This window comes from Delftia sp. CH05 (genome assembly GCF_009827015.1).
GTDB lineage: Bacteria > Pseudomonadota > Gammaproteobacteria > Burkholderiales > Burkholderiaceae_C > Comamonas > Comamonas tsuruhatensis.
Genome location: NZ_WUMG01000040.1, coordinates 1 through 56,526, shown reverse-complemented (window position 1 = coordinate 56,526; position 56,526 = coordinate 1). Strand labels below are relative to the sequence as shown.

Sequence of the window (56,526 nt, the reverse complement as noted above, 5' to 3'; positions counted from 1 at the left end):
ACCATGGAAGACGCGCAGGCGCTGCGGGGTCATCTGCAGACCGCACGCTGCCTGGCCATCATCGGCGGCGGCTATGCGGGACTCGAAATCGCTTCCACGGCCCGCAAGCTGGGCGTGCAGGTCCGGATCATCGAGCGCGAAGGCAGGCTGCTGACGCGCAGCGCCTCGCCGCAGATGGCTGCGCATCTGCTGCAGCTGCATGCAGGCCAGGGCGTGGAGGTGCATTTCAATGCAGCGGTCGCCGCCATCCAGGGAGACAGCCCCACCCGCATCACGGCCCTGTGGATGGCCGATGGCTCCCGACTGGAGTGCGATGCCGTGCTCATCGGCGTGGGCGCGGCGCCCTGCATGGAACTGGCGCAATCCCTCGGCCTGGACTGCGCCGACGGCATTGCCGTGGATGGCGAAGGCCGTACCGCCATGAGCGGCATCTACGCCATAGGCGATGCCACGCGCCGCCCGCTGGCCGGCTACCCCGGGCTGCACCGGCTCGAAAGCGTGCCCAGCGCGCTCGAACAGGCCCGGCGCGCGGCCTGCGCCATCACGGGCAGCGAACTGCCCGCCCATGAAACGCCCTGGTTCTGGTCCGATCAGTACGACACCAGGCTGCAGATCGCCGGCCTGCCCGGCCAGGGCGACCAGACCGTGCTGCGCGGCAACCCGGCCAGCGGCAGGTTCGCCGTCCTGCACCTGCGCGGTGGCCAGCTGTGCGCCGCCGAATGCGTGAACTCACCGGGCGAATTCATGGCTGCGCGCAAGGCCATCGCCGCCACGCACTGCGCCGGCCCCGGTTTCCCAACGCTCCCCTCCAAAGCCCCACTCACGTCATGATCTCCATTGCCTTCATGGAGCACGGCGGCAGCGAGCATGCGGTGCAGGCCACGGAGGGACAGAGCCTCATGCCGAATGCGGCGGCGCCGGTGGCGCAGCGCCAACGCAGCCGCAGCCGCAGCCGCAGGATCAGCGCGTTGCCAGGCTGCGCCCCACCGCCCGCAAACACTCCACCAGCAACCGCGTCGTCGCCGTCATCGGCTGGCCGCGCAGGGTGATCAGGCCCACGGGGGGCAGGTCGATGGGCACGGGCAGGTCCAGCACGGCGACCAGCCCCTGCTGCGCGAAATGCTCGGCCACGCCGCGCGCCATGAAGGCCACGGCGCCGCGCTGGTGCAGGAAGCTGATCTGCGACAGGAATGAGGCGGACTCGACCAGATCGGCCGGAGGATGCAGGCCGTGGGCGAAGAACTGCTGCTCCAGCTTCACGCGCAGCGATGCCCAGGGCGGGGGCATGACGCAGGGCATGTCGGCCAGCGCCTGCCAGCTCGCAGGCTGCGCCAGCAACGCATGGCCGGGGCGCACGACGGCGACCATGGGCTCGTCGTACAGGGCTTCGGTCTCCAGGTCGGGCGAGGCATAGCCAGGTTCGAGCCGGCCCACGAACAGGTCCAGCTCGCCCATGCGCAGCTTGGGCAGCAGCCGAGTGAGATCGCCCTCCTCGACCAGCACCGTGGTCTGGGCCGATCGCGCCTTCAACTGCTCGACGGCCCGGGCCAGCAGCACGGGCGTGGCCACGACCATGGCGCCCACGCTGGTGCGCCCGCGTGTGCCGCTGGCCTCGGCCGCCATTTCATCGCGCGTGCGTTCGAAGCCCGCCAGCACCGAGCGCGCAAAGCGCACCATGCTGACGCCGGCCGCCGTGGGCTCGGTGCCTCGCGTGGAGCGCTCGAACAGCGTCATGTCCAGCATGCGCTCGATCTCGGCCAGGGTCTTGGAGACGGCGGGCTGGGTCACGGCCAGGAACTCGGCGGCGCGGCCCAGATGGCGGAACTGGTCCAGCGCCACCAGCAGCTGCAGATGGCGCAGCTTGAGGTTGGAGCGCAGCACGCGGTCTATCTTGCTCATGGGGTCTTCATAGCTTTGAGGTTATGAAGCCAGTCTATCTTTTCATTGGATTGTCATGATCAGGCACTGAACAATCGCGCCAGCCAGCCCAAGGCCCGGATCACAGGGCTGCAAAAAGCCAATACAGGAGACAAGCGATGAACACCCCACGCACACGCCATGCAAGCCGGCGCGAATTCGTGCTCGCCACGCTCGGCGCCAGCGCACTGGCCGCCACCGGACCTCTTTTCGCCCAGAACTGGCCCGAACGCCCCATCACCTTCATCTGCCCCTGGCCTGCGGGCGGCACGGCCGACCAGTCCATGCGCGCGCTGTGCACCGTGGCCGGCAAGCTGCTGGGCCAGCCGATCGCGGTGGAGAACCGCGCGGGCGCATCGGGAATGATCGGCGCCAAGGCGCTGGCCTCGGCCAGGGCGGACGGCTACACCATCGGCCAGATTCCCATCTCGGTCACGCGCTTTTCGCAACTGGGCAGCCTGCAGGCCGATCCGCGCAAGGACTACACCTACATCGCGCGCACCTCGGGCCAGACCTTCGGCATTGCCGTGCCCGCCCATTCGCCGTTCAATACGCTCAAGGACTTCGTGGCCGCCGCCAAGGCGAGGCCCGGCCAGGTGACCTATGCCCATGCAGGCGTGGGCGGTGCCACGCATGTGGGCATGGAGGAATTTGCGGGCGTGGCCGGCATACAGCTCAACCATGTGCCCTACAAGGGCGGCGCCGAGGCACTGCAGGGCGTGCTGGGCGGCCATGTGGATGCGCTGGCCGACTCCAGCTCCTGGGCCCCCCATGTGGAAGCCGGCAAGCTGCGCCTGCTGGCCACCTGGGGCGAGCAGCGCACGGCGCGCTTCAAGGACGTGCCCACGCTGCGCGAATGCGGCTACGACGTGGTGGTCGATGCGCCCAACGGCATCGGCGCGCCGCGTGGCCTGGAGCCGGCCGTGGCGGCCAGGCTGCGCGAGGCCTTCCGCGCCGCCGTGGCCAGCCCCGAGTTCAAGTCCGTGGCCGAGAAGCTGGACGCGCCGCTGCTGTACCTGGATGGCCCGGACTACGAGAAATACGTCAACACGGTCTATCAAAAAGAGACCGTTTTGATCGACAAGCTCAAGCTGCGCGAATTGATGAAGGGCTGACAGCCCGCGAACCCACACCGATGAAAGCCACGCATGTCCCGCATGTCCCGCACCGATAGCCCCCTGCTGCACCTGCATCCCAACGACAACGTGCTGGTCGCCAGGACCGCTCTGTCGCTGGGCCAGGAGATTCCCGAACTGGGCGTGCGCGCCCGCGCCCAGGTGCCTGCGGGCCACAAGATCGCCGCGCGCCGCATCGCAGAGGGCGAGCAGGTGAAGAAGTACGACACCGTGATCGGCGTGGCCACGCGTGAGCTGGAGGCCGGCGACTATGTGCACAGCCACAACCTGCGCATCGTGGACTACTACCGCGACCCGGCCTTCGGCGCCGATGTGCGGCCCGTGGACTATGTGCCGGAAGCGCAGCGCGCCAGCTTCCAGGGCTTTGTGCGCGCCGGCGGCGGCGTGGGCACGCGCAACTTCATCGGCATCCTGTCGTCGGTGAACTGCTCGGCCACGGTGATCAAGCGCATTGCCGCGCACTTCACGGCCGAGCGCATGGCGGCATTTCCCAACGTGGACGGCGTGGTGGCCTTCGCCCAGACCAGCGGCTGCGGCATGTCCTCGCCCAGCGAGCATTTCGACGTGCTGCGCCGCACGCTGGCCGGCTATGCGCGCCACCCGAACCTGGCCGGCGTGCTCATCGTGGGCCTGGGCTGCGAGCGCAACCAGGTCGATGCCCTCGTGGAGTCGCAGGGCCTGTGCGAAGGCCGGCTCATGCGCACCCTGGTGATGCAGGAGGTCGGCGGCACGCGCGTGACCATAGAGGCAGGCATCCGCGCCATCGAAGAGATGCTGCCCGAAGCCGATGCCGCGCGGCGCAGCACGGTCAGTGCCAGCCACCTGAAGATCGGGCTGGAGTGCGGCGGCTCGGACGGCTTTTCGGGCATCACGGCCAACCCGGCACTGGGCGCGGCCATGGACATCCTGGTGCGCCACGGCGGCACGGCCATCCTGTCGGAAACGCCCGAGATCCATGGCGTGGAATTCATGCTCACGCGCCGCGCCATCACGCCAGCCGTAGGGCAGAAGCTGCTGGACCGCCTGGCCTGGTGGGAGCGCTACGCGGCCGGCCAGAACGCGCAGTTCAACGGCGTGGTCGGCCACGGCAACCAGGCCGGCGGCCTGGCCAACATCTTCGAGAAATCGCTGGGCTCGGCCATGAAGGGCGGCACCACGCCGCTGCGCGCCGTCTACGAATATGCCGAGCCCATCACCGAGCCGGGCTTTGTGTTCATGGACTCGCCGGGCTACGACCCCGTGGCCTCCACGGGCCAGATTGCCAGCGGCGCGCACCTGATCTGCTTCACCACGGGGCGCGGCTCCATGTTCGGCAGCAAGCCCGCGCCCACCATCAAGCTGGCCAGCAACACGCCCATGTACCGGCGCCTGGAGGAAGACATGGACATCAACTGCGGCCTGATCGTGGACGGCGAATGCGGCGTGCCCGAGATGGGGCAGCGCATCTTCGCGCAGATCCTGCGCCACGCCAGCGGCGAGCCCACCAAGAGCGAGGCCCTGGACCTGGGCGACCATGAGTTCGTGCCCTGGCACCTGGGCATCGTGAGCTGAGCCGCCCCTTACAACACCTGCATCCACCGATTCCATGCCACTGACCCTGACCCGCCCCGAGCTGCTGCGCAGCGCCAACTTCATCGCCGGCCAATGGACGACCGCGACTACCACTGCGACTGCCACGCCCGCCGCTCCCGCCCCGCGCCTGGCCGTGACCGACCCCGCCACGGGCGCACTGATCACCGAGGTGCCCGACTCCGGCGCCGCCGAGGCCCGCGCCGCGCTGGACGCCGCGCATGCCGCCTTCCCCGCCTGGCGCAAGACGCCCGCCAAACAGCGCGCCGCCATCATCAAGCGCTGGAACGGCCTGGTGCTGGCCCACCAGGACGACCTGGGCAGCCTCATCAGCCGCGAGCAGGGCAAGCCCCTGGCCGAGGGCAAGGGCGAGGTCGCCTACGCGGCCAGCTACATCGAATGGTTTGCCGAAGAGGCCACGCGCATGAACGGCGAGATCATTCCCGCGCCCGTGCCGGGCCGGCGCATGTTTGCGCTGCGCGAGCCCGTGGGCGTAGTGGCCGCCATCACGCCCTGGAACTTTCCGGCCGCCATGATCGCCCGCAAGATCGCGCCCGCGCTGGCCGCCGGCTGCACCGTGGTCTGCAAGCCCGCGGAAGACACGCCGCTGACCTCGCTGGCCCTGGTGCTGCTGGCCCAGGAGGCGGGCGTGCCGGCCGGCGTGCTCAACATCGTCACGGCCTCGCGCGAGAAGACGCCCGAGGTGGTGGATGTCTGGCTGGACGATGCGCGCGTGCGCAAGATCACCTTCACGGGCTCCACGCCCGTGGGCAAGCACCTGGCGCGGCGCAGCGCCGACACGCTCAAGAAGCTCTCGCTGGAGCTGGGCGGCAATGCGCCCTTCATCGTCTTCGAGGACGCCGACATCGATGCCGCCGTCGACGGCTTCATGGCCGCCAAGTTCCGCAATGGCGGCCAGACCTGCGTCTGCCCCAACCGCGTCTTCGTGCACCGCAGCGTGCACGACGTGTTTGCACAGAAGCTGGCCGCGCGTGTGGCCGCGCTGCACGTGGGCCCGGCCAGCGACCCGGCCTCGCAGATCGGCCCCATGATCAATGCGCGTGCCGTGGAAAAGATCGAGCGCCATGTGCAGGACGCCGTGGCGCGCGGCGCCAGGGTGCTCACGGGCGGCAGGCGCCTGGATGCCCTGGGCGCCAACTACTACGCGCCCACCGTGCTCACGGGCGCCGATGCCTCCATGGCCTGCGCCTGTGAGGAAACCTTCGGCCCCGTGGCGCCGCTCACCGTCTTCGACAGCGAGGACGAGGTCATCGCCGCCGCCAACGACACGCCCTTCGGCCTGGCCGCCTACTTCTACAGCAACGACGCACGCCGCATCTGGCGCATGGCCGATGCGTTGGAGACCGGCATCGTCGGCATCAACGAAGGCGCACTGGCCGCCGAGGCAGCGCCCTTCGGCGGCGTCAAGGAGTCGGGCTACGGCCGCGAGGGCTCCACCCACGGCCTGGACGACTACCTGCACACCAAGTACGTCTGCCAGGGCCTGCTGGACTGAATCTTTCCCTCAACGAAATCACCGGACACCATGCCAGCCCATAACCCCTTCAAGACCGCCCTGGCCGCAGGCCAGCCCCGCATCGGCCTGTGGCTGTCCATGGCCGACCCCTACCTGGCCGAGGCGGCCGCCACCTGCGGCTACGACTGGCTGCTGATCGACGGCGAGCACGCGCCCAACGACGTGCGCAGCACCCTGGCCGCGCTGCAGGCCGTGGCCCCGCACCCGGCACAGGCCGTGGTGCGCGTGGTCGAAGGCAGCACGGCCCTGATCAAGCAGATGCTGGACATAGGCGCCACCACCTTGCTCGTGCCCATGGTGGACACGGCCGAACAGGCGCGCGCCGTGGTGGCCGCCACGCGCTACCCGCCGCTGGGCGTGCGCGGCGTGGGCAGCGCCGTGGGCCGCGCATCGCAGTGGAGCGCACGCGCCGACTACCTGCAGGTGGCCGACGACGAGGTATGCCTGCTGGTGCAAGCCGAGACCGTGACCGCGCTGCAGAACCTGCCGGCCATCTGCGCGGTGGACGGCGTGCACGGCGTCTTCATCGGCCCCGCCGACCTGGCCGCCTCCATGGGCCACCGCGGCAACCCCGGCCACCCCGAAGTGCAGGCCGCCATCGAGGGCGCCATGAAGACCATCATCGCCAGCGGCAAGGCGGCCGGCACCCTGACCTCGGACCCCGCCCTGGCCCGCCGCTACCTGGACCTGGGCTGCAGCTTCGTGGCCGTGGGCGTGGATGTGCTGCTGTTTGCGAATGCGGCGCGCAGGCTGCGGGGGCAGTTCGATGATTCGCCGGTGGCCGCGCCTGCACAGCAGGCAGCTGCCGCCTATTGATTCAGCCAGCCACCAACCAGGCCAGCAGCCCCGCCGCCGCTGCAGCGGCCGCCACACGCCGCGCGAACTGCGGTGCATAGGTCAGCAGCAGGCCCAGAGCCAGGGCCGCAAAGGTCAGCAGGCCCAGCCAGGCGGCCACGGCCACCGAGGCATTCCAGCGCAGCAGGCAAGGCGCCAGCGATAGGGCCAGCAGCGCGTAGCCGGCCAGCCGCCAGGCCTTCAGGCGCGCGGGCGTCAGGCCTTCGGTGCCCAGTTGGTCCTGGTGCCGGTCCATGGAAGCGGCGACGACGGCAAAGCCTGCAAAGGCCAGAAAAAAGGCGGCAAGAATCATCATGACGCGCGCTCCAGCGTGGGGGCATGGCTGGCGGCACGGGCTTGCGTGCGGGGCACTGCAGCCGCTGCCGGCTTGCCGCGCAGCAGCCACCAGGCCACCACGCCGTGGATGGCGGCCAGGCCCAGCATCAGCAGCTCGAAGCTGGCGATGCTCCACTGCCCGTTGGCCAGGGTCTGCACCAGCGATGCGCCGCCCGTCAGCAGGTTGAGCAGGGGCAGGAGCGCGTACAGCATGGCGGCCAGCGCCATCTGCTGCAGCCAGGCATTGCGGTGCGAGACCAGCAGCGGATGCAGCAGGCACAGCAGCCAGATGATGAAGAAGCCGTTGATCTCCCAATCACTGCGTGCCTGCATGGGCACGGGCAGCAGGCGGTTGAGCCAGAAGAAGCCGGCCACGGCCACCGACAGGCCCGCGATGGAGCCCACGTTGAGCACCTCCACCAGACGGTGGCCGAAGGGCGTGCGGCCCAGCTTGCGGCGCTCGGGCATGCGCTTGACCACCCACAGCACCATGCCCGACGCGGCCATGAAGGTGCCGACCACGCCGCTGAGCAGCAGCAGCCAGCGCATGGCGGGCTCTGCAAAGCGGCCCAGGTGCACGCCGGTGATCACGTTGCCGGTGGCACGCACCCATGAGATGGCGGGCGCCTCGGGGCTGGCCTGCAACTGGCCGGTCACGCCGTCGAAGCGCAGGGTCTCGGACTGGCCGCGGTTGATGAGGCTCATGCCGCCGCCTTCGCGCAGTTCGACCACCGCGCGCGAGGTGCCGGGCGCGTTGACGGTGATGCTGCCCACGCCGTGCTCGGGCCAGCGGCGCGCGCCCTCGGCCATCATGGGCGCGATATCGGCCAGCGCGGCAGCCTGGCGCTCTTGTTTGCCACCGCGCGCGCCCGGGCCCTGGTTGGCCGCCTGACCGCGCGCACCCCGCACATCGGCGAAGTAGGCATTGGTGTCGCCGTTGTAGGCCGCCTGTATGCCCCAGGGCATGAGCATGAACATCAGCAGCACCAGGCCGCTGAAGGTGATGACGATGTGAAACGGCAATGCCAGCACGGCCGTGGCGTTGTGCGCATCCAGCCAGGAGCGCTGGCCCTTGCGCGGGCGGAAGGTGAAGAAGTCCGTGAAGATCTTCTTGTGCGTGATCACGCCCGTGATGATGGCCACGAACATCAGCATGGTGGCGAAGCCCACGATCCAGCGGCCCCAGATGCGCGGCATGGCGTGCAGCTCGAAGTGGAAGCGGTAGAAGAAGTTGCCGGCGCGTGTCTCGCGCGGCTCCAGCTTCTCGCCCGTGGCGGCGTCGATCTCGGCGCGCTTGGTGCCTGCGCGGCCCGTGGCGGCGCCGGGCTCGCGCCAGGATACGGCCACCGCCACCTGGCGCGGGCCGGGCAGGCTCAGCGTCCAGGTCGTGGCCTCCGGCGCGATGCGCTGCATGGCGTTCAGTGCGCGCTGCGCGGTGTCGGCGTCCTGCACCGAGCCGTGCAGCTCGGGCCGCATCCAGTCGTTGATCTCGTCGCGGAAGTAGCTCAGGGTGCCCGTGAAGAACACCGCGTAGAGCAGCCAGCCCAGCAGCAGGCCGCTCCAGGTGTGCAGCCAGGACATGGACTGGCGCAGTCCCTCGGGTTTGCCGTCTGCCCTCATGCGGCGGCTCCGTTCGACAGCATCCAGGCCAGAAGTCCCAGGCCCGCGCCCGGCAGGCCGATCACGGCCCAGGCGCGCCAGGCGCTGGCGCAGCCAAAGGCCCACATGGCCGCCACGGAGTAGATGATGAACGCCAGCAGGGTCGAGCCCAGCGCCGCATCGGCCCGTTCCACGCCCAGCCAGACCATGGCGCGCGCGCCCGTGGCGGCGCAGGCGGCCGACAGCAGATAGCCGCCGCCGATCGCCGCCAAGGCGCGCGAGGCCACGGCCACGCGGTAGCGCAGCAAGGATGGAGAGGACCCTCCCGGGGTCGAGGCTTGCATGGGGATGACCTTTCTTGCGGATCGTTGCCCGTTCCGGACGCCGCGGCCGCAGCGCAGGCCCGGACGGACAAAGGCGCCACAACAGTTCAAGGTCTGTGCGGCGCCGGGCGTTGGCCGCGCGCCTGAAGCACGCCGCCTTTCAAAGAGCGGGAATGATAATGATTTTTATTACCCGAGTCATTTAAAGAAATGCAAAGCCGGCCTGCTGCCACCGGCCCCGACCATCCCCCTGGCGCCTGTTCCCCTATCGCGCCCGCCCCGCCAGCCAGCGCCCGCCGAACTGGTTGATCACCATGCCCGCCAGCACGGCCAGCGTGCCCATCCACTGCATGAAGGTGGGCCGCTCGCCCAGCAGCAGCATGGCCGAGACCAGGCCTACCACGGGCACCATCAGAGACAGCGGCGCCACCGTGCCGGCCGCATAGCGCTGCAGCAGGCGCGTCCACAGGCCGTAGCCCAGCAGCGTGGCCAGCAGCGCCAGGTACAGGATGGAGGCCACGGCGGTCAGGTCGATCCCCGCCAGTTGCTGCACGACCGTATCCGCGCCATCGGTCCAGACGGCCAGGGCCATCAGCGGCGCAATGGGGAAGATGCTGCTCCAGACGATGAAGGGGAAAGGCTCGTAGGGGCCGCTGCGCGCCGCATAGCGCGTGATCATGTTGGACACGGCCCACATGCAGGCTGCGCCCACGGTCAGCAAAAAGCCGGCCAGCGTCATGGCGTTGTCGCCCTCGCCATGGGCGCTGCCAATGGCAACCAGCCCGCCCAGCGATACCACCAGGCCCAGCCAATGCCACAGGCGCGCGGGCTCGCCCAGCAGGAAGGCGGCCAGCAGCAGCGTGACGAAGGCCTGCGTCTGCAGCACCACCGAGGCCATGCCCGCCGGCATGCCCAGCTTCAGGCCCAGGAACAGCATGCCGAACTGGCCCACGCCCTGCACCAGCCCATAGGCGGCCAGATAGCGCCAGCCCACCGACTTGGGCGGGCGCACGAACAGCAAAAAGGGCAGCGACGCCACCACGAAGCGCAGCGCGCTCAGCAGCATGGGCGACAGCGTCAGCAGACCGAACTTCATGGCCACGAAGTTGGTGCCCCAGATCAGGATGACCAGCAGCGCACGCGCCCAGTCGCCACGGCTCAGGTGCTGCGCGGTCATGCCCTGCCCTCGGTGCGGCGGGGCCTGCAATGGTCAGGGACAGCGGCCGGCAGCACCGGCAAGGAACAGGAGGAAGGCATGGCGGGCAATGGGCAAAAAGAAAAGGGGCGGATCACATCCGCCCCCGGCGTTTGTACCACCGCCGCCCGTGCGCTGCCGGGCGGCCGTGGCTCGGCCCTGCGTTTCAGTCCGCCGCGTAGTCGATGGGATCGTGGGCATGCTGGCGCCCCAGCGCGCCGGCCATGGCCAGCATGAAGGCCAGGCCGCGCCGCACATCGGGCTCGCGTGCCATGCGCATCAGGCCGATCAGGGTGGGCGTTTCCTCCATGGCCTGCACCTGGGCCGCCGCCATGCGCGCGGCATTGCCCGCGGCCCAGGCCCCGCCCACGCCATCCTCGAAGGCCTTGGCGACCTTCTCGACCATGTAGTCGTCTGCCATGTCCACCAGGTCCGCCGTGGCCGACAGCAGATCGACCACGCGGTTCAGGCGCCGGCCCGCCAGCAGCGGCTCCAGCTTGCCCATCAGTTCGGCCAGCCCCTGCAGCGCGGCGTCGTCCTGCAGCAGGCCGCCGGCGGCGGGCTGCGCCACGGGAATGTCGGAAGCGATGTTCATCTCGGTGCTCCTTGTCTTCGTGCTTGGAATGACAATGCAAAGGCCCTGGCCTCAGACCAGGGCGCGGGCCACGGCCCAGTACATGCCGCGGTTGAAGCCCTTGCGCATCATCGAGCCGACCTTGGTCGGCGGCGTGGGCTTGACGTCGACCTGGTAGTCGTACCAAAGCGGCATGCCGCCGTCCAGGCCCATCTGGGCGATGGCTACCACGCGCCCGTCGTAGGCATCGCTGGTGCGGCCGAAGCGGATCTGCGAGGCGATGTTGTTCACCACCACGGGCGACTGGTTGTGGCAGGCGCCGCCGGCCTTGCTCACCGGCAGGTCCACCGTATCGCCCAGCACATAGACATGGCTCTGGCCCAGCACCTGCATGGTCTCGTGGTCGGTGGGCAGCCAGCCCTCGCCGTCCTGCGCCTGCGACAGGCCGCAGTCGCGCACGGCCTGCACGGCGCGTATGGGCGGCGTGGCCATGAGGATGTCGAAGTCCTCGGCCTGGCCCTCTTCCGAGTGGGCCACCTTGGCCTCGGGGTCCACGCGCGCCAGCGTGAAGCCGCGCTGGTGGCGAATGCCGCGCTGCTCGAACACCGTGGGCAGGATCTCGCAGGTGTCCTTCTGCAGGAACAGGCAGTTGCGCAGCAGCTGCGAGACCGTGGGATAGGTGTAGACGATCTCCACCTTGTCGCGCACGCCGCGCCGGCGCAGCAGGTCGTCCAGCATCAGCGTGGTCTCTATGGGCGCGATGCCGCACTGGTGCGGCACATTGGGCGTCTTGGGAAAGGTGACGGTGACGAAGATGCGGCCCTTTTCTATGCGCGACAGCTTGTCGGCCAGCTGCCGCGCGGGCGCGTGCTGGTAGAAGTGGTCGCCGGCCTCGGCAAGGCCTTCGATGCGCTCGGGCGAGGGCACGCAGCCCGTGGAGATCACCAGATGGTCGTAGCCGAAGCGCTTGCCGCTCCTGCAGTGCACGGCCTGCAGCGCAAAGTCGAAACGCTCCACCTCTTCCACCTGGAAGTCGATCTCGGGCCGCAGCAGGCCGCGCTGCCTGCGCCGCAACTCGTCGCGGAAGAAGGCATTGAAGGCCACGTACATGAAGGCAGGCTTGTAGTAGTGCCAGGGCGAATTCGACAGCATGGTGATGCGCACCTTGCCCGTGACCACCTCCGGATACAGCTTGCTGACCAGGTGGTTGGCGGTCATGGTGCCGCCAATGCCCCCTCCGATGATCAAGATGTGATGCGCCATCCCTGCTACTCCTTGTGCTTTCGCCTCAGTGGAACAACCGCTGGCGCCGCACGGCGCCAGCGCCGGAAAATGCGCCGCTCAGTCAGGCTTGAGCGATCGCCACACCCCGTCCCAGAGCGCGTCGAACAGGGGCTCTATGGGCGTGTCGATGATGCCGTCCAGCCGCAGGCAGATCATGCGGATCGCGCTGCCATACATCAGGCTGGCCGCCACCATGGGCTCCATCTGGCGGATCTCGCCATCGGTCATGCCGGCGAACACGAAGCCGCGCATGCGCACGAAGGCCGAGGCCGAGCAGATGGCCTGCTCGTCGGGCAGAAACTCGCGGTGGCGCGCATTGACCACGAAGCCCATGGCCTCGGGCTCGGCCTCGGCCTCGGCCAGCCCGAACAGCATGCGCAGCACCTCGCGGCAGCGCTGGGCGCTGCCCGCGTGCCGCTCCTCGATATCGTCGAGCAGCACATTCATGCGCGCCAGCAAATGCCGGTACAGCTCGCGCGCAATGCCTTCCTTGTCGGCAAAGTGGTTGTAGAAGAAACCGATGGACACGCCGGCCTCGGCGCACAGGTCCTGTATCGAGGTATTGAAGAAGCCCCGCTCCACGAACAGCCTGAGCGCCACGCGCAGCGTCTGCACATGGCGCGAACCCGCATGCGGGAAGAAGGTCCAGGCCTCGTCTTGTATGGGAAATGATCGTAGAACGAATCTTCATTCTATTTTCACAAGCACGTGCAAACTACACCAGGGTTTTCCTGGACCTTGGCCTCAATCCATCAGCCGGAGTGCCTCGGCAAGCGATGCCACGTTGGCGATGCCCAGCTTTTCGTAGATGGAGCGGATCTGATTGCGCACCGTGGCAGGAGCACGCTGGAGTTGGACTGCAATCTGCTTGTGGGTCAGGCCCCGGACCACAAGCCGGGCAACCGTGGCTTCGCGGGGGGACAGCCCGTCGGCTGCGCACCGGGGGCGCGCTCGCAACCACAGCAGACCGTGCTGCGTGAACAGCGTGATGACCAGGGTGTGGGCCACCAGACGATGGGCGCCGCCCTGTGCCGCAGTCTGCACGGCCGCAGGCAGGCGAGGACCTTGCCAGCCCGGCCATTCGGCGCGCAAGGCGTGCTCGAAGACGACGTCCATGTGGTGGATGATGCCGCGCGGGTCTGCCAGTGCCGAGCCCAACCGATCACGGGCCAGGCCCTGCCGAAGCTGCCCCAGATGCGTGAGGCGGTTGAGTTCCAGCGCCTGCTGCACATGGGGCAGCAGAGCGGCCAGCAGTTGGCGCTCGCCCTCGGTGCAATGCGCATCCGTGCGGGCGCGAAACAGCGTGAGCCAGCGCGTGTAAAGAGTGCTCGGGTTCAGCATCCCGCCGATGAAGAAGTGCGACTGCTCGAAGCGCCTGCCGTAGTCGCGCAGCGCCCCCTGATGCCGGCCACTGAACCAGGTCCTCGCTTCGAAGGCCAGCGTCTCGCTGGGATGCATGGTGACGGCCTGCGCCGCCGTGTCCAGGTGCTTGACCTCTTCATAGGCCTGCAGCATTTCGGGCGGCTGCCGGTGAAGGTGGATGGTGTGGATATCGATGCCGGCCGCCGTCATGGTGGCCGAGCCCCACATGGCCGAGTCGAAGGGCAGCACGGGTTTGAGCAGGTCCAGCGCCTGGTCCTGGAAATGTTCGACAGGCTGCTCGTGCGATAGCCGGTAGAGGTTCAGCAGCAGGTGGTTGTATGCAGCGTCCATGGCGGCTTGCCTGCCTCTCTTCGATACGTTGAGATCGACTGCACGGGCGGGTGTTGCGCGAGCCGTGCCCTCTTGCCCCACCCCGGCAGCGCTTCAGGATAGTGCAATTGCATCATTTTGTTTGTTGCGTGTCACACATAGAGTTGGCTTGCCACCCACATTCCTGTACCGACACCATGCAAATCCACCCCAGTGCATCCACTTCCTTTCCCGCCGTGCGCCCTTTGCTGCTGTGCGGCCTTGTTGCAAGCCTCTATGCCTGTGGAGGAGGCAGCGGCGGCACCGACAGCGGCGGGGGCACCGGCGGCGGCACCGTGACACAGCCGGCCATCACGCTGTCAGGCACCGTCGCCATCGACCAGGCCGTGCGCAACGCTGCAGTCTGCGTGGATCTGAACGCCAATGCAGCCTGCGACACGGGCGAGCCCAGCGCAGCGGCCACCGGCAGTGACGGCAAGTTCAGCCTGACCTATCAACCCGGCGATGCGGCAGCCACCGCTGCCTTCAACCAGGCTCCCGTGCTGGCTCGCATCACACCCGAATCCGTGGACGCTGCGGACCCCACCAGCACCGCCACAGCCAAGGCGTTCGTGCTGTCTGCACCGGCTGGCAAATCCGCGCAGATCAATCCACTGACCAGCCTGGTGCAAAAGGCCATCGCGGCCGGCACGGCCAGGGAAGTGGCCGAGGCTGCAGTGGCCCGCCAGCTCGGCATCGACGCCGCCAGGATCTACGACTACCAGAGCGACGCGGCCTCCAGTGCCGCCGTGCTTGCGGATACCGCGCGCACAGCCGCCAAGGTCACCGCCTACGCGCTTGAGATGGGCGTGCCTATTCAGGTGACGGCACCTGGCGCAGCGGCCGTGGCATCGAACCAACTGGCGTTCCTGAACTATGGCAACGCGCAGAACTACTCCGTGCGTGAACGCAGGTCCGACGGCGTCGTCCAGGCAGACGGCTTTGCCCACCAGTTCGAGACACGCAGCGGAAAAACCAACGGTGCACCCAGTACGCAGGAAGCGCTGTTCCCGTCCGTCACGCTCACCAGCACCGGATGGACGCGCTGCGACAATTCCGTTGCGCGCCTGACGACACAGGGGGTTCCCTCGCGCACGCTGCTGTGCAACCAGTCCACCGCCTACCTGGGCTTTACCACCGCTTCGCAGGACGTCAGCGGCAAGCCCATGGCCGAAGTCATCACGCAATTGCGTGCCGGAGACACAACGCTGCAGGCCGAGGGCATCCGCCATGACCGCTCCATCGAAATGGACCCTGCCACGCTGGGCTCGGCCGTCTTCCCGCAGGGCGCACAGATGCGCACTGCACTGTCGGTGCAGTTGAACCGGTCGCCGGCCTTCATCAACAACACGGCCACGGACCGCTTCGGCTTCGCCACGCTGGAAGCCATGATTGCCGGCCGCCCGGCCAGCGCGGTGAACCTGTCGACTCCAGCCACCGTGCGCGCCTCGACAGTCGGGGCGGCGGGGCCGGTCGATGCCAACCATGTGTTGCGCGTGGCCTTCATCGATGCGGCCAACGCCCAGTTCTACAGCTGTGAGTCCACCCCTCCGACCTACAGCGATCTGGGCGCCTGCACCGTGCATTCGCAAAGCGCGTACACCCTCTCCACCTCCCAGGGCGTGCGCCTGCTGAGCTTTGCCGACTTCCCTGGCAAGACCTTCATGCAAGGCGTGACGCGGGGCTATACGGAATTCGACGGCAGCGTATTCGGCTATCGCCTGCCTGCCGCCATTGCCAGCGAAGACCAGGCGCTCAGCTATTCCACCCGGCTGAACGGCGTGGCCTGGGCTGCCATGAAAACGGTTCTGGGCATTGAGTGAGCCTTGCAGCCGGGAGCGGGCATTTCAAGCAAGGGATGGGGCGAGGCATCCCACGCGGCGCCCCGCAGCCGCGTGGGCCGGCATGCCGGGCATGCATGCCTCAGCTCCATCCTGCCGGACCGTAGAATCCGCGCGCAGCCATTGGAGACAGAGACAACAATGACGGGCTGCACACGAATCCGACCCAAAGGCCTTTTGCAAATGCAACTCCCCATCCACGTCATCGACGCATTCACATCGGAACGATTCAAGGGCAATCAGGCCGCCGTCATTCCCCTGGATGCATGGCTTGCCGATTCCACGCTGCAGGCCATTGCCGCAGAGAACAATCTTTCGGAGACCTCTTTCCTGGTCTGGAGTGGCGAGCGCGCCGCCTTCGAGATCCGCTGGTTCTCCCCCCTGACCGAGATCGCGTTCTGCGGCCATGCCACGCTGGCAAGCGCCTTCGTGCTGTTCGAGGCCGACCCGGCGCTGCGCAGCATCACGTTCTGGGCCGCCGCCGTGGGCAAGGTCACGGCCGCGCAGGAGGATGGCGGACGCATCGTCATGACCTTCCCGCGCCGCGATGCCAAGCCGCTGGATGAGGTGCCCGCCGCACTGCGCGAAGGCCTGACGCCCGCACCCACGGCCTATCTCGTGAACCAGCAGGCCTACGTGGCCGTCTACGCAACCGAAGACCAGGTGCGAGCCGTCAAGCCGGACCTGGAGCGCCTCAAATCGCTGGGCCCGCTGGACGTGGTGGTGACGGCGCCTGCGGATGCGGGCGCCTCCCATGACTTCGTCAGCCGCTATTTCTGGCCCGCCAATGGCGGCGAGGAAGATCCCGTCACGGGCTCCATCCATGCGGCGCTTGCGCCCTACTGGGCGGGCAGGCTGGGCAAGAACCGTCTGATCGGCCACCAGGCCTCTCGCCGCACGGGCACGCTGTTTTGCGAGGTGACCGATGCCAGCGTCGAGGTGGCCGGCCATTGCGCGCGTTATCTGACCGGGACCATTACCGTCTGACGCCCGACTTTGCGCTGGCACGCAGGTACCATCCGCGCATGAGTACCCACTACGAATCACTGTCGCAAGCCGACGCCTACCGCGACGCCTTCGGCGTGGAGGCGCCTGCCGCCAGCGAGCGCAACATGACACCGCGCAAGTCCGGCTTTTTCATCCGCAGCGTCGCCGTGGCCGCGGATGCCGCCACCGAACAGCAAGAACCCTCCGCTTCCGACACACCGCCCGCGCCTGCGGCACCGCCCGCACGCGAGCTGGTTGCCGCCCAATGGGGCCTGGTGCCGCACTGGGTGAAGTCGGCCTCCGATGGACGGCTGCGCGCGCTCAAGCTGGTGAATGCGCGTTCGGAGACCGTCTCCACGGCCCAGGCCTTCCGCGATGCCTGGCTCAATGGCCAGCGCTGCATCGTGCCCATGGCCGCCTTTTTCGAGGATGACTACCGCAACGGCAAGGCCCTGCCCACGCGCATCTCGCGCATCGACGGCAAGCCCATGGGCGTGGCCGGCGTGTGGGCGCAGTGGACGGGCCCGGATGGCGAGGTGCTGCTGAGCTACGCCCTGCTCACGGTCAACGCCAACAGCCATGCGCTGCTGCACCGCTACCAGCAGCCCGGCGCGGAAAAGCGCATGCCGGCGATTCTCAACGAAGGCGCCTACGACGCCTGGCTCAACGCGCGCGTGGAAAAGGCCCGCGAGTTCATGCGCCAGTACCCGTCCAACTGGCTCACCGCCAATCCGGTGGAGCGCAAGGCCGACAAGCGGCCTCCAGGCCTGATGGGCTGATGGGCCTTGTCCCGCGCGCTACGGCGCCTTGGGCAACGCGTTGATGGAGCGCAGGATGTCGCGCGTGATGGCCTGACGCTTGGGCAGGTCGGCCAGCCGGTGGGGCGTGTCCATGTTCATGGCGAAGAACACGGGGCCGGCAGGCCATTCCACCCAGCCCACCCACCAGCCGATACGGCCCGTCCAGCCGGTTTTGGCGCGCAGTATCCAGTCGGTGCCGGCCTCGTTGATCATCACGTCCTTCACCAGCCGCTGGTGTTCCACCGGCAATGGCAGCCGATTGCGGTACAGCTGCTGCAGGAAGGCCACCTGCTCCAGCGCCGAGATGGCCAGGTCGCCCTCCACCCAGAAAGGCGCCTCGCCCGTGGCCAGCGCATTGCCGTAGTCGATCTTGCGCATGTAGGCAGCCTCGCGCGCGCTGCCCAGTTCCCCGGCAAAGCGTTCGTACACCCAGACGGTGGAGTTGCGCATGGCCGAGCGCAGGTCCTGATCGGCATTCCAGGCCGGCAACTGGCGCTTCACGCCATCCCAGGCAATGCGCTGGAATTCATCCCGCACCAGCCCGGCGTCCAGCGCGAACAGGCTGTGCGGGATCTTGAAGGTGGAAGCGGGCGAGTAGCGCCTCACCGCGCGTTCACGGTTGTGGACGTAGACGGCTTCGGCCGGGCCTCTGGCATCGACCACGACGATGCTGCCATCAACCTTGGCATCGGCAAAAAAGCGGGCCCACTCGGGCCTGTCCTGCAGTTCGGTAGCCGCCAGCGCCGCCTGTGACAGACAGGCGAGCAGCGCGGCGCACATCAGATTTCTTCGATTCATGCCGGCAGTTTAAGAGCTGCACCACCGCACGCCGATGGTGCACCGCCCGCCCGGCTGCCCTGTTTTGACTCGCGGTTTTCCCGTTTTGGTGTTCCGGCTGCATCGCACGGCCCCCAAGGGCCCCGTCTGCGCTGGCACGACTTGTGCAAGGCCGCTGCAGGCCGGCCAATGCAGCCATGGCGGCAACGGCAGACGGCCCCATGACCACAACAAACAAGGGAGTCATTGCATGCACAGGTGCGCACGGGCATTGAGAACATTGGTGGCGGGAGGATGGGTTGCGGTCCTGGGTGCGGCGCAGGCGGCCGAGCAGGCGATCACGCGGCCTTCGCTGGTGGCGGTGGAATCCATCAGCGCCGTGGACACGGTCTGGCTGATGACGGCCACGGTGCTGGTGCTGCTGATGACGCTGCCCGGCATTGCGCTGTTCTATGCGGGCATGGTGCGCCGCAAGAACGTGCTCAACACCATGGCCAGCGTGGTGGCGATTGCCTGCCTGGTCAGCATTCTGTGGTTCGCACTGGGCTATTCGCTGGCCTTCACGCCCGGCAATGCGTGGATAGGCGGTGATTCGCGCGCCTGGTTCGCGGGGCTGGATTTCAACGCCGCCAAGGGCCTGGTGGCCGTGAGCCACCTGGCGCCGCACGTGCCCGAAGCAGCCTATGCCATGTTCCAGCTGGCCTTTGCCGTGATCACCGCCGCCTTGCTGGTGGGCGCCTGGGTGGAGCGCATGCGCTTCGGTGCCATGCTGATCTTCGTGGGCCTGTGGAGCCTGCTGGTCTATGCACCGGTGGCGCACTGGGTGTGGGAGCCGGGCGGCTGGCTGGCGCGCATGGGCGCGCTGGACTTTGCCGGGGGCACCGTGGTGCATGTGAACGCGGGCGTGGCCGGGCTGGTCTGCGCCTGGTTCCTGCGGCCGCGCCGCGGCTACGGGCACGAGCCCTTCGAGCCCTACAACCTGGCCCTGACCATGATGGGCGCGGCCCTGCTGTGGATGGGCTGGTTCGGCTTCAACGCCGGCTCATCGCTGGCCGGGGACAGCCGCGCGGCGCTGGCGCTGGCCGTCACCCACATTGCCGCCAGCGCGGGCGCCCTGGCCTGGTCGCTGGCCGAGTACGTGGTACGCGGCAAGGCCACGCTGCTGGGCCTGTGCTCGGGGCTGGTCGGCGGCCTGGTGGCGATCACGCCGGCAGCCGGTTTCGTGACGCCGCTGTCGGCGCTGTGCATCGGCCTGATCGCCGGTGTCGCCTGCTATTGGGGCGCAACGGGGCTCAAGCGGCTGCTGGGCGCGGACGATTCGCTGGATGTGTTTGGCGTGCATGGCGTGGGCGGCATCGTGGGATCGCTGCTGACCGGCGTGTTTGCCAGCCCGCAGATCGGCGGCGTGCAGGCCAGCGTGCTCACCCAGGCGGTGAGCGTGCTGGCCGTGGCCTTGTTCACGCTGGTGGCCACGGCGGCGCTGCTGTGGCTGCTGGACATGCTGATCGGCCTGCGCGTGGATGAGGAAAGCGAACTGCAGGGCCTGGACCTGGCGCTGCACCGCGAACGCCTGAGTGGATGAACGGCCGAGCCGCAAAGCGGCCCGGCGCCCGATGATCGTCAAACCGAAGGAGTGCCACTACATGCCCGAAAGCGAACTCCTGGCCATCGCCGCGCACCTGCATGTGCTGCTGCGCAGAAGCTGCGGCCGCGTGACCGATACCGAATGGCTGGCGGCCAATGCCGAGTACGCCGCCGAAATCATCCGCTTCGCACGGGAGCAGGAAGGGGCGCGCAGCACGCCCGAACTGGTGGAATGGACCCATCGCTTCGAAGCGGCCTGGAATGCCGCGCTGGCCGGGCCCGCCGAGCGCTCGCCGCTCATGCAGCGCGCCGGCGAGCTGATGCGCCAGCGTGCGGAAAACCGCAAGTACGTGGGCACGCTGCGCTAGGGCCTGGCTGGCTCAGGCAGGAGGATCAGGCCGGTGGAGCGGGCACCGAGTGCAGCAGCACGGGCGCGTCGCCATCGCCGTTGACGCTTTCCAGCTGCACGCCAAAACCCCACAGGCGCGCTGCGTGCTTGAGCACTTCCAGCGCATCGTCGGACAGCGGCCGGCCCTGGTAGCGGGTGTGGCGCAGGGTGAGGCAGCGGTCGCCGCGCAGATTGACGTTCCAGACCTGGATATTGGGCTCGCGCGCGCCCAGGTCGTATTGCTGCGACAGCGTCTGGCGCAGGGTGCGGTAGCCGTCGTCGTCATGGATGGCGCTGACCAGCAGCTCGCGTTCGCTGGCGTCGTCATGGATGGCGAACAGGCGCATGTCGCGCATCAGCTGTGGGCTCAGGTACTGGCCGACAAAGCTCTCGTCCTTGAAGTTCTGCATGGCATGGTGCAGCGCCGGCAGCCAGGGCGTGCCGGCCAGGTCGGGGAACCAGCAGCGGTCTTCCTCGGTGGGGTCCTGGCAGATGCGGCGGATGTCGCGGTACATGGCAAAGCCCAGCGCATAGGGATTGATGCCGCTGTAGGCGCGGTGACCGGCCGGGGGCTGGTAGATGACATTGGTGTGGGAGGACAGCCATTCGATCATCACGCCGTCGGTCAGCCAGCCTTCGTCGTACAGGGTGTTGAGCAGGGTGTAGTGCCAGAACGTCGCCCAGCCCTCGTTCATCACCTGGGTCTGGCGCTGCGGGTAGAAGTACTGGGCGATCTTGCGCACGATGCGCACGATCTCGCGCTGCCAGGGCTCCAGCAGCGGGGCGTTCTTCTCGATGAAGTACAGCAGGTTTTCCTCCGGCTCCTTGGGAAAGCGCTCGCTGTGCTGGGCCGCGCTGTCCTTGCCCGGGCGGGCCGGCAGGGTGCGCCACAGCTCGTTGACCTGCTGCTGGGCATAGGCCTCGCGCTGCTCGCGCTCGGCCCGCTCGCGCGCCAGGCTTTTCTTGGAGGGGCGGCGGTAGCGGTCCACGCCCAGGTTGGACAGGGCATGGCAGGAGTCCAGCCATTGCTCCACCGTCGTCAGGCCGTGGCGCTCCTCGCACTGGGTGATGAAGTCGCGCGCATAGACCAGATAGTCGATGATGCTGCCGGCATCCGTCCACATGCCGAACAGGTAGTTGTTCTTGAAGAAGCTGTTGTGGCCGTACGCCGCATGGGCGATCACCAGGGCCTGCATGGCCGTGGTGTTCTCCTCCATCAGATAGCTGATGCAGGGATTGGAGTTGATGACGATCTCGTAGGCCAGGCCCATGTGGCCGCGCCGGTAGCGCCGCTCGGTCGCCATGTATTCCTTGCCGTAGCTCCAGTGGCGGTAGCCCACGGGCATGCCCACGCTGGCGTAGGCGTCCATCATCTGCTCGGCCGAGATCACTTCCAGCTGGTTGGGATAGGTGTCAAGGCCGTAGCGTTCGGCGGCGGCCGCAATCGCTGCGTGATAGCGTTCGATGAGCTCGAAGGTCCAGTCGCTGGGATCGGGCAGAGGCTCGGCCGGCCGCTCCCCCGCCGGCAGCGGCGCGGAGGGCACGATGCGCTGGGCCCGTTCGCTGGCCAGATGGGATTTCCACTGCGGCGTGGCATGGCGGGGCGCCAGCACGGGATAGTGAGAGAGGTTCATACCGATACCCCCTCTTTCTTGAACAGGTCGCGGAACACGGGGTAGATCTCGCTGGCGTCCGACACCTTGCGCATGGCGAAGTGCGAGAACAGCGGCAGCACCTGGCTGTACTCCTGCCACAGGCTCTGCTCTTCCTGCACCACCTGCACATAGGCGAAGTAGCGCACCAGCGGCAGGATCTTGTCGACCAGCAGGTTGCGGCAGTTGGAGCCGTCGTCGCCGAAGTTGTCGCCATCGCTGGCCTGGGCCACGTAGATGTTCCAGTCCCCGGACGGGTAGCGCGCGCGGATGATCTGGTCCAGCAGCACCAGCGCACTACTGACCACCGTGCCGCCGCTTTCCTGGGAGTGGAAGAACTCGTCCTCGCTGACCTCGGCCGCCTGCGTGTGGTGGCGGATGAAGACGATGTCGATCTTCTCGTAGTGCCGCGTCAGGAACAGGTACAGCAGGATGAAGAAGCGCTTGGCCAGGTCCTTGCGGTCCTGGTCCATGGAGCCGGACACATCCATCACGCAGAACATCACGGCCTGGCTGATGGGCGCAGGCACGCGCGTGCGGTTGCGAAACCGCAGGTCGATGGGGTCGAGAAAGGCCACCGTGCCCATGCGCAGCTTCAGCGCATCGATGCGCTGCTGCAGCTCGGCCGCCGCCTCGCTGGTGCCATCGTCCTGCGCCAGCAGCGCTTGCAGCTGCTCCTCCAGTGCCTTGAGTTCACGGTGCGGCGCCTTGGTCAGCGCAATGCGCCGGCCCAGGGCGCCGCGCATGGTGCGCAGCAGGGCCAGGTTGTGCGGCGTGCCGTCGTGGCTGTATCCGGCGCGGCGCGTCTTGTACTGCATGGTGTTGCCGATGTGGGTGCGCAGCAGGCGCGGCAGGGCCAGGTCTTCAAAGAACAGTTCCATGAACTCTTCCTTGGTCAGGGTGAAGGTGAAGTCGTCCTCGCCCTCGCCGCTGTCGCTGGCCTGGGAGCCGCCGCCGCCTGCGCCGCCCTGCGGCCGGGCAATGCGGTCGCCGCGCACATGCTCGGTGTTGCCCGGGTGCACCGTGTCATGGACGCCGCCCTGCCCATGGTGGAACACGGGCTCGCGGATGTCCTTGCGCGGGATGGAGACGCTCTCGGACTCCTCCATGTGGCGAATGCCGCGCTTGTCCACCGCGCGGCGCACCGCCTCGGCGATCTGCGCCTTGTAGCGGCGCACGAAGCGCTCGCGGTTGCCCACCGACTTGTTCTTGCCGGCCAGCCTGCGATCGATGATTTGCAATGCCATCTGTTCCCCCCAGCCCGGGCGCGCCGAAGGGCGGCGCACCCACCCGTCAGTTGCTCTTGCGAACGCGCAGATACCACTCGCACAGCAGGCGCACCTGCTTGGACGTATAGCCCTTGGCCTCCATGCGGGTGACAAAGTCCTCGTGCTTGCGGGCATCCTCGGCACTGGCCTTGGCGTTGAAGCTGATCACGGGCAGCAGCTCCTCGGTATTGGAGAACATCTTCTTCTCGATCACCACGCGCAGCTTCTCGTAGCTGGTCCAGCTGGGGTTCTTGCCCTGGTTGTTGGCCCGCGCGCGCAGCACGAAGTTGACGATCTCGTTGCGGAAGTCCTTGGCATTGGCGATGCCCGCGGGCTTCTCGACCTTCTCCATCTCGGCGTTGAGCGCGTTGCGGTCGAAGGCCTCGCCGGTATCGTTGTCGCGGTACTCGCTGTCCTGTATCCAGTAGTCGGCGTAGGTGACGTAGCGGTCGAAGATGTTCTGGCCGTACTCGCTGTAGCTCTCCAGATAGGCCGTCTGGATTTCCTTGCCGATGAACTCGGCATAGTGCGGCGACAGGTATTCCTTGATGTAGCTGGTGTACTTGGTCTCCAGCTCGGCAGGGAACTGCTCGCGCTCGATCTGCTGCTCCAGCACATACATGAGGTGCACCGGGTTGGCCGCCACCTCGGTGCTGTCGTAGTTGAAGACCTTGGACAGGATCTTGAACGCGAAGCGCGTGGAGATGCCCGACATGCCCTCGTCCACGCCCGCATAGTCGCGATACTCCTGGAAGCTCTTGGCGCGCGGGTCCGTGTCCTTGAGGCTCTCGCCGTCATAGACCTGCATCTTGCTGAAGATGCTGGAGTTCTCGGGCTCCTTCAGCCGCGTGAGCACGGCGAACTGCGCCATCATCTTGAGCGTGCCGGGCGCGCACACGGCGCTGGCCAGCGAGGACTCGCGGATCAGCTTCTCGTAGATGCGCACCTCCTCCGACACGCGCAGGCAGTACGGCACCTTGACGATGTAGACGCGGTCCAGGAAGGCCTCGTTGTTGCGGTTGTTGCGGAAGGCCTTCCACTCGCTCTCGTTGCTGTGGGCCAGCACCATGCCGTCGAAGGGAATGGCGCCAAAGCCTTCCGTGCCCTTGTAGTTGCTCTCCTGCGTGGCCGTCAGCAGCGGGTGCAGCACCTTGATGGGCGCCTTGAACATTTCCACGAACTCCAGCAGGCCCTGGTTGGCCAGGCACAGGCCGCCCGAGTAGCTGTAGGCATCGGTGTCGTCCTGGGCAAAGTTCTCCAGCTTGCGGATGTCCACCTTGCCCACCAGGCTGGAGATGTCCTGGTTGTTCTCGTCGCCCGGCTCGGTCTTGGCAATGCCCACCTGCCTGGAGATGCTGGGATAGCGCTTGACCACGCGGAACTGGCGGATGTCGCCGCCCAGCTCCTCCAGGCGCTTGACGGCCCAGGGCGACAGCACATGGTTGAGGCAGCGCCGGGGAATGCCGAACTGCTCCTCCAGCAGCGGCCCGTCCTCCACCGGATCGAACAGGCCCAGCGGCGACTCGTTCACGGGCGAGCCCTTGAGCGCGTAGAACGGCACCTTCTGCATCAGGTATTTGAGGCGCTCGGCGATGGAGCTCTTGCCACCGCCCACGGGGCCCAGCAGATAGAGGATCTGCTTGCGCTCTTCCAGGCCCTGGGCCGCATGGCGGAAGAAGCTCACCACCTGCTCGATGGAGTCTTCCATGCCGTAGAACTCGGCGAAGGCCGGATAGCGCCGGATGACCTTGTTGGCAAACAGCCGCGACAGGCGCGGATCATTGCGCGTGTCCACCATTTCGGGTTCGCCTATGGCCGCCAGCATGCGCTGGGCGGCGCCCTCGTAGGCCATGGGATCGCGCTGGCACAGGGCGAGAAATTCGTCCAGCGACATCTCTTCTTCGCGAAGGCGAACGTAACGTGCAGCCGAGTTGCTGATGACATCCATACGACCTCTCCCGGCGGCACCCGAGGGCGAACAGTGCCGCGAAGTTGCAAGGCATTCGCTACCGTGTGGAACTGTTGTAGCACCTTGCATCCGCTTTGAATAGCTCATACGTCCCACATGTCTGCATTGCGCGCGAGGTCACAATGTCAGGTTCCTGGACTACCCCGCTTTTTGCGGCGCCGGGACAGGGGCTTGAGCCAGCCGGGCCTGCAGCAAGGCCCGTGAATACAGCGCCTCACGCTCCCACTTTTGACAAATGATAGTCCGCACTCACACAGCGGCACAGGCCCGAATTCAGAACCGATGTCTCCTGCCGACAACCCCCTACTTGCCGCCGGTCGCCCATCGCGCAAACTGGCTGCCGTCACGCCGATGCACCTGCTGTGGGCCCTGTGCCTGCTGCTGGGCCTGCTGCTCGCCCTGCTGGCACCGGGCCTGGCCAAGGCCGCACCGGCAGCAGGCCCTTTGGGTGCCTTGCAGGGCACCCTGGGCGGTGGCTCCGCGTCCGACAAGGAACGAAGCAACGCCATTCAGACCCAGCTCGATGCCGCAGCCTCGGCCACAAAGGAAGCCGATGCGCTGGCCCAGGAACTGGACCGCATGCGTGCCAGGGCACGCACGCCCGTGCCGGCCCTGCCCGCGCCGCTGAGCGACGAGCAGCTGGGCAGCCTGTTCGATCGCTGGAAGGAACGCGTTCCCGCCAACGCCAGCCAGGAAGTGCTGGAACGCCTGCTGGCCGATGAGCGCGATGCCATTGCCGCCCTCAAGGCCGGCATCGAGAAATCCGCGGCCGACCAGGCCAACCTGGTCTCGCAGCCCGGCCCGGGGCGCATCGATCTGTCCATCCTCCAACAACGCGCGCAGGAAAACGCCGAGCCCGTGACCGCCGAGCCCGGCGAAGCCCCCGACCTCACCCAGGCCCGCCAGGCAAGGCGCAGCGCAGAGCACCGCCGCGCCCTGCTGGAGCTGGCGCTGCGCCAGGAAGAGCAGTCCACCATCGAAGCCCGCCAGCGCCTGCTGGCCGCCCAGCTGCAGGCCCAGCGCCGCGAGCTGCTGGAGCGCATGCCGCGCGCCGCCTGGCTGACCCAGCGCATTGCCGAGCGCAGCCGCCAGCAACTGGAGCAGCAGGTGCAGGAGATGGAGCTGGCCGCCCAGCACGCTTCCGCCGCCGATCCCGCCATACGCGACCTGGCCCAGCGCAATGCGGCGCTGGCCGCGCAGATCCTCAAGAACTCCAATGAACTGGCGCAGGAGCGCAAGACCCTGGCCAATGACGAATATGTGCGTGACCAGTTGAGCGCCACGCTGCGCGACACCCAGGCACGCCTGCGGCTGGGCGGTGGCAGCGCGGCCGTGGGACAGTGGCTGTGGCAGCAGCGCGTGGAGCTGTCCTCCGGCAGCACCATGCAGGCCAGGCACCGGGCCGTGCAGCGCCAGCTGGCCGAGCTGCGCCTGACACTGTTCAACTCCAGCAAATGGCGCCAGAACCCCGGCGCGGACACGGCGGCGCAGGCCCCGGCCGACGCTGCGGATGCAGGCGGCGTGGCGGCACCGGAGCCGGCCGCCAACGCCACGGTATCGGCCCAGCAGACCGCTTTGCTGGCCCGGCAGGTGGCCCTCACCGACCAACTGCAGCCGGTGTTGCTGCGCCGCATCGCCGTGCTGGAGCAGACTGACGACGCACTGCGCGCGGCCCTGCGCAGCGGCAATGAGTTGCGCCAGGTGCTGGACAAGGAACTGCTGTGGTTCCCCAGCCACCGCCCCATGGACCGCACCTGGCTCAGCGAGTGGCAGGCGCTGGAGCAGGATATCGAAGGCAGCAGCTCCCCCTGGAAAACCGCGCGGGCGCTGGCCGCCAGCATCTGGAACGATCCCTGGGCCTTTGGCGCCGTCGGCCTGATCGTGGCCCTGCTGCTGGGCCTGCGCCGCTACGCGCTGCGCCAGCTGCAGTCCATCGCCGTGCGCGTGGGCGACTTCATGCGCGACCACTTCGGGCTGAGCCTGCTGGCGCTGGGCTGGAGCCTGCTCTACACCTTGCCCTGGAGCTTTGCGGCCGCGGCGCTGGGCAGCCTGCTGCAAGGCCCGGAAACCGTGGGCACGGCGCTGGAGCCGCTGGGCGCCACCCTGGTCCAGCTCAGCGATTTCATCTTCGTGGCCACCTTGCTCAACGCCCTGTTCTGCCCGGGCGGGCTGGCACTGGCCCACTTCGGCTGGCCGGCTGCTCGCGTGCAGATGCTGCGCCAGATGGTGCGCCGCGCCGCCTGGCTGATCGTGCCTGCCGAACTGCTGGGCGGCCTGGCCTTCTACAGCCATGACAACCACGCCATCAGCACCTGGGGGCGCATCTCCATCCTCATGCTGTCGCTGGGGCTGGCCTGGATGGCCTGGCTGTACTTTCGCCGTGTCATGCAGCAAAAGCGGCCCGGCATCCACTGGGGCCAGATCGTCAGCGTGGTGCTGATGCTCATGCTCAGCGCGCTGGCCGTGGGCATCGTGCTCGGCTATGTCTACACGGCCACCGAAGTCATCCAGGCCCTGATGGCCAGCTTCGTGTTCCTGGGCGCGGTCGAGGTCGTGGTCAACCTGCTGCGGCGCTGGCTGCTGCTGGGCGAGCGGCGCCTGGCGCTGAACCGGCTGCGCGAAGCCGCCAGACTGGCCCAGAGCGGCTCGGGCGTGGACACCGGCAAGGCCCCCACCGACGAAGCCACCCAGATGGCCCTGGTCACCGTGGGCGCCCAGGCGCACCGGCTGCTGGGCCTGCTGCAGCAGGTGCTGGTCGTGCTGACCCTGGTCTACGCCTGGCTGCCCGTGCTGCCTGCGCTGCTGCGCTCCGAAGGCGTGGTGCTCTGGTACACCACCAACACCGGCGCCGACGGCATCGCGCATGCCGCCCCCGTGAGCCTGATGGATGCGCTGCTGGGCGTGATGATCCTGCTGCTGACCTTCAGCTTTGCACGCAACCTGCCGGGCCTGCTGGAAGTGACGCTGTCGGCCTCCAACCGCATCAGCAGCTCCGCGCGCTACACCCTGGCCACGCTGGCGCGCTACGCCATCACCATCGCGGGCACGGTCAGCGCCTTCACGCTGCTGGGCCTGCGCTGGGGCCAGCTGCAGTGGATGGTGGCGGCGCTCACCGTGGGCCTGGGCTTCGGCCTGCAGGAGATCTTCGCCAACTTCGTCTCGGGCCTGATCCTGCTGGTGGAGCGGCCCTTCCGCGTGGGCGATGTCATCACCATCGACACCCTCACCGGCACCGTCACGCGCATCCGCACGCGGGCCACCACGGTGCTGGACTTCGACAACAAGGAAATCGTCATCCCCAACAAGACCTTCATCACGGGCCAGGTGACGAACTGGACCTTGAGCGACGACGTGACCCGCCTGGTGATCGACGTGCCCGTGGCCCACGGCAACGACCCCGAGCAGGTGCGCAACATGCTGCTGGACATTGCCAGGGAGCACCCCCAGGTGCTGCGCGAGCCCGAGCCCAACTGCTGGTTCATGGCGCTGGAAGGCAACGGCCAGCGCTTCGAGCTGCGCGCCTACGTGGGCAAGGTCGAAGACCGCCTGCCCGTGCGCCACGACCTCAACCGCCGCGTCAACGACCGGCTCAAGGACGCTGGCATTGCCGTGGCCTTCCCGCAGCTGGACCTGCATGTGCGCAACATGCCGGCAAATCCTGCGGGGCAGCCGGCGCAGCAGACACCGCCCCAGCCGGCTGCATGAGACATTGAAACCCGCCACTCTCGACCCATGGAGTGGCGGGCCATGGGCACCACGGCATTCCACCCTCAAATCACCGTGACTCATATATCCTAGGATCATTCTGAAAATTTTCCTCCCCCTTCATTTCCTCCTCCAACTGAATGGCAATCCGCACACAATCGGCATCTCACAACGATGTCTGCGGACGCTTCAAATCCTGGGAGGGGCAATGGCGGAAAGAAAATATACCAGTGCAGGAACGGATGGCTGGCTCAATGTCAGGCGCGAGCCTTCGGGCGCTATTGTTGCGCTGCCGGAGCATATTGCCACCGAGATGGAATCCAGCTCGAATGGGCGCGACCATTTCATCGTCAAGGAGGGCGTCGAAAGTGGCAACAGGTTTTCTGTGAAACAGGGATACCTCCGAAAACAGGCTCCCGCATATCGGCCTGCTGCAATCATTCAATTCATTTTGAGCCGCAAGACCCTGATCTATCCAGGGGGTCGTGTCCGAGCTTTTACAGACGACGAAAATCCTATTAAAACAGGAACGCACCCTGTTCAAATCCCAGATTTCCCACACTCAATAGGGTCTGCATATTTACATAAAACACCCTATGCCAAAAATTGGTTTTTCCTCAACAATGGAAGTGCAACTCCTTTTCGCAACGATAGATACCTGCACCCAGGGCACGAGAGTGCCGGATGCATCACCGTGGATCCGGCGCAATGGAATTCACTTTATCAATATCTAATTCTCTGCAGGAGTGGTGATGGCAAAACTGTTGGCATGGTTTCCGTGGTTCGCTAGCGCCCTGCTTCTCGCTGGATGCTATGCACAAGAAAAAAGTCCAGAAGATCTCCTGGCATCGGAAGAGGTGGGCGATGCTGACTTTGTACGCAACTGGCTTCAAACAAATCGGCATGCAGACCAAACCGCCGCGCAGAACTTCTACCAGCACGGCATGAAAGACTTTCAACGTAAAGCATGGTCTCCCGCCGCCAAATCCTTTGGAACGAGTATGCGACTCTATCCTTCCCCCGAAGCCTTGTATAGATATGTGGACGTCAAACTGCAAATGCTCGCCATGGTCAGAAAGCGAGAGGGCGATATTCAGGAAAAGCTTCCACTGGACATGAACTACGCGCTCAAGCTCTACCGTTCTGCGCTTTCGGCCAACATGGTATTGGGAACATTGTCCGAAGAGGAAAAGACGCGCATTGAAAACCATGTGAGTTGCCTACAGGCCTATGCAGCGGCTGGCCGTCCCGACATGGACTGCGAGCCGCTGCACTGGTACTACAACGCGGCCCGATGAACACAGGGTCAGAACACTTCCCAGTTCTCACCAGCGCGCTCGGCTGCAGTGCGGGGGCCAGGCACCCGCATTGCCGTGGATGTGGATCTGCTGTCGCCCCGCATGGCGGCCTGCGCCCCGGACTGGCGAGGCAAGCTGTCGGCACCTGAAGGCAGACCACGCATGCCGGAGGCCACGGCGGGCTTCGCGACAGGAGCCTGATCGGCAGGTGAGGACAGCCCATCCAGCTTGAACAGACTGACCAGATCGACCAACCTGGCAGCCTGCGCGTTCAGGCTGGCAGCAGCCGCCGCCGACTCTTCGACCAGGGCCGCATTCTGCTGCGTGACCTGGTCCAGCTGTACGACGGCGTCGCCCACCTGCGCCACACCGTCGGCCTGCTCGGCCGTGGCCGCGCCTATTTCGCCGATCAGGTCGGCAACGCGCTGCGCCTGCTGGACGATGTCCTTCATCGCGGAGCCCGTCTCGCTCACCAGGCCCGAGCCCTCGTCCACCTTGGACACGCTCTCACCTATCAGGGCCTTGATCTCCTTGGCTGCCCCCGCGCTGCGTTGGGCCAGGCTGCGCACTTCGGATGCCACCACGGCAAAGCCACGCCCCTGCTCGCCGGCCCGCGCCGCCTCCACGGCGGCATTGAGCGCCAGGATGTTGGTCTGGAAGGCAATGGAGTCGATCACGCCGATGATGTCCTCGATCTTCCGGGAACTCGCGGTGATCTGCTCCATAGTGGCTACAACGCGGTCCACGATCTTGCCGCCGCCGGTGGCGGCCTGGCTCGACGATGCGGCCAGCTGGGTGGCGGTACGCACCGTATCGGCATTGAGCTTGACGGTGGCGTTCATCTCCTCCATGGAGGCGGCGGTCTGCTCCAGATTGCTGGCCTGCTCCTCCGTGCGCTGGCTCAGGTCGGCATTGCCCGATGCGATCTGGCTGGCGCCGGTCGCGATGGATTCGCTGCTTTGCCGCACATCGGCGACCACGCGCGCCAGGCCGGCACGCATGACCTCCATGGCGTGCAGCAGGCTGGAGGTGTCTCCGGGCGCCAGTTGCACCCGCACGGACAAATCGCCCTGCGCGATCTGGCGCGCCACCCCGGCGGCATAGGAGGGCTCTCCGCCCAGCTGCTGCTTGACCGTCCTGGTGATCATCCAGGCCACCAGAGAGCCCAGCGCGGCGGCCAGCAGCGTCAGCACCAGCATGGCCACGCCGTCTTCGGCCACGCTGCGCAGGGAGCCGTCCACCGTGGCCTGCGTCTGTGCCTTCTGGTAATCGACCAGTGCCTCGACCGCATCGAAATAGGTCGTCTGCAAGGAGCGCAGGCGCCCCATGATCAGATCCCTGGCGGCATCGCCCTGGTTGGCCAGGCCCAGGTCACCGGCCTGGCGCATGGTCTCCACGAAAGGCTGGCGCGCCTGCCGTATGTCGGCAAAGAGCCGGCGCGCCTGCTCGGTCTGCAGGCGCTGGTCCAACTCCTTCATGACCAGGCCGTTCCTGGCAACCACCTCATCCAGCCGGCGGCTCTCCTCGGCCATCTGCGCCGGATCGGTGATCAGCGCCAGATTGCGCACCACCCGCGCCGACACATTGGCGTTGTCCTTGAGCGATTGCAGCCGGGCCAGATTGCCCATGCGGTCCTCGGCCAAAACACGCAACTGCTCCCCCTGATCGTGCAGCTTCATCCAGCCGAAGCCGGCCACGCACACGCAGACCACGATCACCGCAAGGAAACCCATGCCCAGCATGGTTCCCAACTTCATACGCCTCAGAAAACCCACGTCGCTCTCCCTCGAACCACCTAAGCAAACCGGCCAGACTGCTGGCACGGAAGAAACACATTCAGGAACAAATTTGACAATTTGAATCAGTCGCATCGCCTTCCCAAACCCTGCTCATCCGGTAGGACAGCGCCTTGCCGGCATGCAGGCATCGGGCTGTCAGCCGTCGTGATCGGAGGCAGTGGGCGCATGGATATCCCGCGCACCGACAAGGCCCCGTCATTCCCAGACTTCGCGAGACATTCCTCACAATGGGCGCCGGCATCTGCGCACCTGCAGCTGCTCAACAGCACCTGCAGCCGGCAGAGCGACCCACTCCAGGAACTCCAGAGGAAACTTCATGAAACTGCTGAGATTCGGCCCCGAGGGCCAGGAAAAGCCCGGCCTGCTGGATGCCGAAGGCCAGATCCGCGACCTTTCCGCCCTGTTGGACGACTACACGCCCCGCCTGCTGGGCCGCGAGGCGCTGCGGGCCCTGGCCGCCATCGACCCTGCCAGGCTGCCCCTGGTGCAAGGTCCGGTGCGCATCGGCATGCCGTGGAGCGGCATGTCCAAGTTCGTCGCCATCGGCCTGAACTACCGCGACCATGCCGAGGAAGCCGGCATGCCCCTCCCCAAGGAGCCCATCCTCTTCGCCAAATGGCCCAGCTGCGCCTGCGGCCCCGACGACGACATCCCCCTGCCCGAGGGCAGCACACGCATGGACTGGGAGGTGGAACTGGGCATCGTCATCGGCGAGCGCGCGCGCAATGTGTCCGTGGCCGATGCGCTGGAGCATGTGGCCGGCTACTGCCTTGCCAACGATGTGTCCGAGCGCGAATACCAGATCGACCGCAGCGGTGGCCAGTGGAGCAAGGGCAAGGGCTTCGACCGCTTCGGCCCCATCGGTCCCTGGCTGGTCACGCGCGACGAAGTGCCCGATCCGCAGGCCCTGCAGCTATGGCTGGATGTGAACGGGGAGCGCCGCCAGAGCGGCAGCACGCGCACCATGATCTTTGGCTGCGCCGAACTCATCAGCCACTGCAGCCGCGTGATGACGCTGGAGCCCGGCGACCTCATCATCACCGGCACGCCCCCGGGAGTCGGGATGGGCATGAAGCCGCCGCGCTATCTGAAGGCTGGCGATGTGATGGAGCTGGGGATCGAGGGGCTGGGCGTGCAGAGGCAGCGAGTGGTGTAGATCCACAAAAAAGCGGCTTCAAAAAGCCGCTTTATTTTTGAGCTGAACCAGCGCTCAGCTACCAGCCACCTTCATGCGGTTGATCAGGATAGAGCCCACGGTCTTGGCGCCGTAGTTGTAGGCATCCGCGCCCACGGCCTCGATGCCCTTGAGCATGTCCTTGAGGTTGCCGGCGATGGTGATCTCATGCACGGGGAAGGCGATTTCGCCGTTTTCCACCCAGAAGCCGCTGACGCCGCGCGAGTAGTCGCCGGTCACGTAGTTCACGCCCTGGCCCATGAGTTCGATCACGAACAGGCCCGTGCCCAGCTTCTTGAGCATGGCGGGCAGGTCGTCGCCGGCCTTGGTGCGGCGCGAGGTCATGACCAGGTTGTGCGATCCGCCGGCATTGCCGGTGGTCTTCATGCCCAGCTTGCGTGCCGAGTAGCTGGACAGGAAGTAGCCCTCGACGCGGCCGGCATCCACCACCTTGCGGGCCTGCACGCGCACGCCTTCCTCGTCGAAGGGCGAGCTGCCCTTGCCGCCGAGGATGAAGGGATCTTCCGTGATGTCGATGTGCTTGGGGAAGACGGGCTTGCCCAGCGAGTCGAGCAGGAAGGTGCTGCGGCGGTACAGCGCGCCGCCGCTGACGGCCTGCACGAAGCTGCCCAGCAGGCCCGCGGCCAGCGTGGACTCGAACAGCACCGGGCACTCGGTGGTCGGGATCTTGCGGCTGCCCAGGCGGCTCAGGGCGCGCTGGGCGGCGTAGCGGCCCACGGCTTCGGGCGAGGCCAGGTCGGCCGCGTTGCGCATGGAGCTGTACCAGGCATCGCGCTGCATCTCGCCATTGCGGCCGGGCAGCGATGCGATGGGCGCCACCGACAGGCTGTGGCGCGAGCTGGCGTAGCCGCCACGGAAACCATTGGTATGGGCGCTGAAGAAATGGCTTTGCTGGGCCGAGACGCCAGCGCCTTCGCTGTTGGTGATGCGCTTGTGCGTGCCCAGGGCAGCTTCTTCGCACTGCAGCGCCAGCTGCGCCGCAACCTCGCTGGTCAGCTCCCAGGGGTGGAACAGCTGCAGGTCGCGGTGGGTGCCGGGCGGGGCGATGTCGGCCGCATCGGGCAGGCCGGCCATGGGGTCCTCGGCGGTGAAGCGCGCGATGTCGTAGGCGGCCTGCACGGTCTGCTGGATGGCGGCATCCGAGAAGTCGGAGGTGCTGGCGTTGCCTCGGCGGTTGCCCAGGTAGACGGTCACGCCCAGCGACTTGTCGCGGTTGCGCTCCACGGTCTCCAGCGCCCCCTTGCGCACACTCACGCTCAGGCCGCAGCCCTCGGAAGCCTCGGCTCCGGCGTCGGTGGCGCCGAGCTTCTTGGCGTGGACCAGGGCACGGTCCACCAGGTCTTCAAAAAACGGTTGGCTGTAGCTGAAGCCGGAATCAGCCTGCGGTTTGGCGGTGCTTGCCGCGCGGGGACGGGGTTTTTTCATAGCGGCGGCTATGATAGCCGCCACTGCAGCGCCCTCCGCGCCGCCACTGTATTTGTCCCCTACCCCATGTCACGCAAACCCAAAAAAGGCTACTACGTCAAAGGTCACTTCGTTGCCGAAGGCAGCGAACTCGACCTGCAGCTCAAGGCCGAACTCAAAGGCACCCCCGACTCCAGCAAGACGGATCTCAAGCGCGAGTCCGACGCCTTGCAGGACCTCGGCAAGGATTTGCTGACGCTGCGCTCCGACCTGTTCAAGCGCCTGCAATTGCCCGACCAGCTGGCCGATGCCCTGGCCGAGGCCAAGCGCATCACCAATTTCGAAGGCAAGCGCCGCCAGCTGCAGTACGTCGGCAAGCTCATGCGCAAGCTGGACGAGACCGAGATCGCCGCCGTGCGCGCCGCGCTGGACGAGCAGCACAACGGATCGGCCGCCGAGAAGATGGCCCTGCATGCGGCCGAGCAATGGCGCGACCGCCTGATTGCCGAGGAATCGGCCCTGTCCATCTGGCTGGACCATTTCCCCGACACAGACACCCAGCAGCTGCGCGCCCTGATCCGCCAGGCCCGCAAGGACATGCCGGGCGCCCATGAGGCCAATGTGCAGGAATCCACCGGCCTGGCCCAGCGCAAGGGCCGTGCCTACCGCGACCTGTTCCAGCTGGTGCGCCAGCAGCTGGGCGGCACGGGCCGCGAGACAGCCGAGGACGGTGACGGCGCTGGCGAGGAAGCCGACGATGAGTGAGCCCGTCCATGACGCCGTGCGCATCGGCATCGTTTCGATCAGCGACCGTGCCAGCAGCGGCGTCTATGAGGACAAGGGCCTGCCGGCCCTGCAGGACTGGCTCACCCGCGCGCTCAGGAACCCCATCACGTTCGAGCCGCGCCTGATCCCCGACGAGCAGGCCGGCATCAGCGCCGCGCTGATCGAGCTGGTCGATGCCGGCTGCTGCCTGGTGCTGACCACGGGCGGCACCGGCCCTGCCCCGCGCGATGTCACGCCCGAAGCCACGCTGGCCGTGGCCGACAAGGAAATGCCGGGCTTTGGCGAGCAGATGCGCCAGATCAGCCTGGCCTTTGTGCCCACGGCGATCCTGTCGCGCCAGGTGGCGGTGATCCGTGGCAAGAGCCTGATCATCAACCTGCCGGGCCAGCCCAAGGCCATTGCCGAAACCCTGGAAGGTCTGAAGAACCCCGATGGCACGCAAAAGGTCAACGGCATCTTTGCGGCCGTGCCCTATTGCGTTGACCTGATCGGCGGGCCCTATCTGGAAACGGACGACAGCGTCTGCAAGGCGTTCCGCCCCAAGAGCGCAGTGCGCACCGCGCGACCTGCGGCCTGATCGCGCGGACACGGCAATCGACAAGCAGCCTGCGGGCTGCTTTTTATTTTTTCAGCCCCTTGAACCAGCGCTGAATCCGGGCCCGCAATTGCCGTTTGCCGTCATCACCCAACGGCATGCTGCTTGCCAGTTTCAGTGCCGCATCGACCTGTACATGGCCATGCTCCATCAGTGCCATACTCGTGGAAGCGAGTGCCTTCGCCAATGGATCCGTCGATCCGGTCCGCCAGATCCGGAGCGTTGAGCGGATAGATGTCCGCCTCTGCGGACATCTTGAAAACCGGCTCGGGATACGGGATGGAGCCCAGGATTGCCTGACTTCCCACGATGACGAATTCATACTCATTCGTCACATCCCCGCTCGCACGAATGATGTGCTCAAGATCCTCTCGGTTCATAGGCCCGCCCTGTATCTCCCAATGCAACGCCCCGCTTGAGATCCCCCACCTGCGCCCGTATCTGCTGGCGCACCTGTTCGGGCAGCACCGATGTCAGGGGCGAGGCCTGGCGCAGTTCCTGGGCCCTTCGCGTGCGGGCCAGGATGGTGCGCCAGCGGCCATTTTGCAAGACATCCTGCCACTGCCTCCACAGGCTGGCGGAATGCGAATCCCCCTGGCTCAACCACCTCTCCAACGTGTCCTGTGCCTGCTGCAGCAATGCCGGGTCAGATCGCACAAGGCGCACGGCTTCTTCATGCAATGCGAGGCTTTGCAGATCCTGCACTTCATGGCGCGCATCCTGCGCACGCACCAGAACCTGTACGACGGGCCTGGCATGGCGCGAACGGGCTGCGGCAGTTCCTGCGGGCGCGGGCTGCAGGGCGTCGCCCGCCAGCAATGCCAATTCTCCCCCTATGCCCAGTTCCGACATGACCCGCAGGTACGTGCCCATGGATGGCCCGGGATCGCCGGACTCGACTGCAGCGAGCGTGCTGCGGGATATGCCTACGCGCGAGGCCATCTCGACCGTGCCCAGCCCCTGCTCCTTGCGCAGACGCTTGAGCCGGTCACCGAACTGCAAAAGCAGTTGGCGCTGAAGAAGGGTGGACTTTTCTGGCGATTTCATTTGTCCATTATTCTAAGCAAAACCTGAATTTTTGATTGTTTTTCCAGACAAATTAATTCAAGTCCAGTGCTTTCGCATTCCCAGGTCAAGGAACGGAAAAGCAGGTCCTGACGCGCGCACAAGCCACGGCCGGGATACGCAGCGCATGGCGATCAATCAACGGGCCGGCCACGTTGCAAGGATGAGCGGCTGTACTGTCGCACCGGGGCCACCAAGCCCGTGCTTGCCCCAATGCGGCAGGCCCCTGTCCCTGCCAGCATGGAATCACCCGGCCCCTGCGCAACAGCAGCGGGCTTTTTCCATCCAAAGCAAGGAGACTTCATGCAGCAACGCCCCAAGACATCGCTGATGACACCGCTGGCCCTGGCACTGTGCGCCGCCGCACTGGCAACGCCGGCCCTGGCGCAGCAGGACAAGGTTCGGATCGGCTTCATCACCGACATGTCCAGTCTCTATGCCGATGTCGAGGGCAAGAACGGCGCCGTGGCGATACAGATGGCCATCGACGACTACGGCGGCAAGCTGCTGGGCAAGCCCATCGAGCTGCTGACGGCCGACCACCAGAACAAGGCCGACATTGCCGCCAGCAAGGCGCGCGAGTGGATTGACACGCAGGGCATCAGCCTGGTGTTTGGCGGCACCAACTCGGCCACGGCCCTGTCCATGGCCAAGGTGGCGCAGGAGAAAAAGCGGGTCTTCATCGACAACGGCGCGGGCAGCTCGGCGCTGACCAACGAGCAGTGCAGCCCCTACACCGTGCACTACGCCTTCGACACCGTGGCCCTGGCCAAGGGCACGGGCGCGGCCGTGGTGGAGGCCGGAGGCAAGAGCTGGTACTTCGTGACCGCCGACTATGCCTTCGGCCATGCGCTGGAGGCCGATACCACCAAGATCATCGAGGCGCGCGGCGGCAAGGTGCTGGGCTCGGTCAAGACGCCGCTGAACGCCAGCGACTTCTCCAGCTTCATGCTGCAGGCGCAGAACTCCAAGGCCCAGATCCTGGGCCTGGCCAACGCGGGTGGCGACACCATCAACTCCATCAAGGCCGCGCGCGAGTTCGGCGTGACCAAGGACATGAAGCTGGCCGGCCTGCTGGTGTTCTTCACCGACGTGCACAGCCTGGGCCTGAAGAACACGCAGGGCATGCAGTTCACCACCAGCTGGTACTGGGACATGAACGATGCCTCGCGCAAGTTCGCCGACGCCTTCATGGCCAAGACCCAGCGCCGCCCCAGCGAAATCCATGCGGCCGACTACTCGGCCACCATGAACTGGCTCAAGGCCGTGGAAAAGGCTGGCACGCTGGATGCCGACAAGGTCATGGCCACCTGGCGCGGCATGAAGATGGACGACTTCTTCGGCAGCGGCTACCTGCGCGAGGACGGCCGCTACGTGCACGACATGTACCTGATGGAAGTGAAATCCCCGGCCGAATCCAAGGGCACCTGGGACTACTACAAGCTGGTCAAGAAGCTGCCGGCCGAGCAGGTCTGGACCACCAAGGCCGAGAGCAAGTGCCAATATTGGCGCTGAACTTGCGCTGAACTTGCGGTGAGCCGAGGGGGCAGCCCGGCCGCTCCCTCTCCTCGCTTTTCTCCACTGAATCTCCATGCCTTGGTCAATGCCGGGACATCGAACCGCGCCAGACTGGTAAGTTCGAGCATCTGGCGCGGCGCCGGGCAGGGACTGTCTCCCCTGCGGCCGACCGCGCGGCAGGGGAAGAATGAAGTTCAATCGCAAATGGGCCATGGTCGCCGTCGCAGGCGCATGCATGGTCGCAGGCCTGGTGTGGTGGAAGGCCAGTGCCAAGCCCTCCACCCAATTCGCAACCGCACCCGTCACCGTCGGCGACCTGGAGCAGACCGTGCTAGCCGTGGGCCGGCTGCACCCCAAGGAACTGGTGGCCGTGGGCGCCCAGGTCTCGGGCCAGGTCAGGCGCCTGCACGTGGAGCTGGGCCAGAAGGTCAAGGCCGGCGACCTGATCGCCGAAGTCGATGCCCAGCCGCAGCGCATCAAGCTGCGCAATGCCGAGGCATCCGTCACCGCCTTGCAGGCCCAGTTGGCCGCGCGGCGCGCGGCCCTCGTCCAGGCCCGGCTGACCTTCCAGCGCCAGCAGGAGCTGCTGCAGGCCGACGCCACCTCGCGCGCCGACCATGAAGCCGCCAAGGCTGCGCTGGACACCGCGCTGGCCGATGTCGGCGCCCTTCAGGCACAGATCGAGCAGGCACGCACCCAGGTGGAGACCGAGCGCATCAACCTGGGCTACACCCGCATCGTCGCGCCCATGGACGGCGTGATCGTGGCCGTGGTCACCAAGCAGGGCCAGACCCTGAACTCCTTCCAGACCACGCCCACCATCGTCATGCTGGCCAAGCTCGACGTGATGACCGTGCGCGCCGAGATTGCCGAGGCCGACGTGGACAAGATCCAGCTGGGCCAGACGGTCTGGTTCACCACGCTGGGCAGCGGCCGCCAGCGCCACACCGCCACGATCGAGCGCATAGAGCCTGCGCCCGCCTCCATCGCCACGGACGCCACCGCTGGCGCAGCGACCGCCACCGGCGCCCAGGCCGCCAAGGCCATCTACTACAACGCCCAGTTCGACGTGCCCAACCCGGAAGGCAAGCTGCGCCCCTCCATGACCGCCCAGGTCACCGTGCGCGTGGCCCAGGCCGACAAGGCCGTGCTCATGCCGGCCGCCGCGCTGGGCAGCCGCGATGCCGACGACAACTACAGCGTGCGCGTGCGCGATGCCCAGGGCCAGGTCACCGAGCGCAAGGTGCGCGTGGGCCTGCGCACCAACGCCCAGGCCCAGGTGCTGTCGGGGCTGGAGCCCGGCGAGCAGGTGGTGATCGGCGAGGCCAGCCCCGGCGGCAAGCCGGCCGGCAGCGACCCGATGGGAATGTAAGCATGGACCATGCATTGCTGCAGATGCAGGGCCTGCGCCGGGAGTTTCCTGCGGGCGACACCACGGTGGCGGTACTCAAGGACATCGACCTGACCATCGAGGCCGGCGAGATGGTGGCCATCGTGGGCGCCTCGGGCTCGGGCAAGTCCACGCTGATGAACATCCTCGGCTGCCTGGACCATCCGACCTCGGGCAGCTACCGCATCGCGGGCCGCGAGACCAGCGAGCTGGGGCCCGACGCGCTGGCCGCGCTGCGGCGCGAGCACTTCGGCTTCATCTTCCAGCGCTACCACCTGCTGCCCGACCTCACGGCCCAGGGCAATGTGGAGCTGCCCGCCGTCTACGCGGCCACACCGGCCGGCGAGCGGCATGCGCGCTCGGCCGCCCTGCTCGAACGCCTGGGCCTGGCCGACCGCATGCAGCACCGGCCGGGCCAGCTGTCGGGCGGGCAGCAGCAGCGCGTGTCCATTGCGCGTGCGCTGATGAACGGCGGCGCCGTCATCCTGGCCGACGAGCCCACGGGCGCGCTGGACAAGGCCAGCGGCGAGCAGGTCATGCGCATCCTGCAGGAGCTGCATGCCGACGGCCACACCATCATCCTGGTCACGCACGACATGGCCGTCGCCGCCCACGCCACGCGCGTGATCGAGATCAGCGACGGCGCCATCATTGCCGACCGGCGCAGCACCCCGCACGAAGCCAGGCCGCCCGTGGAGCCGGCATCCGGCGCGCGCCGGGCCTCCTGGCGCGGACTGTCGGACCGCTTTGGCGAAGCCCTGCGCATGGCCCTGCGCGCCATGAACGCCCACCGCCTGCGCACCTTCCTGACCATGCTGGGCATCATCATCGGCATCTCGGCCGTGGTCTCGGTGGTGGCGCTGGGGCGCGGTGCGCAGCAGCAGGTGATGAACCAGATCAGCGAGCTGGGCACGAACACGCTGGACATCTTCCCCGGCAAGGACTTCGGCGACACGCGCGCGGCCGCCATCGAGACCCTGGTCGCCGCCGACGCCCAGGCCCTGGCCGAGCAGCCCTACGTGGACAGCGCCACGCCCAATGTGTCGGTCGGCGTCACGGCGCTGTACCGCGAGAACGCGGCCACGGCCCAGGTGACGGGCGTGGGCTTCGAGCACTTTCGCGTGCGCGGCCTGCGCCTGGCATCGGGCCGCTTCTTCGACCAGCGCGACGTGGACCTGCACGCCCAGGTGGCGGTGATCGACCAGAAGACCGCCACCGCCCTGTTCCCCACCAACCCCAGCCCGCTGGGCGAGGTCGTGCTGCTGGGCCAGATGCCCGTGGAAATCGTCGGCGTGCTCCGGCCTGCGCAAAACAGCTTCGGCGGCTCCACGCCCACCTTCTTCGTGCCCTACACCGCAGCCGCCACGCGCCTGGTCGGCAAGTACCACCTGGACAGCATCACGCTGCGCATCAAGGACGCGGTGCCGGCCGAGATCGCGCAAAAGGCCGCCACCAGCCTGCTGACCGAGCGCCATGGCACCAAGGACTTCTTCATCTGGAACTCCGACCAGATCCGCCAGGCCATCACGCGCACCAGCACCACGCTGACGCTGCTGGTCTCGGCCATCGCCATGATTGCGCTGCTGGTGGGCGGCATCGGCGTGATGAACATCATGCTGGTGTCGGTGACCGAGCGCACGCGCGAGATCGGCGTGCGCATGGCCATCGGCGCGCGCCAGTCGGACATCCTTCAGCAGTTCCTGATCGAGGCCGTGCTGGTCTGCATCGTGGGCGGCATCCTGGGTGTCTCTCTGGCGCTGAGCCTGGGCCTGGCAGTGAGCCTGTCGGGCTCCAGCTTCCAGCTCTCGTTCTCGGCCGCCTCCATCGTGCTGGCCGTGGCCTGCTCCTCCCTCATCGGGATCGGTTTCGGCTTCCTGCCGGCGCGCAGTGCTGCGCGCCTCGACCCCGTACAGGCTCTATCGAGAGATTGACATGCATATGCTGAAGACCGGCGTGCTGGCATGCGCAGTGGCCCTGGCCGGCTGCGGCGCCATCACGCGCACAACCTACGAGGCGCCGCAGGTGGCGCTGCCCGCACAGTTCGAGCATGCGCAGCCCTCGGCGGCCGCGCCTTCGCCCGAGGCATGGTGGCGCGCCTTCGGCGATCCGCGCCTGGATGCATGGATCGACATGGCCCTTGCGCGCAACCCCGACCTGGCAACGGCAGGCATCCGTGTGCGCCGCGCCGCGCTGCAGGCGCAGCTGGCGGGCCGCGCCCTGCTGCCGCAACCCGGCGGCACGCTCAGCACCGGGGCCAGCCGGCCGCTGTCCGGCAGCCCGCGCAGCACGCTGGAGACGTCCAGCGCCACGCTGAGCGTGGGCTGGGAGCTGGACCTGTTCGACCGCCTGGGTGCCCAGCGCGATGCGGCCGTCTTCGAGGCCCAGGCCAGCGAGCAGGACAGGCAGGCCGTGGCCCTGTCCCTGGCGGCCACCACCGCCAGCCTGTACTGGCAACTGGCCCTGGCCAACGAGCGCCTGGAATTTGCGCGGCAAAGCCTGGAGTACACACGCCGCACCGGCGAGCTGGTGGAGGCGCAGTACCGCAGCGGCGCCGTATCCAGCCTGGAACGGCGCGAGGCCCGGCAGGCGCTGGCCGAGCAGCAAGCGCTGCTCAGCCAGTACACGCAGTCCCGCGCCGAACTGCGGCAGGCGCTCAACGAGCTGCTCCTGGGCGCCGAGGCACCCGGTGGCGAGCCGCAGGCCCTGCCCACGGGCGCGCTGCCTGCCATTGCCGCAGGACTGCCCGCCGAACTGCTGGGCCGCCGCCCCGACCTGCGCGCCGCCGAACTGCGGCTGCGCGCCTCCCTGGCCAGCAGCGATGCGGCCACCGCGCGCTACTACCCCACGCTGTCGCTGACCGGCAGCCTGGGGGGCTCCAGCAACTCGCTGCTCGACCTGCTGGCCAACCCCGTGGCGGCCCTGGGCGCCAGCATGACCCTGCCTTTTTTGAACGTGGGCGAGATGCGGCTGAACACCGCCATTGCGCGCAACCAGCATGAAGAGGCCGTGGTCAACTTCCGCAAGTCGCTGTACGCCGCGCTGGCGGAAACGGAAAAAGCCCTGTCCGCCCGCACCGAGCTGGCCAGCCAGGAGCAGGCACAGCAGCGCGTCATGCAGGAATCGGCAGAAATCACCCGCCTGTACGAGGCACGCTACCGCGCAGGCCAGGTACCCCTGCGCACCTGGCTGGATGCGCAGGAGCGCAGCCGCAACGCACAGCTGGCCCTGTCGGCCCTGCACCTGGCGCAACTGCAAAACCAGGTGACGATCAACAAGGTGCTGGGCGGCGGATGGCAAGCCCCTTGAGCAAGGGCCGGCAACCTCCGCCAAAGTGCCCGCCCCGGTCAGAACGAATGCGCCATGCCCAGGTACAGGCCGGTCTGGCTGCCGCCCGGCGCCGGGTTGTTGTTGGTGGTCTCCACCGAGAAGTTCGCATTGCCGCCATTGCGCACATTGCCCACGCTGGCGTACAGCAGCGTGCGCCTGGACAGCGCGTAGTCGGCGCCCGCCATGAACAGGTTGGCGCTGCCGCCGCCGTTGTTGACCGTGGTGCGGTAGCCCGCCCCGATCAGCGTCAGCGGGCCTGACACCTTGTAGCGCGCGCCCATCCAGTACTGCCGCGCCTTGTTGGGCACGCCAGCCGCGCTGTCGGGCGCGGACAGCTGCTCATAGCCCGCGAACAGCTTGAGCGCGGACAGCGTCACCGTGCCGCCCAGCGTCAGGTTGCGGGATGTGGTGTACAGATCGCTGAAGCGGCCATTGGCATCGCGGGCCACGTCGTAGATGGCGCGCAACTCGAACGTGGGCGCGGTATAGGACACCGACAGCGCATCCTTGCGCAGCCGCGATGCGCCCTGCGGCTGCTCGCCCAGGCCGGTCAGCGCCAGCACGCGCAGGCCGCCCCAGCTGGGCGTTTCGTACGAGACCATGTTGTCATGCCCGCCCCAGTTGCGCCCCCGCACCAGCGTGGCCGAGCCGATGAACTGCTGGCCCGTGGGGTCCAGCGCCCAGTGCGCATCCGAGATCGACAGGTCCTTGCCCAGCTTCAGCGTGCCCCAGCCGCTGCGCAGTCCCACGAAGGTGCGGCGGTTGAAGAAACCTGCGCCGTTGAACCTGGCATCGTCGATGCTGAAGCCCGACTCCAGCGTGAACAGCACATGCAGCCCGCCGCCCAGGTCCTCCTCCCCCTTGAAACCCAGCATGCTTGTGCCCCACTGGTTGCCCACGGCCCGCCACAGGCTGCCGGAGCCCCCCGTGGCCGGGTCGTACACATTGTTCTGGTAGTCCACCCCCGCGACCACACGCCCATAGAGCGTGACCGAACTCTGGGCCTGGGCCGCCAGGGCCGTGCCCAATGCAAGCGCCGTGCCCAGCCATTGAATGGTTCTTCTAGCCATGTCGTCTCCTCCTCCCGATTGCCAGTTGGCGAAAGCCCTCGCCACGAGGGCCAGGGCGTACTGAAGTCCTTGCCGGCCACGCGTGGAAACTGTGGCCGTACAGTCAGCGCGTTCATGTTCTTGTGCCTGCGAAGCCTGCGGGGGCAACGCCGGTAACGGCTGGCCATGGAATTCTCGGAGGGAGAAGGTGGCTGGAGATAAACGATTCGGCGACGGACTGATCCTCAGCCATCACGGACCGCTAGGTGTTTTCCCAAGGAAAGGCCGCCGCGCCATCCACGGCGGCCACCGGGCCGCGCATTGCACGCAGCCCGGATCGGCTCAATGCCGCGCGATCAACGCGCTGTCGTATCGCTGCTGGCCGCCACGATGGGGATATAGAACTCTCCGCCCGCGCGGTTGAATTCCTCGGCCTTGGCCTGCATTCCGGCGGCAATGCCTTCCTGCTCGGCCACGCCCTTGGCGGCGGCGAATTCGCGCACTTCCTGGGTGATCTTCATGGAGCAGAACTTGGGGCCGCACATGGAGCAGAAGTGCGCCACCTTGGCGCTGTCCTTGGGCAGGGTTTCGTCGTGGTAGGCCTGGGCGGTGTCGGGGTCCAGGCCCAGGTTGAACTGGTCCTGCCAGCGGAAGTCGAAGCGGGCCTGGCTCAGCGCGTCGTCGCGGGCGCGGGCGCCGGGGTGGCCCTTGGCGACGTCGGCGGCGTGGGCCGCGATCTTGTACGCGATGATGCCCTGCTTGACGTCGTCGCGGTCGGGCAGGCCCAGGTGCTCCTTGGGCGTGACGTAGCACAGCATGGCGGTGCCGAACCAGCCGATCATGGCCGCGCCGATGGCGCTGGCGATGTGGTCGTAGCCGGGGGCGATGTCGATGGTCAGCGGGCCCAGGGTGTAGAACGGCGCCTCGTGGCAGTGCTTGAGCTGCTCGGTCATGTTGGCCTGGATCATGTGCATGGGCACGTGGCCGGGGCCTTCGATCATGGTCTGCACGTCGTGCTTCCAGGCCAGTTGGGTCAGCTCGCCCAGGGTCTTGAGTTCGGCGAACTGGGCTTCGTCATTGGCGTCCGAGGCGCTGCCGGGGCGCAGGCCGTCGCCCAGCGAGAAGCTGACGTCGTACTGCTTCATGATGTCGCAGATGTCCTCGAAGTGCTCGTACAGGAAGCTCTCGCGGTGGTGGGCCATGCACCACTTGGCCATGATGGAGCCGCCGCGCGAGACGATGCCCGTGCGGCGCTGGGCCGTGAGGTGGATGTAGGCCAGTCGCACGCCGGCGTGGATGGTGAAGTAGTCCACGCCCTGCTCGGCCTGCTCGATCAGGGTGTCGCGGAAGATGGGCCAGGTCAGGTCCTCGGCGATGCCGCCCACTTTCTCCAGCGCCTGGTAGATGGGCACGGTGCCGATGGGCACGGGCGAGTTGCGGATGATCCAGTCGCGCGTGGTGTGGATGTTCTTGCCCGTGGACAGGTCCATCACGTTGTCCGCGCCCCAGCGGATGGCCCAGACCAGCTTCTCGACCTCTTCCTCGATGCTGGAGGTGACGGCCGAGTTGCCGATGTTGGCGTTGATCTTGACCTTGAAGTTGCGCCCGATGGCCATGGGCTCGATCTCGGGGTGGTTGATGTTGGCCGGGATGATGGCGCGGCCGCGCGCCACTTCGTCGCGCACGAATTCGGGCGTGATGATCTTGGGGATGGCGGCGCCCAGGCCGTTGCCGGCCAGGCGCGCCTCGCGCGCGGCGTCCTGCTGGTACTCGGCCATCCATTCGCGGCGGCCGTTCTCGCGCAGGGCCACGTACTCCATCTCGGGCGTGATGATGCCCTTGCGCGCGTAGTGCATCTGGGTGACGTTGCCACCGCTCTTGGCGCGGCGCGGCTGGCGCTGCAGCGATGCGGCCTCGGCCCGCAGGCGGGCCACGCGCTCGTCCTCCTCGCCGCGCTTGCCGCCGTCGTCCAGGGCCTGGCGCAGGCGGCCGGCGTAGTACTCGCTGTCGCCGCGCGACTCGATCCAGGCATTGCGCACGCCCGGCAGGCCGCTGCGCACGTCGATGGCCACGGCCGGATCGGTGTAGGGGCCCGAGGTGTCATAGACGCTGACCTGCTCGCCATTGGTCAGCTGGATATCGCGCACGGGCACGTTGAGGCCGCTGTGCAGGCTGCCTTGCAGATAGCTCTTGGTGGAGGCCGGGAACGGCTTGCGCGACTGCGCCAGCAGGTCGGAAAAACGCTGTGCGTCTGGAGCTTCGCCGGCTGCGGGGGTGAAGATGGAATCGGGAGCGTTCATGTCGGGTTCCTTGCGTTCAAAGCGTCGATCAACAACGCTCCGGGAACCGGACACACTCCTTGGGCTGTGCCAAAGGCCGCGCACCGGGCTATGCCAGTGTGGGCCTGCCAGGGCCGTATGGCCTTGGCCCCTGGTTGCCACGCACGCCAAGGCGCACGAGCAGCCTTGGTTGGCAAGGGTCGATGCGCATCGGATGGTGGCCTGCCTGGCCGTTGCGGCCCTGCGTGTATCCGCCGTGGCGGACTTCCATCCTCTGACTTCGGCCCCGCTTCAGGGTCCCGCTCTTCTTCCGCCGGTATCAACCGGATCAAGTTCGTCGGGTTCGCCGCCTGGCCCATGCAGCGCATGGACCGGTTGGCATCTCAGTGCATCAGCACACCCCGGAGCAGCGGCAAGTATAGGGGATGGTTGGAGGCCCATCGCCTGCGGGTTTGCCCAGGGGCCATGCGCCGCCGTCAGTCAAAGCCGCGCAGCGCACCCCATTCGGCCAGCGGAGCGCGCGTGGCGCGCCAGCCGTTGATGGGGGCGCTCTTGTCCTCGTAGCCCAGCGCAATGCCGAAGGCCACGTGGTAGCCCTCGGGCAGCGCCAGCGCCTGGGTCACGGCGTCGTTGTAGCGGCGCCAGAAGCCCTGGGCGCAGGTGGCCAGGCCATTGGCGCAGGCCAGCAGCATGAAGGACTGCAGGTAGATGCCCAGGTCCACCCACTGCGGCAGGCCCATGCGCTCGTCCACCGCCACGATCAGGCCCACGGGCGCGCCGAAGAACTGGCCGTTGCGCGCCAGCTGCTCCAGCCGCGCGGGCTTGTCGTCGCGCGGAATGCCCAGCGACTGGTACAGCTCTTCGCCATTGGCAAAGCGCCGGCTGCGGTAGGGCTCCCAGAGGTTGGGCGGGTAGGACAGGCCGGGCTGGGCGTCCTGGGGCTCGGCTTCGGCAACGGCGGTCAGCAACTGCTGCAGCGGCTCGCCCGTCAGCGCCAGCACGCGCCAGGGCTGCAGGTTGCCGCCCGAGGCCGCATTGGCCGACTGTTCCATCAGGGTGCGCACCAGCGCCGCATCGGGCGACTGGGGCAGGAAGGCGCGCACGGAGCGGCGCGCATGCAAGGCCTGTTCAACGTTCATGCTGGTCGGAGTCTCCGGTCTTCTTGGGGGATCTTGGGGATCTTTGGTGATCTTGTGCAGGCCTACTTGCCCATGATCTGGTCGATCTTGTCCTTCTGGAAGGCCTGCGGGCGCTCGGACTCGCAGGGCACGCAGTCGCCCACCTTGCTGCCGGCCGAGAGCTTGGCAATCGCCTCCCACAGCAGCGCGATCTGCTGCTCATGCGCGGCCGCGCCATCGCTCAGGCCGCGCATGGCCTGGGCCACGGGGTCCATTTCCTGGGTGATGCCGTAGGCCGTGAAAGGCTGGGGCGCGGCGGCCGACGGGACCTTGATGGACTCGGCCTTGGCCAATGCCGGGTCGTGCTCGGTCACATCGGCGCTGTGGCCGTTCTTGCTGGCGATGATGCGCGCCGGAATGCCCACGGCCGTGGCGCCTGCGGGCACGGGCTTGATGACCACGGCATTGCTGCCGATCTTGGCACCGTCGCCCACCTCGAAGCCGCCCAGCACCTTGGCGCCCGCGCTGACCACCACGTCGCGGCCCAGCGTGGGATGGCGCTTGGCGCCCTTGTACAGCGAGGTGCCGCCCAGGGTCACGCCGTGGTAGATGGTGCAGCCGTCGCCGACCACGGCCGTCTCGCCGATGACGACGCCCATGCCGTGGTCGATGAAGACGCGCTCGCCGATGACGGCGCCGGGGTGGATCTCGATGCCGGTGAGCCAGCGGCCAATGTGCGAGATGAAGCGCCCCAGCCACTTGAGGCCATGGTTCCAGCACCAGTGCGCCGGGCGCTGCAGCCAGATCGCATGCAGACCCGGGTAACAGGTGATGACCTCCCAGGTGCTGCGTGCCGCAGGGTCGCGGTCGAGGATGCACTGGATATCGGAGCGCAGGCGGTCAAGCATCTAGGGGCTGGTTATTGTTGACAAGACCGCTCAGTCTAGCGTTTCGGTGGGGTGCTCTGCAGCATGGCCTTCGCAACACCGCGCAGGATGTGGATTTCCTCGGCGGTCAGTTGCGAGCGGTTGAAAAGCTGGTTGAGGCGCGGCATGAGCTTCTTGGGCGCAGCCGGATCAAGAAAGCCGATATGCGCCAGCGCCTGCTCCCAATGGCCCAGCATGCCGGCCACCTGGGCCGCGTCGGCGCGCTGCGGCGCGGGCGTGTGCTCCACCACGGGAAAGCCGCCCAGCGCCTGGCGCCATTCATAGGCCACCACCTGGATGGCCGCCCCCAGGTTCAGCGAACCGAACTGCGGATTGGACGGAATCGACAGCGCCACATCGCTGCGGTAGACATCGTCGTTGCTCATGCCGAAGCGCTCGCAGCCGAACAGGAAGGCCACGCCCGACTGGTTGCAGCGCGGCGCGGGAGCCGGTGCCGACACGGATGCATCGGCGGTCGGCGCCGCTTCATCGGGCGCATCGGCCTCATCGGGCGCAGCCAGCACATCCAGCGCCCCGCTGAGCAGCAGCTCGAAATGCTGGCGCGGCGTGCGCGTGGGCGGGCCGAAGTCGCGCGGCGTCATGGCCGTGGCGCACAGGTGGCTGATGCCGTCCAGCGCCTCCTCCAGCGTCTCGACCACGCGCGCATTGCCCAGCACGTCCAGCGCGCCGCTGGCCCGCTGGATGGTCTCTTCCTTGCGCAGCACGTTGGGCCAGCGCGGGCGCACCAGCACCAGGTCGTCAAAGCCCATGGTCTTCAAGGCGCGGGCGGCGGCACCCACATTGCCGGCGTGGCTGGTTTCTATCAGTACGAATCGGGTTTTCATGGCGTCGCTGGCCTGCCGGCGCCGGCAGAGCCCCCAAGACGGGACAGGTTGCGCAGCACAAAACGGACAAGGCGGGTAAAATTGCGCGCTATTGTCGCCGCCCCGCATCGCCGGACGCGGCTTTTTCCGTTCTTACCCGCGTCAAACAGCCTGCTTTTGCCAGAGAGGACCGTCCTCTCCTTGCACAGCCGCTGCTCCGCCTACGCCTCACAATCTATGTCGACCAACCTGCATCCCATGCTCAACGTGGCCATCAAGGCCGCACGCGCCGCCGGCGCCATCATCAACCGCGCGGCTCTTGACGTGGAATCCGTGCGTGTCGCACAAAAGCAGGTCAACGACTTTGTGACCGAGGTGGACAAGGCGGCCGAGCAGGCCATCATCGAAACCTTGCTGGGCGCCTACCCGGGCCACGGCATCTTGGCCGAGGAATCGGGCAACGAGTTCGGCGCCAAGAACTCCGACTACGTCTGGATCATCGATCCGCTGGACGGCACTACCAACTTCATCCACGGCTTCCCCGTGTACTGCGTGAGCATTGCCCTGTCCTTCAAGGGCAAGGTGGAGCACGCCGTGGTGTACGACCCCTCGCGCAACGACCTGTTCACGGCCACGCGCGGCCGCGGCGCCTACCTGAATGACCGCCGCATCCGCGTGTCCAAGCGCATCCAGCTCAAGGACAGCCTGATCTCCACCGGCTTCCCCTTCCGCCGTGGCGACAACTTCAAGCAGTACATGAACATGCTGGGCGACGTGATGCAGGAAACCGCAGGCGTGCGCCGCCCCGGCGCCGCCGCGCTGGACCTGGCCTACGTGGCAGCCGGCTTTGCCGATGGCTTCTTCGAAAGCGGCCTGCAGATCTGGGACGTGGCCGCCGGCAGCCTGCTGGTGACCGAGGCCGGTGGCCTGGTCGGCAACTTCACGGGCGAAGCCGATTTCCTGGAGCAGAAGGAATGCCTGGCGGGCAATCCGCGCATCTATGGTGCGCTGGTCGGCATCGTTGGCAAGTACAGCAAGTTTGCTTCTGCTGGTGAGAAGGCGGGGGTGCGGCAGGCTTTGGCGGATTCTGGTGAGGCGGCTCCGGCTGCTGAGGCTGAGGCTGCTGAATCTGAGCAGCAGCCTGAGGCCTGATTCCGGCTTCTCCTCTCTTATGAAAAACAGCTCCTTCAAGGAGCTGTTTTTCATTGAGCCTTTGGATTTGGGACGGGGCGCTTGTTTTTGTCCCTGCCGGGGGGTTGTTTTTCGAGGCCGGGTCTCGGCCCGGCGGCCGACTGCCCTTTCTTGATTCGCCAAGAAAGGTCAGATCAAAGAAGGCGACCCGAATGTCCACGTCCCTTCGCTTCGCTGCGGGCAACCTGCGCCGGGCCGCCTGCGGGGTTCGCCGTGAAACTCACTTCGCGCTGCGCGCTACGTTCAAACAATCACGGCGAGTCAGATGACCAGGCAGTCCTGTCCTGCGGCAGGACTGCAACCCCGCAGGCGGCCCGACGCAGGCGTGGACATACGGGAGGGGTGCAGGCCACGGCCATGGCCTCACGGCCTGGCCTGTGGCGCAGACTCTTTTACTTGACCCGCGCGTTGATCACGGCCTCGGCCACGTTGCGCGGTGCTTCGGCGTAGTGCTTGAACTCCATGGAGTAGGTGGCACGGCCTTGCGTTTGCGAGCGCAGGGAGGTGGCGTAGCCGAACATTTCGGACAGGGGCACTTCGGCCTTGATGGACTTGCCGCCGCCGGCCATGTCGTCCATGCCCTGCACCATGCCGCGCCGCGAGGACAGGTCGCCCATGACGGTGCCGGCGTAGTCCTCAGGCGTCTCGACTTCCACGGCCATCATGGGTTCCAGGATGACGGGGCTGGCCTTTCTCGCCGCTTCCTTGAAGCCGAAGATGGCCGCCATCTTGAAGGCCATTTCGTTGGAGTCCACGTCGTGGTACGAGCCGAAGGTCAGCGTGACCTTGACGTCCACCACGGGGTAGCCGGCCAGCACGCCGCTGGTCAGGGCCTCGACCACGCCTTTTTCCACCGCAGGGATGTACTCGCGCGGCACCACGCCGCCCTTGATGGCGTCGACGAACTCGAAGCCCTTGCCGGGCTCGTGCGGCTCCACCGTGAAGACCACGTGGCCGTACTGGCCCTTGCCGCCGGACTGGCGCACGAACTTGCCGTCCACATCGGTGACTTTCTTGCGGATGGTCTCGCGGTAGGCCACCTGGGGCTTGCCCACGTTGGCTTCCACGTTGAACTCGCGCTTCATGCGGTCCACGATGATTTCCAGGTGCAGCTCGCCCATGCCGGCAATGATGGTCTGGCCCGATTCCTCATCGGTGCGCACGCGGAACGACGGGTCTTCGGCCGCCAGGCGCGACAGGGCGATGCCCATCTTTTCCTGGTCGGCCTTGGACTTGGGCTCCACGGCCTGGGCGATCACGGGCTCGGGGAAGACCATCTTCTCCAGCACGATGGGCGCGGACGGGTCGCACAGGGTCTCGCCCGTGGTCACGTCCTTCAGGCCCACGCAGGCAGCGATGTCGCCGGCGTGGATTTCATCGACCTCCAGGCGTTCATTGGCATGCATCTGCACGATGCGACCGATGCGCTCCTTCTTGTCCTTGACGGAGTTGAGCACGCTGTCGCCCTTGTTGAGCACGCCCGAGTACACGCGCACAAAGGTGAGCTGGCCCACGAAGGGGTCGGTCATCAGCTTGAAGGCCAGGGCAGAGAATTTCTCGCTGTCATCGGCATGGCGCACGATGATGGAGCCGTCTTCCGCATGGCCTTCCACGGGCGGCACTTCCAGCGGGGAAGGCATGAGCTCGACCACGGCGTCCAGCAGGCGCTGCACACCCTTGTTCTTGAAGGCCGAGCCGCACAGCATGGGCTGGATCTCGCCCGCAATGGTGCGCAGGCGCAGGCCGCGCAGGATGTCGGCCTCTGGCAGGTCGCCCTCTTCCAGGTAGCGGTTCATCAGGTCTTCGCTGGCCTCGGCAGCCGCCTCCACCATGGACTCGCGCCACTTCCTGGCGTCTGCCACCATGGCTGCGGGAATGTCCTGGTACTCGAACTTCATGCCCTGCGTGGCCTCGTCCCAGATGATGGCCTTCATCTTGAGCAGGTCCACCACGCCGGTGAACTGCTGCTCCGCGCCAATGGGCAGCACGATGGGCACCGGGTTGGCCTTGAGGCGGTCGATCATCATCTGCCGCACGCGCAGAAAATCCGCGCCCGTGCGGTCCATCTTGTTGACGAAGGCCAGGCGCGGCACCTTGTACTTGTTGGCCTGGCGCCAGACCGTCTCGGACTGCGGCTGCACGCCGCCCACGGCGTCATAGACCATCACGGCGCCGTCGAGCACGCGCATGGAGCGCTCCACCTCGATGGTGAAGTCCACGTGGCCCGGGGTGTCGATGATGTTGATGCGGTGCTGGTCAAAGCGGCCGTCCATGCCCTTCCAGAAGCAGGTGGTGGCCGCCGAGGTGATGGTGATGCCGCGCTCCTGCTCCTGCTCCATCCAGTCCATGATGGCGGCGCCTTCGTGCACCTCGCCCAGCTTGTGGCTCACCCCGGTGTAGAACAGGATGCGCTCGGTCGTGGTCGTCTTGCCGGCATCGATGTGCGCGGAGATACCAATGTTGCGATAGCGTTCTATGGGGGTATGGCGGGCCATGAAAGGACTCCTGGGTGCTGCGAAAGCGTAAGTGCGTGATCTGCCCTAGGGTCTGCTCACGTTAATCTGCGGTCGCGAAGCGGTCTGCCAGCGTGCCAATCAAGGCGCGCGACGCCGTGCGTGTGCCCACACGCACAAGGAGCGCAACGCCGAGTGGCGCGCTGGCAGACCGCTTCCCTTCGGGTTGGCTGGTTGCGGGGCCGTCTGCGGCGTTGCACGCGCTTGCAAGGCACGAGCCTTGCGGCGCACGTGCGCCTTGCATACGACCCCGCAACCAGCCAACGCGATCCACAGATTAACGTGAGCAGACCCTAAGGTCGGATTCTCGCGGGGGTTGAATGAGGGTTGATGACAATTGGAATGTACGAAGACAATCGTACTATCTTCCGCAACTTCTTGCAGAACGATCCATGTTTTCACCACGCCATGCCCCTGTCTGCCAGATAACTGCCCGCGCCACGCCGCATCAGCGACGTGCGGCATTGCTTCCATGGCACAGTGGCGCCCCATCGACAGGATTGCGACTTGCGCAAGAAGGAACGCTACCAGCGTTCTTCCACAGGGCACAGCGCATTGCTGCAACCTGTTTGCACAAGTCCTGAGGACGATTCATGCTTGCCAACCACCCCGACCGCGAACAGATACGCCTGGAAAACCTGCTCAACGCCCTGGGCAACCCCCTGCGCCTGGCCGTGGTGCGCGCGCTGGCCGCAGGCCATGAACGCGCCTGCGGCTCGCTCTTGCAGGGCCAGTCCAAGTCCACCATGACCCACCACTGGCGCGTGCTGCGCGACAGCGGCGTGATCTGGCAGCGCCCCGACGGCCGCGAAAACCTGCTCTCCCTGCGCCGCGAAGACCTGGACGCGCGCTTTCCCGGCCTGCTGGACGCGCTGCTGCAAGCCCTGGCCGAAGACCCGCTCACCGAACAGACCACGGCCGCGCACCTCAAACCCTGCCTTTGAAACCCCGCCCCTGCAACGCAGGCGGCAGCCCTGCGCCCTACCCCTTCCCGGCAAGCGCCGCAGCAACGCCCTCGTCCGCAAACCGCTTGGCCGCCTTGAGCAGATAGCTCACGGCATAGAGGATGTGGTCGTCGGCCTCGTCGCCATTCAGATGGTCCACCACCTCAATGGCATAGCCCAGGTCCACCGCCGTGTCGTGCAGCAGGCCCAGCAGTTCCTTGTCCTGTGGCTCCAGCGACTGCGCCTGATCTGCCTTGGCGTAGTAGATGCGCAGCAGGTCGCGGCACACGCAGTTGATGGCCGTGACCTTGTGGCTGGCGTGCAGCTCCAGCACTTCGAGGGCAGCGCCCAGGTGCAGGACGGCGTCGATGGCCAGGTCGTCGAGTTTGGGTTGGGGAATGGCGGCGAAGGTTGGCTGCTCCAATGAACCTGGGTGTGCGTGAGTCATGGCTCACAATTCTTGGTTCTCAGGGGGAACGGGGCCACGTTTTCTTTAACTCATGGCTGCCGCGCAATCGATCAGCGCCGGCGTCAAGAGCAAGGCACCGCTGGCTAACCTTGCCGATATCGAGCATTCGCCCATGGGCAACGTGGAGCGGGGATAGAACAAGCCGGACACCAGACCTTCAACCCAGGTTCCAACTTGTATGAAATCTGTGCTTTCCGTAAATGCTGCGCTTGATCAACTGGAGACCTTGGTCGGCAAAGACATCTCCTTGGTGGGCATCTTGCGATTGGAGTTCGAGGGGACGGCTCTGGACCACTTCCCACTGTCGGAACGCCGCGTAGCGAAAGATGGTGGCCCACGCGAACCGTCAAGTGTGTGGCTGAGCGCCGGTCCAGGCGACCTTCAGTTCAACGATGTGCAGCTTCAGCGATGGCACGGGAAGCGAGTCACGGTAGTTGGCACTTTGCTTGGTCCGGATGAAAAGTTCGGAGGTTGTGGGCATTTCTCTGCGTGGGCTGCTGACCGACAATGGTTCGGCCTTCCGGTCCAGAGAGTTTGCAGCTACTTGCAAGACATTAGGCGTTAAGCACAAGTTCACCAGATCGAACCGGCCACAGACCAATGGCAAGACTGAGAGGTTCATCCAATCAGCGCTGCGCGAGTGGGCCTATGGGTGGACTTACCAGAACTCAGCGCAGCGGACCAACGCGCCGGCGAGTTGGCAGCATCACTACAACTGACACAGGCCCCACAGTGACATTGGTTACATCGCCCTGATGTCCAAGCTCAAATCTGCAAATAACCTCTTGAAGGTTTACAACTAGTTAGAAATCTTCCTATTCAGTTTTCCTCCAATATAAGCAATTATCAATCTTTTATTAGCAGAGTCTACCCGAAAATGAATCCTGCCAGCCAGCCCACCAGTGAACCTAATATGCCAATCGAATAGCTCTTTTTTTCCAGTGGAATCATCCATCACCCAGCAAAGATCCTGTCGCGTTTCTGCTTCGGGACTAGCCTTTGATGAAAATTCTGGCCATGGACTTTCTACCTTCCAGGCATCCACATCTTTTGCCAAAGAGGCTAGTGACAAAATAGCTTGTTGAAACGGTATCCCGCTACCACCCAGTGCAACAAGATCTTTTTCCACCCTAGGCAAAAAGTGCAGCCCAGGAAAACGATCCTCTTTTTCGCGCCACACTTGTGCAGCGCTCTGGACCGAAGTATATCCAAGTAGTTTTAGCCAACCTTCGTGCTCATCCGCATGAGCAGCTTGACTGGCATTTCTAGTACGGCTATCGATATCAAGCAAATTCCCGTCATCGTCGAGCCTACGGAACGATATCTCAACCCATTCCTTAGACCAGTCCGGATGTGCATCAAAGCTGACTGTCGCAGAATCCAGCAACGTTGCCCAAGCAAGAGCACTGGAATAAATTTTTCCCGGACGCGTCTGGAACTCCATGCCTGCAATTTCTTCAGACATCCCATCCTTGAATCCTTCGGAAAATGGAGAGCGATCACTGAGAGCTCTCAAGAAGCCCCACTCTTCCTTAAGAGTGGCTAACACCACTTCGTCACAGGCCCCCGCAGAGCAGTTATGCTCGCTGCCCTCATGGCACGACGACCTGTAAGCAAAGAACTGTGGCGACAGCTACAACCCCTCATCCCTGCCTTCGTACCTTCCGCCAAAGGCGGTGCGCGCAAGCTCGCAGTCAGCGATGAAGCCGCCCTCAACGGCATCCTGTTTGTGTTGCAAACAGGCATTCCGTGGGAAGACCTTCCCCAATCCCTTGGGTACGGCAGCGGCATGACTTGCTGGCGCCGCCTACGCGACTGGAACGCCGCTGG

The 56,526-nt window shown here is 66.5% G+C and carries 48 protein-coding genes, 1 pseudogene and 1 riboswitch (1 of these 50 only partly in view); of the genes and pseudogenes, 24 read left to right on the top strand and 25 right to left on the bottom strand.

Annotated features, from left to right (window positions below):
- Positions 1 to 831: the 3' portion of an NAD(P)/FAD-dependent oxidoreductase gene (locus GRX31_RS23615; RefSeq protein ID WP_160855167.1), read on the top strand. Its footprint begins 405 nt before the window's first position; the window shows 831 of its 1,236 coding nt (coding positions 406-1,236); its start codon lies off the left edge, out of view; it ends in the stop codon at positions 829 to 831.
- Between the two features lie 129 nt (positions 832 to 960).
- Here GRX31_RS23615 and GRX31_RS23610 read toward each other — a convergent pair whose 3' ends face one another.
- Positions 961 to 1,899 carry a LysR substrate-binding domain-containing protein gene (locus tag GRX31_RS23610; RefSeq protein WP_043791045.1) on the bottom strand — a complete coding sequence of 313 codons (939 nt, stop codon included), beginning with the start codon at positions 1,897 to 1,899 and terminating at the stop codon, positions 961 to 963.
- Positions 1,900 to 2,036: 137 nt separating this feature from the next.
- On the opposite strand from GRX31_RS23610, the gene GRX31_RS23605 reads away from it, so the two are divergent.
- Genes GRX31_RS23605 through hpaI form a run of 4 tightly spaced genes read left to right on the top strand, consistent with a single transcriptional unit; the run spans position 2,037 to position 6,975 of the window.
- Positions 2,037 to 3,032 carry a Bug family tripartite tricarboxylate transporter substrate binding protein gene (locus tag GRX31_RS23605; RefSeq protein ID WP_160855165.1) on the top strand — a complete coding sequence of 332 codons (996 nt, stop codon included), beginning with the start codon at positions 2,037 to 2,039 and terminating at the stop codon, positions 3,030 to 3,032.
- Positions 3,033 to 3,074: 42 nt separating this feature from the next.
- Entirely contained in the window at positions 3,075 to 4,604 is a 1,530-nt protein-coding gene (locus GRX31_RS23600; protein ID WP_160855175.1) for a UxaA family hydrolase, read from the top strand.
- A gap of 34 nt (positions 4,605 to 4,638) precedes the next feature.
- Positions 4,639 to 6,138 (top strand): NAD-dependent succinate-semialdehyde dehydrogenase, encoded by a 1,500-nt coding sequence (locus GRX31_RS23595; protein ID WP_160855163.1) that lies wholly within the window; start codon positions 4,639 to 4,641, stop codon positions 6,136 to 6,138.
- Between the two features lie 30 nt (positions 6,139 to 6,168).
- Complete coding sequence (gene hpaI, locus GRX31_RS23590; RefSeq protein WP_160855161.1) at positions 6,169 to 6,975, top strand: 4-hydroxy-2-oxoheptanedioate aldolase; 807 nt, start codon at positions 6,169 to 6,171, stop codon at positions 6,973 to 6,975.
- A 1-nt stretch (position 6,976) separates the two neighbouring features.
- Here the strand turns inward: hpaI and GRX31_RS23585 are convergent, their stop codons facing one another.
- From GRX31_RS23585 to GRX31_RS23550, 8 genes are all read right to left on the bottom strand, one after another.
- Entirely contained in the window at positions 6,977 to 7,309 is a 333-nt protein-coding gene (locus GRX31_RS23585) for a DUF3325 domain-containing protein (RefSeq protein WP_160855159.1), read from the bottom strand.
- Positions 7,306 to 8,949, bottom strand: coding sequence for a PepSY-associated TM helix domain-containing protein (locus GRX31_RS23580; protein ID WP_160855157.1), 1,644 nt, complete (start codon positions 8,947 to 8,949; stop codon positions 7,306 to 7,308). Before GRX31_RS23580 ends, GRX31_RS23585 begins: the two co-directional genes overlap by 4 nt.
- Positions 8,946 to 9,272: a DUF3649 domain-containing protein gene (locus tag GRX31_RS23575; protein WP_160855155.1), complete on the bottom strand. Its 327-nt coding sequence runs from the start codon at positions 9,270 to 9,272 to the stop codon at positions 8,946 to 8,948. Before GRX31_RS23575 ends, GRX31_RS23580 begins: the two co-directional genes overlap by 4 nt.
- 244 nt (positions 9,273 to 9,516) lie before the next feature.
- A complete protein-coding gene (locus GRX31_RS23570) occupies positions 9,517 to 10,428 on the bottom strand; it encodes an O-acetylserine/cysteine exporter (protein WP_013803501.1) in 912 nt (303 codons plus the stop codon).
- A 184-nt stretch (positions 10,429 to 10,612) separates the two neighbouring features.
- The gene (locus tag GRX31_RS23565; RefSeq protein ID WP_012204259.1) at positions 10,613 to 11,041 is read right to left on the bottom strand and encodes a DUF1641 domain-containing protein; all 429 of its coding nucleotides are present in this window, start codon (positions 11,039 to 11,041) and stop codon (positions 10,613 to 10,615) included.
- A gap of 51 nt (positions 11,042 to 11,092) precedes the next feature.
- Complete coding sequence (locus GRX31_RS23560; RefSeq protein WP_043791050.1) at positions 11,093 to 12,283, bottom strand: NAD(P)/FAD-dependent oxidoreductase; 1,191 nt, start codon at positions 12,281 to 12,283, stop codon at positions 11,093 to 11,095.
- A 78-nt stretch (positions 12,284 to 12,361) separates the two neighbouring features.
- The gene (locus tag GRX31_RS23555) at positions 12,362 to 12,919 is read right to left on the bottom strand and encodes a TetR/AcrR family transcriptional regulator (protein ID WP_337193978.1); all 558 of its coding nucleotides are present in this window, start codon (positions 12,917 to 12,919) and stop codon (positions 12,362 to 12,364) included.
- Between the two features lie 129 nt (positions 12,920 to 13,048).
- Positions 13,049 to 14,017, bottom strand: coding sequence for a helix-turn-helix transcriptional regulator (locus GRX31_RS23550; protein WP_016449747.1), 969 nt, complete (start codon positions 14,015 to 14,017; stop codon positions 13,049 to 13,051).
- 176 nt (positions 14,018 to 14,193) lie between these two features.
- Between GRX31_RS23550 and GRX31_RS23545 the strand changes: the two genes are divergently transcribed.
- From GRX31_RS23545 to GRX31_RS23535, 3 genes are all read left to right on the top strand, one after another.
- Entirely contained in the window at positions 14,194 to 15,858 is a 1,665-nt protein-coding gene (locus GRX31_RS23545; RefSeq protein ID WP_160855153.1) for a hypothetical protein, read from the top strand.
- Positions 15,859 to 16,059: 201 nt separating this feature from the next.
- Positions 16,060 to 16,863, top strand: a complete 804-nt coding sequence (locus GRX31_RS23540; protein ID WP_160855151.1) for a PhzF family phenazine biosynthesis protein — start codon at positions 16,060 to 16,062, stop codon at positions 16,861 to 16,863.
- Positions 16,864 to 16,901: 38 nt separating this feature from the next.
- Positions 16,902 to 17,642, top strand: coding sequence for an SOS response-associated peptidase (locus GRX31_RS23535; RefSeq protein WP_034399783.1), 741 nt, complete (start codon positions 16,902 to 16,904; stop codon positions 17,640 to 17,642).
- An 18-nt stretch (positions 17,643 to 17,660) separates the two neighbouring features.
- Here GRX31_RS23535 and blaOXA read toward each other — a convergent pair whose 3' ends face one another.
- Positions 17,661 to 18,461 carry a class D beta-lactamase gene (gene blaOXA, locus GRX31_RS23530; RefSeq protein WP_272918453.1) on the bottom strand — a complete coding sequence of 267 codons (801 nt, stop codon included), beginning with the start codon at positions 18,459 to 18,461 and terminating at the stop codon, positions 17,661 to 17,663.
- A gap of 229 nt (positions 18,462 to 18,690) precedes the next feature.
- Between blaOXA and GRX31_RS23525 the strand changes: the two genes are divergently transcribed.
- Positions 18,691 to 20,022 carry an ammonium transporter gene (locus tag GRX31_RS23525; RefSeq protein WP_160855150.1) on the top strand — a complete coding sequence of 444 codons (1,332 nt, stop codon included), beginning with the start codon at positions 18,691 to 18,693 and terminating at the stop codon, positions 20,020 to 20,022.
- Positions 20,023 to 20,083: 61 nt separating this feature from the next.
- Positions 20,084 to 20,392: a hypothetical protein gene (locus GRX31_RS23520; RefSeq protein WP_016449753.1), complete on the top strand. Its 309-nt coding sequence runs from the start codon at positions 20,084 to 20,086 to the stop codon at positions 20,390 to 20,392.
- Between the two features lie 25 nt (positions 20,393 to 20,417).
- Here the strand turns inward: GRX31_RS23520 and GRX31_RS23515 are convergent, their stop codons facing one another.
- From GRX31_RS23515 to GRX31_RS23505, 3 genes are read right to left on the bottom strand one after another with little or no spacing between them, the layout of a single operon-like run.
- A complete protein-coding gene (locus GRX31_RS23515; protein WP_160855149.1) occupies positions 20,418 to 22,046 on the bottom strand; it encodes a SpoVR family protein in 1,629 nt (542 codons plus the stop codon).
- Positions 22,043 to 23,311 (bottom strand): YeaH/YhbH family protein, encoded by a 1,269-nt coding sequence (locus GRX31_RS23510; protein WP_016449755.1) that lies wholly within the window; start codon positions 23,309 to 23,311, stop codon positions 22,043 to 22,045. The genes GRX31_RS23515 and GRX31_RS23510 overlap by 4 nt, the downstream gene beginning before the upstream one ends.
- 46 nt (positions 23,312 to 23,357) lie before the next feature.
- A complete protein-coding gene (locus tag GRX31_RS23505) occupies positions 23,358 to 25,280 on the bottom strand; it encodes a PrkA family serine protein kinase (RefSeq protein ID WP_016449756.1) in 1,923 nt (640 codons plus the stop codon).
- Between the two features lie 372 nt (positions 25,281 to 25,652).
- On the opposite strand from GRX31_RS23505, the gene GRX31_RS23500 reads away from it, so the two are divergent.
- The 3 genes from GRX31_RS23500 (at position 25,653) to GRX31_RS23490 (ending at position 30,304) form a co-directional block, all read left to right on the top strand.
- Positions 25,653 to 29,006 (top strand): mechanosensitive ion channel domain-containing protein, encoded by a 3,354-nt coding sequence (locus GRX31_RS23500; protein WP_160855148.1) that lies wholly within the window; start codon positions 25,653 to 25,655, stop codon positions 29,004 to 29,006.
- Positions 29,007 to 29,214: 208 nt separating this feature from the next.
- Positions 29,215 to 29,796, top strand: a complete 582-nt coding sequence (locus tag GRX31_RS23495; protein WP_151019985.1) for a hypothetical protein — start codon at positions 29,215 to 29,217, stop codon at positions 29,794 to 29,796.
- The gene (locus tag GRX31_RS23490) at positions 29,759 to 30,304 is read left to right on the top strand and encodes a hypothetical protein (RefSeq protein WP_016453827.1); all 546 of its coding nucleotides are present in this window, start codon (positions 29,759 to 29,761) and stop codon (positions 30,302 to 30,304) included. The genes GRX31_RS23495 and GRX31_RS23490 overlap by 38 nt, the downstream gene beginning before the upstream one ends.
- An 8-nt stretch (positions 30,305 to 30,312) precedes the next feature.
- Here the strand turns inward: GRX31_RS23490 and GRX31_RS23485 are convergent, their stop codons facing one another.
- Positions 30,313 to 32,061, bottom strand: coding sequence for a methyl-accepting chemotaxis protein (locus GRX31_RS23485; protein WP_160855147.1), 1,749 nt, complete (start codon positions 32,059 to 32,061; stop codon positions 30,313 to 30,315).
- A gap of 358 nt (positions 32,062 to 32,419) precedes the next feature.
- Between GRX31_RS23485 and GRX31_RS23480 the strand changes: the two genes are divergently transcribed.
- Positions 32,420 to 33,259 (top strand): fumarylacetoacetate hydrolase family protein, encoded by an 840-nt coding sequence (locus tag GRX31_RS23480; RefSeq protein ID WP_016449650.1) that lies wholly within the window; start codon positions 32,420 to 32,422, stop codon positions 33,257 to 33,259.
- 54 nt (positions 33,260 to 33,313) lie between these two features.
- On the opposite strand, the gene pmbA is transcribed toward GRX31_RS23480, so the two are convergent.
- Complete coding sequence (gene pmbA / locus GRX31_RS23475) at positions 33,314 to 34,723, bottom strand: metalloprotease PmbA (RefSeq protein ID WP_133073267.1); 1,410 nt, start codon at positions 34,721 to 34,723, stop codon at positions 33,314 to 33,316.
- A 66-nt stretch (positions 34,724 to 34,789) separates the two neighbouring features.
- Between pmbA and yjgA the strand changes: the two genes are divergently transcribed.
- Both yjgA and mog read left to right on the top strand, forming a co-directional pair.
- Positions 34,790 to 35,467, top strand: a complete 678-nt coding sequence (gene yjgA / locus GRX31_RS23470) for a ribosome biogenesis factor YjgA (protein WP_160855146.1) — start codon at positions 34,790 to 34,792, stop codon at positions 35,465 to 35,467.
- A complete protein-coding gene (mog, locus tag GRX31_RS23465) occupies positions 35,460 to 36,065 on the top strand; it encodes a molybdopterin adenylyltransferase (RefSeq protein WP_047325804.1) in 606 nt (201 codons plus the stop codon). The genes yjgA and mog overlap by 8 nt, the downstream gene beginning before the upstream one ends.
- Before the next feature lie 104 nt (positions 36,066 to 36,169).
- Here mog and GRX31_RS23460 read toward each other — a convergent pair whose 3' ends face one another.
- Together GRX31_RS23460 and GRX31_RS23455 are read right to left on the bottom strand one after the other, a co-directional pair.
- Positions 36,170 to 36,463: a hypothetical protein gene (locus GRX31_RS23460; protein WP_074931994.1), complete on the bottom strand. Its 294-nt coding sequence runs from the start codon at positions 36,461 to 36,463 to the stop codon at positions 36,170 to 36,172.
- The gene (locus GRX31_RS23455) at positions 36,444 to 37,130 is read right to left on the bottom strand and encodes a helix-turn-helix transcriptional regulator (protein ID WP_160855145.1); all 687 of its coding nucleotides are present in this window, start codon (positions 37,128 to 37,130) and stop codon (positions 36,444 to 36,446) included. Before GRX31_RS23455 ends, GRX31_RS23460 begins: the two co-directional genes overlap by 20 nt.
- A gap of 321 nt (positions 37,131 to 37,451) precedes the next feature.
- Between GRX31_RS23455 and GRX31_RS23450 the strand changes: the two genes are divergently transcribed.
- The 4 genes from GRX31_RS23450 (at position 37,452) to GRX31_RS23435 (ending at position 43,362) form a co-directional block, all read left to right on the top strand.
- A complete protein-coding gene (locus GRX31_RS23450; RefSeq protein ID WP_016449656.1) occupies positions 37,452 to 38,663 on the top strand; it encodes an ABC transporter substrate-binding protein in 1,212 nt (403 codons plus the stop codon).
- 190 nt (positions 38,664 to 38,853) lie between these two features.
- Complete coding sequence (locus tag GRX31_RS23445) at positions 38,854 to 40,038, top strand: efflux RND transporter periplasmic adaptor subunit (RefSeq protein WP_017405711.1); 1,185 nt, start codon at positions 38,854 to 38,856, stop codon at positions 40,036 to 40,038.
- Positions 40,039 to 40,040: 2 nt separating this feature from the next.
- Positions 40,041 to 41,987 carry a MacB family efflux pump subunit gene (locus GRX31_RS23440; protein WP_017405712.1) on the top strand — a complete coding sequence of 649 codons (1,947 nt, stop codon included), beginning with the start codon at positions 40,041 to 40,043 and terminating at the stop codon, positions 41,985 to 41,987.
- A gap of 1 nt (position 41,988) precedes the next feature.
- Entirely contained in the window at positions 41,989 to 43,362 is a 1,374-nt protein-coding gene (locus GRX31_RS23435; protein WP_160855144.1) for an efflux transporter outer membrane subunit, read from the top strand.
- Positions 43,363 to 43,400: 38 nt separating this feature from the next.
- Here the strand turns inward: GRX31_RS23435 and GRX31_RS23430 are convergent, their stop codons facing one another.
- From GRX31_RS23430 to GRX31_RS23410, 5 genes are all read right to left on the bottom strand, one after another.
- Entirely contained in the window at positions 43,401 to 44,453 is a 1,053-nt protein-coding gene (locus GRX31_RS23430; RefSeq protein WP_160855143.1) for a porin, read from the bottom strand.
- 335 nt (positions 44,454 to 44,788) lie between these two features.
- A complete protein-coding gene (gene thiC, locus GRX31_RS23425) occupies positions 44,789 to 46,732 on the bottom strand; it encodes a phosphomethylpyrimidine synthase ThiC (RefSeq protein ID WP_012204233.1) in 1,944 nt (647 codons plus the stop codon).
- Positions 46,733 to 46,999: 267 nt separating this feature from the next.
- Positions 47,000 to 47,125, bottom strand: a riboswitch (TPP riboswitch).
- A 62-nt stretch (positions 47,126 to 47,187) separates the two neighbouring features.
- Entirely contained in the window at positions 47,188 to 47,850 is a 663-nt protein-coding gene (locus GRX31_RS23420) for a nitroreductase (RefSeq protein WP_160855142.1), read from the bottom strand.
- Positions 47,851 to 47,912: 62 nt separating this feature from the next.
- Entirely contained in the window at positions 47,913 to 48,737 is an 825-nt protein-coding gene (cysE, locus tag GRX31_RS23415) for a serine O-acetyltransferase (protein WP_160855141.1), read from the bottom strand.
- Positions 48,738 to 48,772: 35 nt separating this feature from the next.
- Positions 48,773 to 49,600 carry an RNA methyltransferase gene (locus tag GRX31_RS23410; RefSeq protein WP_126311757.1) on the bottom strand — a complete coding sequence of 276 codons (828 nt, stop codon included), beginning with the start codon at positions 49,598 to 49,600 and terminating at the stop codon, positions 48,773 to 48,775.
- Positions 49,601 to 49,816: 216 nt separating this feature from the next.
- Between GRX31_RS23410 and GRX31_RS23405 the strand changes: the two genes are divergently transcribed.
- Positions 49,817 to 50,731 (top strand): inositol monophosphatase family protein, encoded by a 915-nt coding sequence (locus GRX31_RS23405; RefSeq protein WP_016453855.1) that lies wholly within the window; start codon positions 49,817 to 49,819, stop codon positions 50,729 to 50,731.
- A 431-nt stretch (positions 50,732 to 51,162) separates the two neighbouring features.
- Here the strand turns inward: GRX31_RS23405 and fusA are convergent, their stop codons facing one another.
- On the bottom strand, positions 51,163 to 53,265 hold the full coding sequence (gene fusA, locus GRX31_RS23400) for an elongation factor G (RefSeq protein ID WP_160855140.1): 2,103 nt from the start codon (positions 53,263 to 53,265) through the stop codon (positions 51,163 to 51,165).
- 611 nt (positions 53,266 to 53,876) lie between these two features.
- Here fusA and GRX31_RS23395 point away from each other — a divergent pair.
- The gene (locus GRX31_RS23395) at positions 53,877 to 54,227 is read left to right on the top strand and encodes an ArsR/SmtB family transcription factor (protein ID WP_160855139.1); all 351 of its coding nucleotides are present in this window, start codon (positions 53,877 to 53,879) and stop codon (positions 54,225 to 54,227) included.
- Between the two features lie 37 nt (positions 54,228 to 54,264).
- Here the strand turns inward: GRX31_RS23395 and GRX31_RS23390 are convergent, their stop codons facing one another.
- Positions 54,265 to 54,675: a hypothetical protein gene (locus GRX31_RS23390; RefSeq protein ID WP_160855138.1), complete on the bottom strand. Its 411-nt coding sequence runs from the start codon at positions 54,673 to 54,675 to the stop codon at positions 54,265 to 54,267.
- A 494-nt stretch (positions 54,676 to 55,169) separates the two neighbouring features.
- Here GRX31_RS23390 and GRX31_RS23385 point away from each other — a divergent pair.
- A pseudogene (locus GRX31_RS23385) lies at positions 55,170 to 55,499 on the top strand (integrase core domain-containing protein); the annotation flags it as partial.
- On the opposite strand, the gene GRX31_RS23380 reads toward GRX31_RS23385, so the two are convergent.
- Positions 55,496 to 56,161 carry a hypothetical protein gene (locus GRX31_RS23380; protein WP_160855137.1) on the bottom strand — a complete coding sequence of 222 codons (666 nt, stop codon included), beginning with the start codon at positions 56,159 to 56,161 and terminating at the stop codon, positions 55,496 to 55,498. The pseudogene GRX31_RS23385 and the gene GRX31_RS23380 overlap by 4 nt on opposite strands.
- Positions 56,162 to 56,290: 129 nt before the next feature.
- On the opposite strand from GRX31_RS23380, the gene GRX31_RS23375 reads away from it, so the two are divergent.
- On the top strand, positions 56,291 to 56,526 hold a 236-nt coding region (locus GRX31_RS23375; protein WP_160852530.1), incomplete at its 3' end, for a transposase.

Excerpts from the sequence above, each read along its gene's own strand:
- GRX31_RS23540 (WP_160855151.1), top strand. The coding sequence starts at position 16,060 with ATGCAACTCCCCATCCACGTCATCGACGCATTCACATCGGAACGATTC.
- GRX31_RS23455 (WP_160855145.1), bottom strand. The coding sequence starts at position 37,130 with ATGAAATCGCCAGAAAAGTCCACCCTTCTTCAGCGCCAACTGCTTTTG.
- GRX31_RS23545 (WP_160855153.1), top strand. The coding sequence starts at position 14,194 with ATGCAAATCCACCCCAGTGCATCCACTTCCTTTCCCGCCGTGCGCCCT.
- GRX31_RS23460 (WP_074931994.1), bottom strand. The coding sequence starts at position 36,463 with ATGAACCGAGAGGATCTTGAGCACATCATTCGTGCGAGCGGGGATGTG.
- GRX31_RS23495 (WP_151019985.1), top strand. The coding sequence starts at position 29,215 with ATGGCGGAAAGAAAATATACCAGTGCAGGAACGGATGGCTGGCTCAAT.
- GRX31_RS23560 (WP_043791050.1), bottom strand. The coding sequence starts at position 12,283 with ATGGCGCATCACATCTTGATCATCGGAGGGGGCATTGGCGGCACCATG.
- GRX31_RS23570 (WP_013803501.1), bottom strand. The coding sequence starts at position 10,428 with ATGACCGCGCAGCACCTGAGCCGTGGCGACTGGGCGCGTGCGCTGCTG.
- hpaI (WP_160855161.1), top strand. The coding sequence starts at position 6,169 with ATGCCAGCCCATAACCCCTTCAAGACCGCCCTGGCCGCAGGCCAGCCC.
- GRX31_RS23575 (WP_160855155.1), bottom strand. The coding sequence starts at position 9,272 with ATGCAAGCCTCGACCCCGGGAGGGTCCTCTCCATCCTTGCTGCGCTAC.
- GRX31_RS23585 (WP_160855159.1), bottom strand. The coding sequence starts at position 7,309 with ATGATGATTCTTGCCGCCTTTTTTCTGGCCTTTGCAGGCTTTGCCGTC.
- GRX31_RS23510 (WP_016449755.1), bottom strand. The coding sequence starts at position 23,311 with ATGGCATTGCAAATCATCGATCGCAGGCTGGCCGGCAAGAACAAGTCG.
- GRX31_RS23565 (WP_012204259.1), bottom strand. The coding sequence starts at position 11,041 with ATGAACATCGCTTCCGACATTCCCGTGGCGCAGCCCGCCGCCGGCGGC.
- GRX31_RS23440 (WP_017405712.1), top strand. The coding sequence starts at position 40,041 with ATGGACCATGCATTGCTGCAGATGCAGGGCCTGCGCCGGGAGTTTCCT.
- GRX31_RS23435 (WP_160855144.1), top strand. The coding sequence starts at position 41,989 with ATGCATATGCTGAAGACCGGCGTGCTGGCATGCGCAGTGGCCCTGGCC.
- fusA (WP_160855140.1), bottom strand. The coding sequence starts at position 53,265 with ATGGCCCGCCATACCCCCATAGAACGCTATCGCAACATTGGTATCTCC.
- GRX31_RS23600 (WP_160855175.1), top strand. The coding sequence starts at position 3,075 with ATGTCCCGCACCGATAGCCCCCTGCTGCACCTGCATCCCAACGACAAC.
- GRX31_RS23420 (WP_160855142.1), bottom strand. The coding sequence starts at position 47,850 with ATGAACGTTGAACAGGCCTTGCATGCGCGCCGCTCCGTGCGCGCCTTC.
- GRX31_RS23580 (WP_160855157.1), bottom strand. The coding sequence starts at position 8,949 with ATGAGGGCAGACGGCAAACCCGAGGGACTGCGCCAGTCCATGTCCTGG.
- GRX31_RS23480 (WP_016449650.1), top strand. The coding sequence starts at position 32,420 with ATGAAACTGCTGAGATTCGGCCCCGAGGGCCAGGAAAAGCCCGGCCTG.
- yjgA (WP_160855146.1), top strand. The coding sequence starts at position 34,790 with ATGTCACGCAAACCCAAAAAAGGCTACTACGTCAAAGGTCACTTCGTT.
- GRX31_RS23490 (WP_016453827.1), top strand. The coding sequence starts at position 29,759 with ATGGCAAAACTGTTGGCATGGTTTCCGTGGTTCGCTAGCGCCCTGCTT.
- GRX31_RS23605 (WP_160855165.1), top strand. The coding sequence starts at position 2,037 with ATGAACACCCCACGCACACGCCATGCAAGCCGGCGCGAATTCGTGCTC.
- GRX31_RS23500 (WP_160855148.1), top strand. The coding sequence starts at position 25,653 with ATGCACCTGCTGTGGGCCCTGTGCCTGCTGCTGGGCCTGCTGCTCGCC.
- GRX31_RS23505 (WP_016449756.1), bottom strand. The coding sequence starts at position 25,280 with ATGGATGTCATCAGCAACTCGGCTGCACGTTACGTTCGCCTTCGCGAA.
- GRX31_RS23405 (WP_016453855.1), top strand. The coding sequence starts at position 49,817 with ATGTCGACCAACCTGCATCCCATGCTCAACGTGGCCATCAAGGCCGCA.
- blaOXA (WP_272918453.1), bottom strand. The coding sequence starts at position 18,461 with ATGAATCGAAGAAATCTGATGTGCGCCGCGCTGCTCGCCTGTCTGTCA.
- GRX31_RS23450 (WP_016449656.1), top strand. The coding sequence starts at position 37,452 with ATGCAGCAACGCCCCAAGACATCGCTGATGACACCGCTGGCCCTGGCA.
- GRX31_RS23445 (WP_017405711.1), top strand. The coding sequence starts at position 38,854 with ATGAAGTTCAATCGCAAATGGGCCATGGTCGCCGTCGCAGGCGCATGC.
- GRX31_RS23520 (WP_016449753.1), top strand. The coding sequence starts at position 20,084 with ATGCCCGAAAGCGAACTCCTGGCCATCGCCGCGCACCTGCATGTGCTG.
- GRX31_RS23550 (WP_016449747.1), bottom strand. The coding sequence starts at position 14,017 with ATGGACGCTGCATACAACCACCTGCTGCTGAACCTCTACCGGCTATCG.
- mog (WP_047325804.1), top strand. The coding sequence starts at position 35,460 with ATGAGTGAGCCCGTCCATGACGCCGTGCGCATCGGCATCGTTTCGATC.
- GRX31_RS23515 (WP_160855149.1), bottom strand. The coding sequence starts at position 22,046 with ATGAACCTCTCTCACTATCCCGTGCTGGCGCCCCGCCATGCCACGCCG.
- GRX31_RS23410 (WP_126311757.1), bottom strand. The coding sequence starts at position 49,600 with ATGAAAACCCGATTCGTACTGATAGAAACCAGCCACGCCGGCAATGTG.
- GRX31_RS23395 (WP_160855139.1), top strand. The coding sequence starts at position 53,877 with ATGCTTGCCAACCACCCCGACCGCGAACAGATACGCCTGGAAAACCTG.
- GRX31_RS23485 (WP_160855147.1), bottom strand. The coding sequence starts at position 32,061 with ATGAAGTTGGGAACCATGCTGGGCATGGGTTTCCTTGCGGTGATCGTG.
- GRX31_RS23390 (WP_160855138.1), bottom strand. The coding sequence starts at position 54,675 with ATGACTCACGCACACCCAGGTTCATTGGAGCAGCCAACCTTCGCCGCC.
- thiC (WP_012204233.1), bottom strand. The coding sequence starts at position 46,732 with ATGAACGCTCCCGATTCCATCTTCACCCCCGCAGCCGGCGAAGCTCCA.
- GRX31_RS23525 (WP_160855150.1), top strand. The coding sequence starts at position 18,691 with ATGCACAGGTGCGCACGGGCATTGAGAACATTGGTGGCGGGAGGATGG.
- GRX31_RS23535 (WP_034399783.1), top strand. The coding sequence starts at position 16,902 with ATGAGTACCCACTACGAATCACTGTCGCAAGCCGACGCCTACCGCGAC.
- GRX31_RS23380 (WP_160855137.1), bottom strand. The coding sequence starts at position 56,161 with ATGTCTGAAGAAATTGCAGGCATGGAGTTCCAGACGCGTCCGGGAAAA.
- GRX31_RS23610 (WP_043791045.1), bottom strand. The coding sequence starts at position 1,899 with ATGAGCAAGATAGACCGCGTGCTGCGCTCCAACCTCAAGCTGCGCCAT.
- cysE (WP_160855141.1), bottom strand. The coding sequence starts at position 48,737 with ATGCTTGACCGCCTGCGCTCCGATATCCAGTGCATCCTCGACCGCGAC.
- GRX31_RS23595 (WP_160855163.1), top strand. The coding sequence starts at position 4,639 with ATGCCACTGACCCTGACCCGCCCCGAGCTGCTGCGCAGCGCCAACTTC.
- pmbA (WP_133073267.1), bottom strand. The coding sequence starts at position 34,723 with ATGAAAAAACCCCGTCCCCGCGCGGCAAGCACCGCCAAACCGCAGGCT.
- GRX31_RS23430 (WP_160855143.1), bottom strand. The coding sequence starts at position 44,453 with ATGGCTAGAAGAACCATTCAATGGCTGGGCACGGCGCTTGCATTGGGC.